The organism is Undibacterium sp. GrIS 1.8 (assembly GCF_040544445.1).
Taxonomy (GTDB): Bacteria; Pseudomonadota; Gammaproteobacteria; order Burkholderiales; family Burkholderiaceae_D; genus Undibacterium.
The window spans coordinates 1-57,671 of sequence record NZ_JBEONQ010000011.1 but is presented as its reverse complement, the minus strand read 5'-3'; the positions used below and the strand labels follow the sequence as shown (position 1 = coordinate 57,671).

The window sequence follows — 57,671 nt, the reverse complement described above, 5'->3', positions numbered from 1 at the left end:
AGCCTAGACGAAAAATATTATTAAATACAAAGAATCACTTATTTGAATTTTATTGAGAATTTGCCAGAAGCTAGCAAGAAAAATCAGCTTAAAAAGATACCCAATCACCGTCTTTGCCATCACAAAAAGCCATATAAATTTTATGCCAATGAGAATTACTCGTAGTGAGTATATTTTAACCGTCCAGGTGATCACTGGAGAATAAGGCATTTATGATGAAAAATAGGAGGAGTATATTAAAATCCATGGACATTGCCTGATGAATGTCTGGATTGACTACTCAAACTCAGTAATCAGGATCGCAAGCGCCGTTGCGCCGGCTGTGACAATACGCGCTGAGTCACGCTACCTGGTACGCCTTCTGATTTCATGTATTCAATCGCACACAAAGTACCTAGAGAACTTTGTAGCGAGATACCGCTGTCTACCGTTTTTTCGGTAATAAAATCGCGACGCTGAGCGTGGCCAATGCTGTTTGAATTGTTCGAATCGGTATTAACTTGCTTGAGGTTGTGCTGTAAGCCTGGCATGAAAATCTCCTTGATAAACAAAGATACAAGTGATTCAACTGAGGACGCGATTAAGGATATGAATGAAGATAAAAATGAGACGAATAACAACGTAGGGCTAATAAATTACTGGGACAATTTTGAGACAATTCAGCGACAATAAAACGATAATTAACACAGCGCAATATATTCAGTTAAGATCAAATTGTGCATGAATTATGAACGGTTGATGAACAATTTGTGCACGTATAGTAGCCATAATTATAGGCAAAAGCGAGAGCTAAGAATTCATTGAATCTACAGAATTAATAGCTAGTTTGATGTTGTAAATATCAAATCGACACATGTCTTTTTAGTAAAAATACGTATTAAATGACTACGCAAATTAATCCCTGAACGATCAATAAAAAATCTTGATAGTGCAGTGATTAGCGCTGGTGTAGTTACTACGTTACTACAGAAAATGTACGAGGCCTGCCATGAAAGCCAGTTTGAAAAGCCTCACTTCTTCAATTATTGGTCAATTCACTTTGGCGACCATTATGTCGTCCTGTCTTTTACTCGGTGATGTTTTATACGATAGTAGTCGCACCTTGAAAGTCGCCGTACTTGAAAACGTCAAATCCAGTATTGATCAGACATCCCAAATTCTTAACCTCACCGTATCGACTTACGCGAGTGCAAATGATTTAGAAACAGTACGCATTTTTTTCCATGAAATGCTGGATCAAAACTCACAAAATGGATTGACCTATCTGATTGTTGGCAATGCAGAAGGCCGGGTTTTACTCACCACCTCAGAGTCCATCGATACCATCCCCACACCCGACACCATAAGTAATTTAGATGTAGCAGCACTGCGCGGATTTATTCATATACGAAGCCCGCTACTATTACCTGGCAGAGAAGTCGGCTTTTTACAATATGGTCTGTCCACCAAAAATCTAGTTGATGCAACGACCAAAGAAAAAACCAATTCGCTCCTCCGAACAGGTTTGGTCATGTTCAGCACAATGATTGTGATTTTGTTGCTAGGGCGACGTATCGCTAAACGCTTAAATGATTTGATACGAGCCAGCAAAGAAATCGTATCGGGAGGTTATGAACGCAATGTCAAAGTATCCGGTACCGATGAGCTGGCGATCATGGCAAATAACTTCAATCTTATGGCCGAGGCAGTACAAACAAAAATTCGGGAGATCACAGAATTAAACCGGACATTAGAAAGTCGCGTCTCACAACGGACTAAAGAACTGGAGGAAGCCAATCGTCTGCTGGGGAAGAATTTTGATCAACTGAAAGAGGCTCAGACTCAGTTGATCAAATCAGAAAAATTAGCCAGCCTCGGTGCTCTGGTGGCGGGTGTATCACATGAGCTAAATACTCCGATTGGTAACGCTTTAACAGTCTCAACAACCTTGCTACATAAAACCGGAGAGGTAAAACAAGTTTATCGACATGGGCAAATAAAAAAATCAACCTTAGATGAGTTTTTAATGGCAGCCGAAGAAGCTGGGGATTTATTAAGCAAAAATTTACTCCGCGCATCGGAATTAATCATCAGTTTTAAAACAGTAGCAGTCGATCAGACGAGCGAACAGCGCAGGCGATTTAATTTGCTGCAAACGATGAGCGAACTCGCCGTTACCCTAAGACCAACACTGAAAAAAACTAAACTGATTTATGAGATTCAGATTAGTGAGGATATTTTATTGGATAGCTATCCTGGCCCTTTAATTCAGGTGATTACCAACCTGTTTAATAATGCGATTGTCCATGCGTTTGAAGGAAGAGACATTGGTATGATGAGCCTAAGCGGCAGACAAGATCCGACCGATCCCTCATTTGTAGTGTTGACTTTTAAAGACGATGGAATCGGTATCCAGCAAAATAATCTGGAGAAGATTTTTGACCCGTTTTATACCACCAAATTAGGTCAGGGAGGATCGGGGCTTGGTTTAAATATTTGCTATAACATTGTTGAGGGTTTGTTGGGCGGACATATTTCAGTAAGCTCAGAAATGGGTATTGGAACGCAGTTCAAAATTCGTATACCAACCAGCGCACCGTATAAAACAATCATTGCTGAACTGAGCTAATCAGAGCTTACACAAATCTTTTTCTTCCTTATTCATCTGTTTGATTTTTATCAGACAATCTGAGACGATCTAACATAAAAATAAAGCGACCTCATCAGTCGCTTTATTTTTTTCACTCACAAAATCAGGCTGAGAGCTAATTTTTTTTATAAGCCAAGCTTAAAAAGTACCCTGCAATGACACTGACAGTAACTTAGAATCGCCAAAGAACGGATAAGCATAATTCGACTTATCTTTACTAATGTCGTATTGCACTTTAAGCGCCATATTTTTGCGAAAATCCCAACGCAGTGAAACATTTTGAGTATCCCGTCCCTCAATCGGTTCTGTGATCGTGCGATACCGTGACACGGTGTACATCGGTAGCCATGCGCCGTATTGATACCCTACTCCCACCAAGGCATATTTATAGACATTGTTCAGCCCCTTAGAAGCATCAATCTGTTCATAACGATCAACCTCCGCTTTGACCAGCCAATTTTTATAATCCATATTGGCAGAGACGCCCATAATGCGCGTGGCCTGACTATCAATAAAAGTATTTCTGGTGCCATCAGGATTGTCTTGCCAGAGCGAATCCTTGTACCACATCATCATCCCGCGTACATCAAAGATGCCATTATTTGCCGTTACCGATGCACCATAAATATTTTTCCAGGACTCATGCGTTGGCGTTGTGTAATAGATTTTAGTATCGTAGGCATCATTTTTTTGAGTGTAACTACCGGTCCACGCAAGCACCGTGGCAGCCCAATCCGACGCGCCCAGTTGGGTGCGATAACTGACATTGGCACCGTTGTAGGAATAGATGGGCCAGCCATAGACATCTGGCGCTGGTCTTACCCAAGGATAGGCGTAACCTATGTATAGAAAATCGCTGTAGTAATACAGAGGAATACGGAATTTCCCCGCCTGAAATGTCCAGCTAGAATCTGCCGATGGTTGCCAAGTCAAATATGCCCAATCAATCGTCGGACGTGATCCGTCGTTGGGATTAAGCGCACGACTGACTAATTGTGCCGTAGCGGAAAGGGTTTGTGAAAAATCCTTTTTGATTTGAAAACCAATCAATGACTCTTGATCGAACTGAAAACCTTTATCTTTTTCATACACCGCACCGTATTCCCAACCTTGGATAGTGCAAGGACATTTCCATTGCTGATACGTCCATGGCGCACTGCTGCCTAAAGCAGATCCACTCAACACTTTAGCGCCGGTCAGGCTATAGAAACCTGTTAATCTGAGTGAGCCGTCTTCAGTCAAATCAATCGCTGAAGCACTGCCAGCAAACAGTAACGGAACGAGTGGTACAAGTGATGCAAGGAATATTTTTTTCATCAAGCAATCTCCTTAAAACGAAGAAAAGAGGACGGCATTAGGGAACTATGGCGATGACCTTTACGGTGTCATCAACCGCCGATTTTTCTATATAGCCGATTACATTGACATTCTCACTTACTGCTTTTTTTACTTGATCGCTGGACTTATATTCTTTGGGCGGCTTACCTTTGCCAGTAAACACAATTCGTGACCAAATTGCTTGTACTTGTGCAGGTTCTTTTTCCAGCACTTTTTTATAAAACTCAGCACGAATAGGAGAGTTTTCAGCTTGATCTACCGGAGTAAATAAGACTGAACCTCCAAGGAAAAACTGGGCGGCTTGCGCCGGGAACATTTTGGTCGCCGGGTTTTGAGGATTGACCACAATGACCAGCTCTGCGAAGGCAGGTGAAGCGACTCCCAACAACAGTAAGACTTGGGCAGTCAGGAAAAATCGCAGGAAAATTTTTCGTTTCATCTGAATTCCTATAATCCAAATAGACACCGTCATATAACGGACGTCCTTCGTTAAGAACTATTGAGGTAAAGCTGCCAGGTTCTGTTAAAAAACCTTATGCAACCAAAAATCAGAAAACGGTTTTACTGTTGCTGTATTTATTGTTGTGTTTATTGTTTTGTATTTAAAACGTGATTTTAACTAATCACTTTGATGATTGAGATTACCTGCTGCCATTTGTGTTTGTCACTGATTTTTTGCAGGTCTGTCGCATTAAATGCACATTGGTAATTAGCTATCGTTTTAAATTTATCTTTTGCAAAACTAAAAGGCGATTATTGGCTGGCATTGCAAAATCTTCTTGCAGTTGTAGCTGGTGTTGATTTGCCAGCGCGACGATATCTTCGATCGCGCGGATGCCCATATGAAGGGCTTGTGATTTTAACGAAGCATCAAATTGCGCATTGCTGGCGCTGGTGAATTGTCCGTCATAATTAAACGGACCGTAGATAAAAAAATGACCCCGCTCCACCAAGATGGATGCCACGCCTTCAAACATGATTTGCACCTCTTGCCATGACAAGATATGGCAAGTATTAGAGGTATAAACTGCATCAAATTTGTTCTCTGGCCAAGCTGAATGGCCGATGTCTAAACATAATGGTGCTAACACGTTAGAGAGTTTTGCCTCTTCTTGCCAGGCGCTGATGCTGGGATGGTTTTGTATCCGGTCACTGCATTGCCACGTGATATGCGGCAAACGCGCTCCAAAATAGACTGCATGCTGACCTGTGCCACTACCGATCTCAAACACCGTTTTGCTGTTATTTAAAAACGGAGTAATCGCTAGTAAGATTGGATCAGCGTTACGTTCACAGGCGGCAGAAAACAACTTATTCGTCATGTTGGTAGTCATATCAATGATGGATTTCAAACCGATGGTTTTCAAATTAATGAGTTTGACAACGCGCGCTTCTGTAGGGCGCTCAGTTTTTTGGTAGCGTGTTCTGCTTTTGATGCGGATGACCGGTCATCGTATTCAAAGACAGCAAGTATTTTTTGTGGCGGGTGCGAGCGGGTATAACGTGCGCCTTTACCGCTGACATGGGTGGCATATCGTTTCTCTACATTGGTCGTAATGCCAGTGTAGATACTGCCATCATTACATTCCAACAGATAGAGAAACCATGACATCGTTAAATAGGAGTTTCAGCTAATGTGGCTGGAAATATAGTTTTAATGATGGAGAAGCAAGAAGACTTGCTGTTCACAAAATAAAACGTCATTTCGTTATATCTATCCATGAACAGCATTGAAACAAAGACTGGACTAGGCAGTAATTAAGTACGGGCAAATTTAGCCGCCAGTTGATTTAGCTTATCCTGACGTTGGCGTTCTGCCTCGGCTTCTTGCTTTTGTATTCTCTCTGCATTGGCTTTGAGTTTGCGTGCATCTGCATTTTTCTTGGAACGCTCGCGCAGAATACCTGACGCATGAGTGCGATGCTCTTCTGTGATGGCATCAACTTCTTTGCCTTCCAGATCCACACGTTTTTGTGCTTTGGCAGCATTAAACAAATAGCGTACAGAATTAGTATGAATGCCCAGAGCGATTCGCAACACTTTGCGATCCAGCTCTGGCATTTTTTTCTGTAACTGTTTATCAATACCAATTGCCAAAGGCAGATGTTCATCAAACACGGAGAAATCTGTTTGCAGTTTTTTCAACAATTTACGAGCAAGCTGGTTTGGCGTAGCAGTTGGCGCGGTCGACGTTGTTGCTGGTTGATCTGACGTTGCAACTGCTGTTGTCGTTGCTACCGCAACTACGTCTGCTACTTCCGTTGCTGTATGTGCTGGGTTAACTGCGTCTGACGCGGTTACTTCTGTTACTGCTGATGTCGATGTGGTCATGAAAATAATCTGATATGGTTACTATTGCAGGACGCAGAATATCATGCGTTAGAGTCAAAGGGTATTTTGGCTGCTGTAAATCAACATACATCGTTGTTTGAGCAACGTTTTAGATCCTGCCGGATCTATCATTTAATGCCAATAAAGCAGAGATAGCGCAAGTATAGAATACGAATTTTGCATAGAGCTTCGCTCTTGGCGACCTGTATTTAATAACCAACTTATTTTATTAAAACCATGAAAAATCACATCAAAATTGACTTTGTTTCTGACGTATCTTGTCCTTGGTGCATCATCGGCCTGAAATCATTAGAGACCGCAATTGTAACTTTGGGTAGCGAGGTCACGACTGATATCCACTTTCAGCCGTTTGAATTAAATCCGCGCATGGCGGCGGAAGGTCAAGACATCAATGAACATCTGGCGGAAAAATATGGCGCCACACCAGAACAATCCGCCAGTAACCGGGAGGCTATCCGTGCCCGCGGTGCGGCGGAAGGATTTGTTTTTGGGATGGATAAAAGAAGCCGTATCTACAACACCTTTGATGCGCATCGCTTGCTGCACTGGGCCGAGATTGAGGGCAAGCAACTGGAGTTGAAGCATGCCTTATTTACTGCCTACTTTACGGATGGCGACAATCCTAGCGATCACGAAACCTTGATCCGTATCGCAGAAAGTGTCGGATTAGATAAGATCGCAGCGCGTGCGATTTTAAACTCTGAGTTGTATGCTGATGATGTCAGAGCGTTAGAGAAATTATATTTAAGCCGTGGCATTAACTCGGTTCCGGCAGTCATCATCAATGATAAACATTTGATTTCAGGCGGACAAACCTCCGATGTATTTGAGCGCGCGTTAAAACAAATTGTAGCGATGGCCTGATAGCGACAATTATTAATTTAATTTAACCGTATTTTAGGACTCAGGCAAAATCATCCCAGCAAGTCGCAGCGATGAAGACAGTACTTTAGCTAGTCGATTCAACGCAGCTGGGGCAGTTTTGGGTAGGTCCTATATTTATCAAAACACTTATGCCACCGGTCAATCCCATTCTCCGTACCGATACTCCTCCAATGTCGGTGAGCTTTTGGGTGGCTTTCCGGTTTTGGTTAAAACTGGGCTTCATCAGTTTTGGCGGCCCGGCAGGCCAGATCGCGATCATGCATCAGGAACTGGTAGAAAACCGGCGATGGATTAGCGAGAAGCGGTTTTTGCATGCACTCAATTTCTGCATGGTGCTACCTGGTCCGGAGGCACAGCAGCTCGCTACGTATATCGGCTGGTTGATGCATCGTACTTGGGGCGGCGTGATCGCCGGCGTGTTGTTTGTGTTGCCATCGCTATTTATTCTAATTTTTTTATCCTGGATTTATATCGCTTTTGGCAGCATGCCGCTGGTGGCTGGTTTGTTTTATGGGATTAAACCTGCTGTAACTGCCATCGTCGTACAGGCTGCGCATCGCATTGGCTCGCGTGCCTTAAAAAATCCTGTGTTGTGGGCAATCGCCGCAGCGTCTTTAGTCGCAATCTTTGCGCTTGATATGCCCTTCCCTTTGATTGTATTGATTGCCGCTGTTATTGGCTTTCTAGGCGGACGCTTTATGCCGCAGTATTTTCAAACCGGTGGCGGTCATGGCGCAGCGCAAAAACATGTTGGTGCTGCATTGATTGACGACGATACTGCGACACCTGCGCATGCTTTATTCAGCTGGAGGGGTTTGTGTAAAGTTGCTGTCTCAGGTTTGGTGCTGTGGAGTGTGCCAATGGCCTTATTGTGGACGCTGTTCGGTTGGGAGCATCCCTATACCCAGATGGCGTGGTTTTTTACTAAAGCGGCTTTGCTCACTTTTGGTGGTGCTTATGCGGTGCTGCCTTATGTGTACCAGGGTGCGGTCGGGCATTATGGCTGGCTGAGTGCGTCACAAATGGTCGACGGGCTAGCGCTGGGAGAAACGACGCCGGGCCCCTTGATCATGGTGGTAGCCTTTGTGGCCTTTGTCGGTGGCTATGTGAGAGCTCTGTTAGGAACTGAGCATCTGTTTCTCGCAGGTGCAGTGGCAGCGAGTCTGGTGACCTGGTTCACTTTTTTGCCATCATTTATCTTTATTCTGGCAGGTGGTCCTTTTATTGAATCAACCCACAATCAATTGAAGCTGACGGCACCGTTGACGGCCATTACCGCCGCAGTGGTTGGTGTGATTATCAATCTGGCGTTGTTCTTTGCTTACCATGTGCTGTGGCCTGATGGGTTCAGTGGCAAATTAGATATGATATCGGCGCTGATCGGGCTTGGTGCTGCAATTGCCTTACTGAGATTTAAACGTAATGTGATTCACGTGATTATCGGTTGTGCGTTGCTTGGCTTGGCGCTGCAATATATTCCAACGCTCATAAAATAAAAATTCAGAAATTATGGGGGTATATGCCAAAATACCCATTGATGTCCATACACTCATTGGACATTTAAATATACTACCACCAAGTATAAATTACTACTTATAGATAGATTGAGCCATATAAGCCTTCGGTTGAGTCAATTATGTTGAGACATTGCTCACCCTAGATCTGATGAAGTGGCGTGATCTGTCAATGTTTTTTTAAGGCGACAGCACATCATTCTTTATATTATTTTTTTGCATCGCTCTGCATCGTGGGTGATAAACTTCGCATAGAAGAAGTTAGTCTAATTTTAACTTCGCATTTACCTATTTTGCATTGCGATTTATGTCTCAACACCGTATGTCTGACGTGCCAGCGATTGATAACACCTCCCCTATTCTTTACGGTGCTTTTGCACCAGAACTGATACGCCAAGAAACATTGGCAGACCTGCTAGAAGCCACCGCTCTCGCCCACCCCGATAAGACTGCTCTGATTTTTGCGAAGGTGGCACTGAGTTATCGCGCTTTAAACGAGCGAGCCGATCTGGTTGCGTCGCACCTGATCACGGCAGGCGTCCGGCCGGGACACATTCTTGGCTTATGGCTACCGCGTGGTATTGATTTATTAGTCATGCAAGCAGGCATCGCCAAAGCCGGAGCTGCCTGGCTACCGTTTGATGCCGATGTGCCCGTTGACAGAATTGCTGTTTGTCTGGATGACGCGCAGGCATTTGGAATACTGACGACAGATGCTCTCGCATCTCAGCTACGTTCGACTACCTCAACTACATCAACAGCACACCAGCTACCACCTGCTTGCCATATCTGGACTGCAACGCAGTTGATGACGGCCATCGACGTACCTCTTCTGCGACGCCAAGCGACTGCTCCAACCGATCCGGCCTATGTGATCTACACTTCGGGTTCTACAGGTAAGCCAAAAGGGATTGCGATTACCCAAGGCAGCATTTGCCATTTCTTGCGGAGTGAAAATCAGGTTTTAGGCATCACCAGCGCAGACAAGGTGTATCAAGGATTTTCAGTCGCGTTTGATATGTCATTTGAAGAAATCTGGATCAGCTATCTGGTCGGTGCGACTTTATGGATAGCGCCGAAAGAAATCGCAGTCGATCCGGATGCATTACCAATGGCCTTGATCGCAAATCAGGTCACTGTTTTGCATGCAGTACCGACTTTGCTGGCACTATTTAATGAGGATGTGCCTAGCCTGCGCCTGATCAATCTGGGTGGTGAAATGTGTCCGGAAAGCCTGGTTGCCAAGTGGAGCAAGCCCGGCCGCCAGATGTTTAACACCTATGGCCCGACAGAAGCAACGGTATCCGCCAGTCTGGCAGTATTACAGCCAGATATGCCAGTGACGATTGGTCACCCGCTACCCAATTACGGTCTGCTGGTGATTGATGCGGATGTGGAAAAAGGCTTGCGGCTATTAGCCCGTGGCGAAACCGGGGAGCTATGTATTTTTGGCCCAGGCGTATCTGATGGTTATCTGGGGCGACCTGATCTGACGGCAGAAAAATTCATCGCCAATCCTTGGTCTGCTCCATCGAACAGTCTCAATGATCAGCGGCTATACCGAACGGGTGATCTGGCACGTATTGCGGAAGATGGCTCGGTCCAATGTCTGGGACGTGCCGATGATCAGGTCAAAATTCGTGGTTTTCGGGTTGAGTTGGGTGAGATAGAAGCCGTACTGGCGCAGCAAGCGGGTGTTGGTACCGTCGCGGTTATTTTGCGATCAGAGCAAGGCGTTGATCAGCTGATCGCTTTTATTGTGAGCGAATCTTCCCATGTCATCAAACCAAGCGACTTACGACAAGCCCTGTTGACAAGTTTACCTGCTTATATGGTACCAAGCCGTTATGAATTTTTGAGCGAAATGCCAAGGCTCACTTCAGGCAAGATCGACAGAAAGACACTGAAAGCACAGGCGCTTTCAGAAACGGTGAGCACGGAAGAATCCGATCTTCCAGAAACTCCGGCGGAAGAAATTTTATTTGTGGCCTTAAATAAACTTTTGCCCGGACAAGCAATCCGCAGAAGCGCCGATTTTTTCTCCGATCTGGGTGGTCACTCCTTGCTGGCAGCACGTCTGGTGTCGATGCTGCGAGCAGACGCCCGATATGCCTATTTCAAAATCAGTGACATCTATCAATCACGGCTGGTCGGGACAATTGCTGGCGTCATGACTGCCGGCGCGATTACCTCAGAAAGTATTCACACCACGTGGGAGCAGCCATCCGACGTCAAGCGTTGGATATGTGGTGCTGCTCAGGCGGTCATGATTCCCTTTTTGGTGGCCATGCGCATGATGCAGTGGTTAGCGCCTTTCTTCGCTTATCACTTTTTTACTGGCGATCCCGACGACTCGATTATTCGTGCAACCTTTTTATCCGTGGGTGTTTTTTTATTGCTGACCCTGTTTGAGTTTGTAATCGCGATCGCAGGCAAATGGCTGATCGTGGGGCGACTTAAAGCAGGCAATTATCCGTTGTGGGGTGTGACATATTATCGCTGGTGGCTGGCGGACCGGCTGGTAGAAGCAGCACCGACCTACATGCTGAGTGGATCGTCGATGTATGCCTGGTGGTTGCGGGCCTTGGGTGCAAAGATCGGTAAGGATGTGAACATCGGCTCGATCACCTTACGCTCACCTGATTTATTGCAGATTGGCGATGGCGCTAGCATTGGCAATGCCTGTAATTTTGAAAATGCCCGTGTTGAACGCGGCCTGCTGCGCTTAGGTAAGATCACGCTGGGCAACGAAGCCTATGTCGGCTCATATTCGGTTCTGGAAGGCGGTACTGCGCTTGGCAATTTCGCCCATCTGGAAGGTCAGTCTGCACTGAGCGAAGGTCAATCTATTCCCGATGACAGAATCTGGCGCGGATCGCCTGCGGCTGATGTGGGTGTATTTGATCCTTCATCGCGTCCGGCGCGACCAGTAGTATCTGAATTACGATTTTTTACCGAGGCGGTATTTTTTATCTTTGGTAGCTTGTTGATTACCGCGCTCTTTTTCTTACCGGTGTTCCCTAGCTTTATTACGATCGACTGGTTTGACAATCTGGATAGTTTGCCTTGGTTGCAAAGTAATAATATGTTTTTCCAGCTGACCAAGTATTTCATCCTCGCCTTCCCCGCTACGGCGATCTTGATTGTCTGTACCGCGCTGTTATCGGCAGGCATACGCTGGAGTATTTTGCCGAAATTAAAAGCGGGTAGCTACCAGGTGCATGGCAATACCTATTGCGGCAAATGGCTGGTCAATCAGATTCAGGAATCAAGTCTGAATGTTTTGCACGGCGTATATGCTACGGTGTATGCACCTTACTGGTACCGGCTATTGGGCGCAAAAGTGGGACGTGGCGCAGAGATTTCAACCGCCTTAGGCGTAGTCCCGGATATGCTGACACTGGGGGACGACACCTTTATTGCTGATGCAGTTTTATTAGGTGATGAAGAAATTGATGGCGGCTGGATGAGCATGCAGCCAACAGTAATTTCCCGCCGCAGCTTTGTCGGTAATGGTGCGTATATTCCTGATGGCACGATCTTGCCTGAAAACGTTCTGATCGGTGTCCACACCAGCGCGCCGCGCAATGATCAAATGCATGAGGGTGATACCTGGTTAGGTTCGCCGCCGATGCATTTGCCGGCGCGGGAAGAAGTCAAAGGGTTTCCCGAAGAACTCACCTTCCGCCCATCAGCAATGCGTCGTCTTGGTCGCGGTCTGATTGAAGCATTCCGGATTATTTCGCCTCATGCCATGGTGATTTCTGTTGGCTACACCATTGTGCTCAATCTGATGCCATTGGCCGGTGATGACCGCTGGGGCGATGTCGCCTATTATTTATCGATTGCCGGACTTTGGTATGGCGTAGGCAGTTTTGCCTTTGTCATGGCCTTGAAATGGCTGTTCATTTTCCGCTACAAAAAAAGCAGTATGCCAATGTGGACCTCGTTTGTCTGGCTGTCAGAAGGCATTACCAATTTGTACGAGGGGATTGCTGTCCCCAACTTCATGCGCTATTTGCGCGGCACGCCTTGGTTGCCACTGGCGTTTAATTTGTTGGGTGCCAGAATTGGTCGAGGCGTATATCTGGATACGACGGATATTACCGAGTTTGATTGCGTCAGCATCGGTGCATATAGCGAGATTAATGCACTGGCCTGCCCACAAACTCATTTGTTTGAAGACCGTGTGATGAAGATTGATGAAGTCATCATCGGTGAACGCGTCTACATGGGTGCCCGCAGCTCGGTGTTATATAGCGCCGTCGTGGGTGACGAAGCAAAACTCGGCGCGCTGACTCTGGTAATGAAGGGCGAATTTATCCCCGCCAAATCCAGCTGGCGCGGTTGCCCAGCAGCGATTGCGCAATCCTGACGAGATGAGGGCTGACGCAGACTCGGCCAATCTGATGCCGACGGCATTGGTAACTGTTGCTACAGCATCCAAGTTCGCTGTATATTCCTGGCCTGATTTATTGCCAGAAGCGGTAGAAGCATTCCATCAACACAAAAGCGTAGTTATTTCTGTAGTTACAGAGATAACTACGCTGCGTAATCAAGCCAGACTGCAAATACGCCACGCCTTGCGGGATCTGCTCTCGCAAGCCTTCTCTATCCCACAGGAACAAGTGCAAATTGCAGGATCGGCAGGACAAGCTTTAAGTATCCGTATTAATTCCAGCGACACAGACAAATATGCCCATGAACAAGAGATCGCGCTAGGCGTGTCGATCAGTCATGAGCCGGGTTTATCTATTGCGGCGATCAGTTTTCAAAAAAATATCGGCATTGATCTGATGCGGGTCGATTTGTCCCTGGATTGGCGGGATGTAACACAACTTTATTTAGGCAATGAGGTCTATAAGAAAATTGCAGGACAAACAGCTCAGCATCATCTGCTGATGTTTGCACAAGAATGGACTATGCAAGAGGCTAGACTGAAGTCCCAAGGATTGGCTTTATCAGAATGGCATCCTGATCTGGCAGCACGTTTAAAAAAATGCAGAACGATATTATTAGATTTGCCATCCGGCTATGTGGGTGCCATCGCCTTTTAAAAACGGTAAAAATAGTTAAACCCAGATTTTCCATTAGACCGCTACCACTTCGCAAAAAACGCGGACGGCGTGCGGTCTTCAGAGGGATAGCACCACCGCGATTCGAGTGGGAACGCTACAGCGACAATTGCACCTTTGGCGAACTGCCTGGCGTTGTTCCAATGGAAAATCTGGGTTAAAGCCTGAAATCGTTCAGACGCACATCAGAACTTAAAAATGGCTACAACTTATTGACCAGATATCGTCTGGATAAGAACTGGAATTTATTGGGTAAGAGATCTAAGCTTAACGCTAAGTGACCTATGCAGCATCAAAACACATGTTGCAATATGAATGGCTTGGCAGAATTAATATACTCCCCTATTAATTCTTTAAAATATAGCTTAACGTCCAATAATTTATTGGACGTTAAAAACATACTCACCATCAGTATAAATAATAGCTTGGCTTGATAAAAGCCAGAATGGAGATCATGATGATAGCCCCACGCTTATTAAAGATGCTTGGCCTACTACTCGCCGTACTCAGTTTATCTTCCTGTGTAAGCTGGGGCGTTGGAACAATTAAGACCGGTCAAACCGAGGCAGAAGTCATCGCACAATTGGGTCAGCCAACACATATCTACCAGGATGGTGATCAGCATTTACTGGAATACATGCGCGGTAGGATGGAACAGGCAACACACATGGCGCGTATCGGCTCTGATGGTAAGCTGATCTCTTATGAGCAGGTATTAAGTCTGCAAAAATTTGCTCAAATCAAAGTAGGACAATCCGACAAAGCCAGCGTACTAAAAATCATCGGAGCACCGAGCGAAACTGGCTTTTTCCCACGAGTACAACTAGAAACCTGGTCATATCCCTACAAAGAAAGCGGTGTGTGGGATTCGCTAATGTCTGTGTATTTTGATCAAGCCGGGATTGTGAGCAAGTTGGAAAACGGACCCGATCCCTTGCGCGACCCTAGCGAACGTCGATCCCGCCATTAACCTGGAAACGGTCGTTGACCGCTTGTCAGTATAAATAAGTAGTTGATTCAATTGACTCATGTCAGTGTTTTCACCGTCACCGTTCTGATAAGAGCGCTACCAATCTGATTGCATACTTTTTCGGCTTCCCAACTGCATTGCTCCTAGTTGAAACATGAAGGTTGCGTCTCGCCTTGCTGGGAAAAACCGAAAAAAATGCACACTCAGACTCGCCCAACTGCCGTTTCTAGGTTTAATCCAACGATCAGAAGCAAGGGCAGAAACATACACCCGTGACTTGTGATCACCTGCCGACTACCATCTTGCTTTAGAGAAGATGATCAACCACTTGCGGAACAACAATAGTTCCAGATGTCCCGCCTCTATCCCTGTCGAAAAATCCATCAACGGATTGACGTGGTAATAACGTTTGCGGAAATCACGACAGACAAAAATTTCACGGCTACCCAATCGCATCAAAAATGATGTTGGGGCGAGTTGCAAGCTAAATTGTCCGTCAAAGGAATTATCAAGGTGTGCCATATTGAACCGTCTCCAAATCAGTAAATGAATAAAAAGTGGTAATAAGTTTGTTGAATAAAAAAAGCGATAGAGCTAAAGCGATACGACAAAACATACTTTAGCACAAAATACTGTATATGCAATCAGTATTTTATTTATTTCCTTATTTCGCTAAGTGATTGAAAAATAGATGATTTAAATATTATACTGAATATACGTACAGTATTTATTTGGACTTATAAAAAATTATCCCGGCAAGACGCAGCGACGAAAGCAGTACTTTAAGTACGCTTAAGCGCGGCAACACAACTGAGGCAGTTTTGCGTAAGTCCTATCTATTAAAGTGTTTATTTCAATATCTATGTCTTCCCTCACCCCAGATCAAATTCATCCCTCTTTGTGGCGTGCATCGCAGTTGGCGCGTAGCCATGTCGCTTGTGTAGAAAGCAGTTTTCCAGCGCTGTCGGCAGAATTACCCGGTGGTGGATGGCCGCGAAGTTGTTTGATTGAGTTACTGCTCCAGCATCACGGTAGTGCTGAATTGAGCTTATTGCATCCTGTTTTGTCCAGACTTGCCAGACAAGATGGAGGCTCGATTGTATTCATACAGCCGCCTTATGCGCCGCAATTGTTAGCCTTAAATGCATTTGGCATACCGCTTTCACAATGTGTATGGATACGGAGTAAAAAACAAGCCGATGCTCTGTGGGCGGCAGAACAGGTTTTACGTAGTGGCAGTTGCGCTGCCTTGTAATTGTGGCAAACGCAGATCCGTTCAGAAGCCTTACGTCGTCTGCATCTTGCGGCTCAAGGTGGGGAAACAGTTTTTTTCATGATGCGACCAAGCACTTGTGCCGACTCACCCTCACCTGCGCCATTACGCCTGCAAGTCGCCCCTACCTTAGAAGGCGTACAAATTCAATTGATCAAAAGACGCGGCATCCGGCGAGAACAGCCGTTGTTTCTGACGATGCCTTCATTTTTATTGCCTAACTTAGCAAGCCCCTCTCATTCACCTGTTTTGTCTACCGGATTGATCAATGACACGCCTTTGGATCGCCCTGCACTTGCCACTGTTGCAGCTAGAAATTTTTCGTCCGAACTGGTTAACTGAGCAGGCTACAGTCGTGCTGGAGCAAAACCGGATCACCTGCGCATCCGCTCTGGCACGCCAGTCCGGTGCACAGATTGGCATGCGTAAAGCAGGTTTGCAAATGTTGCTGCCATCCGCGTTGTTCTATCAGCGCCAGCCAGCACTGGAAACACGCACCCTACAACAAGTGGCGATGGCATTATTAAACTACACGCCGCAAGTAGCTTATGCCGGACATGATTGTTTGTTGATGGATATCGGAGCGAGCTTGCGGCTGTTTGGTGGCATCCGCGCCTTATGTCGCCGGATTAAAGAAACCATGCGCGTGATGGGAATGACCATCACACTCAGTTGCGCACCAACCGCGATGGGTGCATGGCTGCTTGCACGTAATGCTGCTAGCACTGCCGACAAGCTCAACATGCATTCCAGTAAAAGTAGACGGCAACGACCTCCGGCAACAAGAATTTTAAAATTGAACAAGCTAGTGCAAAGTCTGGATAGTCTGCCTGTGCATCTGCTCCCCGCTGCGACTCCTTGGCTGGACTGGCTGCGCGGCATTGCCTGTGATCACTTGGGGACGCTACAAAAACTGCCGCGCGCCGGATTGAAACGTCGTTGCGGCAAACAGATTCTCGATGTACTAGACCAAGCCTATGGTGAACAAGTCGAGCTATTCGAGTGGATCGCAATTCCGCCTCAGTTCAAAGTCCGTATTGACATGCCCGACCGGATAGAACATGCAGAAATGGTCCTGGCTTTTATTCGTAGTCTGCTAACACAATTGATGGGATGGCTGACGGCAAAGCAACTCGCAGTATCGCAAGTCGATTTACAACTAGAACATGAACGTGGCCGGCAAGCTATTGCGCCCACTCTGTTAAGTATTCTGTTAGCCGAACCAGTCTGGCGCGAAGATCACCTGGTACGCTTACTCAAAGAACGTCTGGCACAAGTGAAGCTTGAGGCGCCCGTCATCGCCGTCAGCTTGGATGCCAGCCAGGTTCAAGCAATGCATGTCCCCAATGCGACACTGTTCCCGGAACCCAAAGCCTACGCCGAAAATCACCATCGCTTACTGGAATTGCTGGTAGCACGTTTGGGTGACAATCAGGTTTTGCAGGCCGCACCACGAGCCGATCACCGGCCTGAAATAGCAAATCACTGGACATCGGTGATTCACCAGCAGGCAACAGAAAAGCAATGTCAACAACAGCAACCACCCCTACAGGCATCCCGCCCTATGTGGCTATTAGAAAAAGCGATCGCTATCGAAATACGGCAACACAGACCTTATTACCAGGCGCCACTCAAACTACTGACAAGTGCAGAAAGAATAGAAGCTGGCTGGTGGAATGGGCAGTTAGTAACACGTGATTACTTCGTAGCAGAAAATCCAGCGCATGTACGCTATTGGATTTATCGAGAACGGCTGGGTGAACGGCAAAATGAGCAAACTGATACCAATGCCAGCTGGTTTGTACATGGTGTCTTTGGCTGATCCATCATGACAAATCCACCCTTATTGCCGCCAACATCACCTCCAGTGTCTACGCAATTATCACTGCCTTATGCACTACCGGAATATGCCGAGCTGTTTTGTCAGTCCAACTTCAGTTTTCTACAGGGTGCTTCCCATGCAGAAGAGTTGGCAACACGCGCTGCACAACTCAATTATTCCGCTTTAGCAGTCACGGATGAATGCTCATTAGCCGGTGTTGTACGCGCACATGTCGCGGCGAAAAAAACCACGCTGCCTCTGATTGTCGGTAGTTATTTCAAACTCTCTGGCACGGTTGAGCTTCCTGATTTTTTGATGAAAAGCGCTGCTAACAATCCTACGACGATTCAGGCTGAGTTCCAAACGGACACTCAAACGCACAAGCAGGAATCTATGCCACCGCCTTCCCTGATAGCTCTGGCAAAAAATCGGCAAGGTTATGGCAATTTATCTGAACTCATCACACTGGCAAGAACGCGTACTACCAAGGGCAGTTATCTGATAACCCCAGAGGATTTTAGTCATCCTCCGATCGACTATGCACATCTGAAAGGTCTCCCCGATTGTCTGCTGATTCTGGTTCCAGACTATCCCGCCGACTCAGCTATTCTGACAAAACAACTGCTCTGGATGAAGACACATTTCCCTCAACGCGCCTGGATTAGTCTGACTTTGCTCTATCAGGCGATGGACGAGCAACATCGTAAAACAATCGTCGCTCTCGCCAATCAATATGGCGTCCCTGTAGTAGCAACTGGCAATATCTGTATGCATGTGCGCTCACGTAAGCCACTGCAAGATGTGCTAACCGCGATCCGGCTTAAACGCTCGGTTGCAGAATGTGGTTATGATCTGGCGCCCAACGCAGAACAGCATTTACGTTCACGACTACGTCTGGCAAATATTTATCCAGCAACGGCATTAGCAGAAACGATCCAAATCGCCTCACTCTGCCAATTCTCCTTAGATGAATTGCGTTATGAATATCCCGATGAATTAGTCCCCAAAGGCTACACACCTGCGGCCTATCTAAAACAAGAAGTAGCGTATGGAGCAGCACAGCGCTTTCCCAACGGGATCTCAAAAAAGGTCGCAGATCGTATCGACTATGAGCTTCATCTGATTAACGACCTCGCCTATGAGCCTTATTTTTTAACTGTCTACGATATCGTTAAATATGCGCGCTCAATTGGCATCTTATGCCAGGGTCGTGGTTCAGCAGCAAATTCTGTCGTCTGCTATTGCCTGCATATTACGGAAGTCGATCCTGAAAGCAGCACCATGTTGTTTGAGCGTTTTCTTTCAAAGGAAAGAAATGAACCGCCTGATATTGATGTCGATTTTGAGCATCAGCGACGTGAAGAGGTGATCCAATACATCTATAACAAATATGGTAGAAACCGCGCCGCTTTAGCTGCAGCAGTACATACATTTCGATCCCGTGGTGCACTGCGCGATGTTGGTAAGGCTTTAGGAGTAGATTTGGAGCTAGTAGATACCGTCGCCAAATCACATCGCTGGTTTGATAGCAAACAGGATCTGCTCTTACGTTTTGCTGAAAGCGGACTTGATCCTGAAGGCGCACTGGCACAGCAATGGGCAAGCCTGGCCAGCCAACTACGTGGCTTTCCACGCCATCTATCGCAGCATACCGGTGGCTTCGTCATTGCACGTGACAAATTATCGCGGCTAGTTCCTATAGAAAACGCCTCCATGAAAGACCGTTGCGTGATTGAATGGGATAAAGATGATTTGGAATCTTTAGGTCTGCTCAAAGTGGATGTATTAGCTTTAGGCATGCTCTCTGCATTAAAAAGAGCGTTGGCTTTAATGGCGACATTACCCGGCAGACCATCACGCTTGCAGGATATTCCACGTGAAGATCCGCTCACATATCAAATGATTTGTAAGGCCGATACGATAGGCGTATTCCAAATTGAGTCGCGGGCACAAATGAGCATGCTGCCGCGTCTGCGGCCCAAAGAATTTTACGATCTTGTGGTGCAAGTCGCGATTGTGCGACCCGGTCCGATTCAAGGCGGCATGGTACATCCCTATTTGCAACGCCGACAAAATAAAGAAGCAGTCACTTATCCCAATGAAGAAATCCGAGAGGCATTAGGACGTACTTTAGGCATCCCGATTTTTCAGGAACAAGTCATGCAAATCGCCGTGATCGCGGCTGAATTTTCTCCAGGTGAGGCTGATGAATTACGCCGTGCCATGGCAGCATGGAAGCGTAAAGGGGGGTTGGATCATTATCACGATCGTATCGTCAACACGATGATCAGGCGCGGTTATAAAGCGGAGTTTGCGGAGGGTATTTTTCAAGAAATGTTGGGTTTTGGTGAATACGGCTTTCCAGAAAGTCACTCCACAAGCTTCGCCTTATTAGCCTATGCCAGTAGCTGGATAAAGTGTCATGAGCCAGCGGTATTTTTATGCGCCTTGTTAAACTCCCAGCCTATGGGATTTTATTCTCCATCACAATTAATCCAGGATGCTAAGCGACATCAAGTCGTCGTGTTGAACATCGATATTCGCTTCAGCGAATGGAACTCCAGCTTAGAAAAAAATGATGGCAAGCATCCAGCAGTAAGGCTGGGTATGTCACTACTATCGGGCTTATCGGAGCAAACAGCAGAGCGCATTACACAAGCACGTAAGCAACTCGCTTTTAGTGATATTAACGACCTGGCACGCCGCGCTCAATTATCTCGCCATGATCTGCAAGTCCTGGCAGCAGGCAATACCTTAGTTGCCTTGGCAGGCCACAGACGTCAGGCGCTATGGCAAGCCATAGGTGCCGTAGCGGATAAAGATTTACTTCGTGTCGTCAGCGTACAAGAACAAATACCTATCCTGACAACGCCAACAGAAGGACAAGAAATCGCCAGTGATTATCACGCCATGGGTTTGACATTACAACGCCATCCAGTTGCCCTCATCCGCCCACAATTACTAGCCAAACGATTTTTGCCAGCAGAGATGCTTAATACATTTCAGCAAGGTCAATTTGCCCGTGGTTGCGGTATCGTCACAGTACGTCAACGTCCCGGCACTGCCAATGGCGTGTTATTTATCACGATAGAAGATGAGACCGGCCCAGTGAATGTCATCATCTGGCCAAGTCTGGTAGAGCAACAGCGGCAAGAAGTCTTAAATGCGCCATTACTTGGCGTGTATGGCATCTGGCAATGCGAAGGTGATGTACGTCATCTGATCGCAAAACGTTTGGTGGATATGTCGTATCTATTAGGTACTTTACAAACTGGCAGCAGAGATTTTTGTTAAAGAGCTTACGCAAAAATACCCCAGCTATGTTGCTGCGCCTAGCCGTACTAGAGTACTGTCGTCGTCGCTACACCCTGCTTGAACATTTTTGCGTAAGTCCTTGTTTATTATCACGATGATAAAAATACCAACACCGGCATTATTCATCAAGTACATGATGTTCATACATTTTATTTATTGGAGTTATGTGTAGCGACACCTATACTGCACTGCAGCATATTCTTACCTGTACGTCATCCTAAACATGCTTTTATGCGTACGTCTACTCGTATAAATTAGTTTTAAGTTCCATCCCAGAGTTCCATCAGATCAAAGTAACTGGAGGTCGTATGCCTGACACTTACCTCACATGGTGGACTACTCCAAACTCAACCATCCTTTGCGCGTTCCACTTTCAGCAGAAATCCATTCCCGCCCTTTTCTGCAATTAGAAACACCAGAAAACTTAACGCATTTTGCTCTCTACATCGAACCTGCACATGCGACCAATCTCAACCCTCGCGCACAGCAACATCGAATCTTGCAAGAGCTTTGTCTGCACTACGGCGTGCCCGGTCCCCATTCACAAGCGAGGTATTTCTTTCATGACTTCGGACGCTTTCGATTGAAATGGGAATTTCATACCGAATTTGCCACTTATACCTTTGTCGAACGACGAACCGACCGGATTGATTGGCAACAAGCGTTTCAACATTTACCACTGCGGCATGTGCCGCAAGAATGGCTGGCCGGACTACAAGGAAAAATCATCGTCGCAGCGCATGTCGTCCTGAATAAAAGCTTACTGCGTGCCGCAACAGAAATAAGCGATATGCGCTATGTCTTTGAAGGTGATATGTTAGTCGGCAGCCACGCAGGCAACGGCGGCGTAGTCTGGACAGATTTTCTGATTCAACCAGATGGCTTCAGTCGTTTTGTCGTCCACGATATTGACCTGAAAGAATTTCAGGCCGGACGCTTAATCGGACGTTTACTGGAAATTGAAACCTATCGCACTATGGCACTGCTGGCACTGCCACAAGCAGAAGCCACACAACCCCAACTCACCGCGATAGAAAAAGATCTAGCTACACTCATCGTCGCTATGGAACAAAGTGATCAGGATATAAACAGTAACCGATCACCAGACGACAATGGCTATGCAGAAGAAAATCTCTTACGCAGAATAACCGGCATCGCCGCACGAATAGAAAAGTTATCCGTCAATAATGGCTACCGCTTTTCTGCCTCACAAGCGTATTTCAACCTGGTGCAATCACGCATACAAGAGCTACGGGAGGGACGCATAGAAGGCATCCCTATGCTCGCCGAATTTATGGGAAGGCGCCTGACCCCAGCGATGAATACCTGCACCTCAGTCACCCAACGCCAGGAAACCTTAGCAACACGCATTGCACGCAGTAACGACCTGCTACGCACCCGCGTCAGCATAGAACAAGAAAGACAAAACTCGCAAATCCTGAACTCACTCAATGCCCGCTCAGCTCAACAATTACGAGTACCACAAGCGGTAGAAGGATTATCAGTCGTCGCCCTCAGCTATTATCTTATCGGCTTAATCGGCTACATCAGCAAAGCACTCAAAGCCGCCAATCTACCAATCAACCCCGACATCCTCAACGGCGTCATGGCACCAGTAGTCGCCTTCGGCGTCTGGCACGGCATCAGTAAGCTTCACAAAAAATTAAAGTCATCTAATAACTAATCGTCGACTCCATTCAACTTTGTATTTTTACGGAACCTTAGTTCTTTGGGGAGAAGTTATTATTTTTAAATTGATTGAAGTCAAGTCTTGTCTATTGTGTTCAATCTAAAGCGATACATATGGAAAAAGAGGAACTTTCAGCTAATCAAATGACAACACTAATTTAGTCGGAAAAATCTTGTTTTTCCAATAGAAATGTCGCTAGTAGTTTAAGCTCTTCTTTGCTCCAAAGATAATAAAACTTACCTTCCTTTTTATCATTTTTACTACCAGTGATAACAAATAGTCGGCTATTTTCTTTGTATTCCAAACGCTCTTCATCATTACCCATCACTCCAGCAACATACTCAACCCCAGGTAAAGTATAGGTTTTTCCTGTGAGCTTATTAATGATCGCAAAACCTCTGCAATCAGTACCACAACCCCAAGTAACAACACGATAATACCCTGCAAAGTTAACAGGCTGCTCCATCGCTGTTGTAATAGCAGTCTTGTATTGTTTTGCAAGTCTCGTAGATAGGATCGGCTTTTTAACTACGCTAACTTGTTCAACACTAACGGGATAATCTTCAAATCTAAATACTTGCTTGGTACCTGAGATAGCCGTCTCAGTTTCCTGAGCGACCGCTAGGGTATTTATATCTATGATCGGCAAAATAATTAATATCAAGGCAGTCAGGAATTTATTCATCTTTTTCATACATTTTCTTTCCTTCATCTGATAACCAAAATCTAGTCAATCCAATTGTTTTTCCATGCGACCCTTTACCCCCTCGAAAATTATCGTAAATATATTCAGAATTAGGGCCGGATGAAATAAATTGTTTTACGGCTTGAATAGCCTCGGCTAAATCGGCACATTCTGGTTTTTTTAAATTAGGATAAGTCGCTGTCTCTGATCCGGAAAATTTGTTAGAAGATGCATATACAGATTCAAATTGGTTGGGTGCTTTACAAACTTCAGTAAACGTTTTTGCTTTTATTCTATTGGGATAACCTGCTCTATTTAATCGAAAATGTTTAACATTAAGAATTGCTTCCTTTTCTTTGGAGCGCTCAGCCTTATCTTGGACTTGAGCGGATCCCGACGATTCGGCATAAAGTACGCGGGCAACAAAATTTAAATCCTCACCAAACAAGTCCAAAGATGATGTTCTTGTCGGAGCATTTGTAATTTTAAAGCTCTGTTTTTTATCAAACCATCCAGGATCACAAATAAAAATTTCGATTCCCTTTTTATCTGATACCGGAGTAAGGTCTGCTGTTTTTTTCAATACAGGTTTACTGGTAGTCGTCATTTAGTTAACTCCTCTATCGCACCACCCAACCTTGAAAATACTAAAATGGAAATCAAGCTTTCAGAATTTTTTCTCATACCTTGAAAGTTTAAATTGTCTCCAACTTTTTCAGATACTCCACAAGTAAGGGAAATCATCGGATAGGCGCCTAACCAATTTTGCTTAGGCTGAGAGATATCAATTGAAATTTGACGATCCTTGAAAAACTTAAGTGGTATCTCAAACTGCTCAAACATTAGTTCATCTGAAGAACCGTTAAGTTGTCGTAGATATTTCCTCATATCGTCAGGATTACCACAATGTTGTAATACATGTCTGTTGAATCGATCGGACGTAATATCATCCCGACCAAATTGTGGTAATGCCTGATATTCGACAACAGAAACCATATTCGATTTTGGAAGCAAGTTATTGGCCCAAGAGTAGGACACATATCCCTGCCATGCCTTTAGCCGAAAACCTTGCTGGTTAGTCACTAAAGCTAATTTTTTTTCACTAACGTCTAAGTCAGGCAATGGACTTATTCCAGCTCTAGACAATTCATTAGTGATATCTTTTCCAAGAAAAAATCCACGCCTATAAGCTATTGGGGTAATTGCTTTCCCGTCTGAGATGATTTTGATGTCACTAAAAGTCTTATCTGCATGTTCCTCAGCAACTCCAAGTTGCTCAAAAAATGGTGTGTATGCGAAAAATCCAAGTCTTTTTTTTATACTCGTCTCATTTACTAAAGTAGTTTTGATCTCTACATGTCTTCCATTTACTTTGAGTGCCACTTTTTGAATACTTCCATCATCAGCATATACAGCGACCGTGATTGGGACAGCATCCTCTTCTTCATAAGCGTATGTAGAATTAAACACGTTTGAAAAAAGTACTATAAAAAATGGAGCGAATCTAAAAATTTTCATTATTTGCAGTCTCCAGCGCTTGGCAAAACAAAGTATCTATAAACACGATAAGGATCTCCACGAAACGTTTCAATATTGTACGGACCATATGGGGTGCCAGCGGGGCTGCTGAGTTGCAGGTGGGGTTCGCTGTAGGCGGTGACTTTGCCTTGGCCGCCGTTGTTTGCGTTACTATCGCTACTGCCCTCCGTCGCTTGAAGAACTTTGAGGGTGTTGGCTTGTTGTTGGATGGCGGGGAGTTTTTCCGGTGCGGGTTCGTCTTGTTGTTTGTCATCCTTGAGCTTGGCGTTGTGCTGCTGCGCGGTCTGGGCGAGGCTTTGTTGCAGGGTGTGGCTGCTATCTAGCTGAGCTTGGGCTTCTTTGCAGTCGAGCTGGCTGCCGCTGGCGTTGGTTCTGGCGTCGGCGCTGATCAGCAGACCTTGCCCTGCTCTGACGGCTACGCTGTGCTGGGTCTTGAGCTCTGCTCCGAAGCCGACTTTGCCTAGCCGTTGGTTGTCGGTCTGGTGACGCAGATGTCCGAGGTTGAGTTCGCTGCTGCCTTCATGAGGATTGGCGTGACTTTGCAGGCTGGTTCTGCTCTCATTGGGGCTGTCGTCGAAGACGAGCTGGTTATAGCTGCCTGTGCCTTGTTGGCTGGCGCTCATGGCTTGGGTTTTAATGCCGGAGAGTGCTGCCGGGTGGGCGTGACCATTACTACCGTCGTCAGTTTGTCCAGGGAACCAGGCGGGGGCGTTGCCGGTGGCGCTGCCTGTGCCTTGGGCTTGTTGGTTGTATTGGGCGTCGGCCTGGCCTTGGCCGTTATAAAGCGTGCCGATCACTAGTGGGCGGTCAATATCGCCTTCAATAAAATCAATCAGGACTTCTTGTCCAATCCGGGGGATGGTGTGACTGCCCCAGTTGGCGCCAGCGACGGGGGCGAGCGTGGCGGCGACTCTGACCCAGGTACCTGAGTGGTCATTGGCGGGGGCGCCGGTGTGTCCGTCGGGATTGGGGTGCTGGAGTCGGCTGTGACTGTTGCTTCCATTACTACCGCCACGCATCCAGTGAAACTGGACTTTGATGCGATGGTCACGGTCGGTATGGATAACCTCGCCTTGGGGGCCTACGACAATGGCGGTTTGCTGGCCTTGTACGGTGGGCTTGGGGTGCAGGCGTTTGCCATGGGCGTCGGTGCCTAGCGGGCGGTACGGTATTTTGCTGCGGATGGCGTCAAACCGGTTGCGGTAGAGAGCACGCTCGCCTTTTTGCTGATCTGCGTTGGTGAGATTATGGAAGAGACTTAGGGTATGGATATGGGTGTCAGTATCAGCATCTACATCGGTGTCGATATCAATATCCTGGTGTGGCAAGCCGAGACTTTGGGCGACATGGGCTTGCAGGTCGGCGCTGAGGTTGTTGTGGGCTTGGTGGACGACTCTGAGGATGACGAAGTTGCGGTCATCGTCGCTTTGGTCCCATTCAGCGGCGCTTTGTCCATTGAGGGTGAAGCGGGTTCCTGGCGATAAGGTGCGCACGGTGCCGGCGCCGATAAATAATTTGTTGTGGGCTTCTAGGGCTTGTAGCTGGTTATTGGCGATACGTTGTCCTTGGTCTCTGCTTTCGTAGCTGTAACTACCAGGGGTGTCTTGGGATACCAGTGGCATGTTGCCATCGCTGCCGTCGTTATTACCATTGGCGCTGTGCGATTGCAGAGGACGGGTGTTGATTTGCCGGTAGTCCCAGCTTTGGAGTTCGATGCCGTTGGTCTGCCAGCGACGTTGGCTGCGCCAGCGGTCGATGCTGTCACGACGCATCATCGCGCCGGGTTGGGTGTAGTCGATCTGCGCTTGAACGTTGGGCTGGAACGCGCCGTTGTGATCGGCAATCACTAACGTGTGGCTGCCTAAGGTTCCTATTTGGATTAGCAAGGCTTACAATCTACAATTACCGGGCAATTTCAATATACTCCCCCTATTATTTATTCCAAATATAGCTTATCGCCCAATCATTCTATGGACGATTAAAATATACATCGCCGGAGTATATTTTTAATATATACATGAACAGCGTTTTGGCTATCGAACTAATTTTTACCAAAAATCATTACAACAACTGTTGCTGCAAAGAGAAAATAAAAATGACGAATAAATATTTTATTTACTTAGCAAACTGAATTGTGTCTGATTTCTTAATCCAACCAACAGTCTCCTTTTTACGTCCCGGAAATTTCACGTAATACCAATCTTCCTTTTCTTCGTAAACATATGCCAAATCACCATTAACTAAAAACGTTTTTTCTATACTTCCCTCGTCTGGTAACTTATGAAAATATGTACGCTTTGAACGAATTACATAAACGCCAAGAAAATCTAACTTAGTACTTTTATCAATCTGAATTGACAACTGCTTATCCTCTTCAATAACTTTCGGTTCACCAATGAATGGCAATATCCACTCGCAATCTCCTGGTAGCGTTTTTTTGTTGAAGGTTAATTTTTCTTGCTTTAAATCGGCTGTTAATTCAGCTTTTATATCCTTTAATACTGATGTTTGATTTGCAGATTGATCAAGCGTATTTTTCACAAAAACAGTAACTACATTCTTATTTTTAACCTGTCCAAAAAATACAAATTTACACTCATCAGTCTTGCCTGGAGCCGTTCTCAAAGCAGAGACATATCCGGTTACAACATTTGTATTTGGATTAAATCCAGTAACAATAAATGGATTATCGAAAATTTCATTTTTCCCAGATGATGTTATATCCGCGGCTAATACATATTGGGGCAGTATTAAACTAACACTGCATAATATTGATTTATAGATTTCCAAACTATTCATTTTTCATACTTAAATTTTTTATAGGCGGTCTCAAGTTTTTTATCATAATAATTTTCAAGGCTTGTGATATATACATGAAAGGAACTCAACTCATATGTATAGCACCTATTTTTTAGGCTATCCGTAATGAAAAAAATCTACTGGATAACATCCTTCTTTTCAAATCGGGTCTTAAGATCTTGATAGCCAATATAGGTTGCAGATTCAACTAACCAACCCTTGGATTTACTCCAGACAAAAACATAATCCTCAACTCGAACAGATGCGAGCTGACTACATCCTTTCTCATCAAAAGCATTTTTATTTGTGTAATCACGTGTTTTAAGTTTTTTAATTTCTTGAAAAAGATTTATCTCCTGCCCTGACTCATCTTCTTGAAAAATAGATTTGTAGTTTTTCAGGAAAATATTTTTTTTTAACACAATTGGTTTTTCATCTATGCCACGCGAATCTGTAGGTGAGTATAGTTTCACCGGAAACTTATAGAACATAGCGATCTCTTCAGGCTCACCTTTAAGAGATATTCGAATAAAAGAATTCCAAGTTTGCAAGAGTGTTTTGCCATCACCAAACTTACAGTTTTCTTCTGCTAAAGCATCGAAAGAAATAAACGAAAAAATGACAATAAGTAGAAACTTCATTATTTTTTTTCTTTTGAAGTTGGCCATCTGTATGAAACTAAATGTTTCGCAGGGTTCTCGCTCGCTAAAACAGTCCATTCATTTCCCTCTTTAACTTGATCTGAATAATTGCCACTTAATAGACTAACTACGTCAACTTGCTTAAATTTCTTTTTCTTCTTTTTAATCAATTCGCCATTTTTACCTTTAACCTCGATTTCCTCTTCGCCATCTAATATATTTCTTTTCCCAAAGTTGAGAAAAAAACCCACATGATATTTGGTTGGATTGGTTGCTCTCGTAACTACAACGATTGCACCATAACGAGGCTCTTTCATTTCTTCACCCCATTCTTTCCAAGATTCCGCAGCAGCACTGTTGCTACCACGGTAACCACTTTGTTCTACACACCAATTAGCGAAAGATGAGCACCAAGCGGTTGAGTCATCCCTAGCCATATCTCTGTCTAAATTTGTTGACTGAAGATATTTAACAATATCTTCGTTATTATATTTTTTTTCTATCTCCTGCATTTTTTGATCGGCTTCTTCGCGTATAGATTCATTTTCAGCGATTTTTTGTTGCCGCTCTAAAATTTTACTGTGATCTTTACTATTTTCAGTTTTTTGCTTTTCCTTCTGAAGCTCGGATTTAGCTTTTTTTATAGCTGCGTCAGCATTATTACGCTTTTGATGCTCTGCCTTCCAATCGGGATCATTTTTTTGTGTGCCATCTTTTTCCATGCTCCTGGCACCATCTTTAATTATTTGATTAGATTTCGTTTGCTCTTTTAAAGCATAACTCATCCAAGGCGCGTCACCTGTCAGTTCAACTTTTTGCACAGCAGTCTGAGCGGCAGTAGTTACTTTATCTTTGACAGTCAGCGTCTTTGCATCCTGATTTTTTATGCTACTTGAAATAACTTGTGTTCGAATCTTTCCTTTGTTTGTCGGTATGTTTTCATCCAAAATCTTGCCGGGTAACATTGGGCGCGTATAGAGTTGCTTCATATAAGAAAATGATGTTTCGAGGACGTTTGGCCAACCTAAAAACTGCTTTAACGCAATCTGTACATCGTTAAATGTAATATCTGGATGCGGGGTTGGGGTAGACGGTTTAGCTTGTTTTGCACTGGCATCTGCTGCAGCAAAAATGTCTTTTTTGGTCGATGCTGGCTTAGGCTCTAATTTAGGTTTAGGAGGCGAGGGAATTACCTTCTTCACTTCAAGTACTGCAGGAGATCTTATCGCAGGTAACGAGCCAGCCTCTCCACTATTTAGCGAAATATTATGCTTATTTCCGTCTTCTGTAATTTCATTTTTTGCGACGGCTTCGTTATAAGCTTCATATTCAAGTCGAGGAATAAGAATCACAATTGGCTCTTGAGATTCAGATGTAATTTCAGGAATGTTACCATCGCCATCGGTCACCATTTCAATCGCACTAAGCTCCCACTTAATTGGAACAGAAGTTTCGACGGTTACATCAGTTGATAGCGGCTTTGCCTCTGCCGCAGACATAGATTGATCGTCCGTCGCGGAGATTTTTGGTAATTTATCCGGTGATGCTTCATTTGCATCGCCGCCAGAATTAGGGCCTGGACCTGCTGGTGCTGGTGCTGGTGCTGGTGATTTACTTTCAGTATCAGCCGATATCACAGCTTTTTTCTGAACAACAATCACTTTTCGACCCGCGGATGGTTTACCTAGGATATCCGTCAGTTTAATTTGCAAGCCATGTATATCGTTTAGAATTTTTTCAATACGAATCGCCTCGTCTACGACCGTCTTTGAGTCTGCATATTTAGGATTACCCTTTAATGTAGCGATAGGTAATGCTTCTTTTACTACCACGTGTCCATTAACCGTTTCACGGCGGTTAATTGCAAACTCACCGTAGTGATAGCAAAAATAGATCAGCGTTTCATAATCATCGCTCGCTGAGCCATATTTAGAAATAATTTTTCTTTTAATTTTCTCAAAATACTGCAAACCAGCCTTGATACTGGCACGTGCATCAAAACGATTGGTCTTATTTAGACCAAATGTGGTTCCAGTATCATCCTGCATCTGCGCAACACCTGACGCAGATGATCCACTATTGGCAGCATCTGGATTAAAACCAGATTCTCGCTTTGCAATTGCAATATAGTAAGCAATGTCACGATTATTGAATTGAAGCTTACGAGCTTCTTCAATAATGATATCAACGATCTTTTGTTGTATTTCAGGTGGAGCATCTCCACCTCGACGCGAATTACCTTTTAGATCTTTTTTTTGATCGATCGATTCATTGACGTGTGTATTTGGCATTATTTTTCCACGTTTTCTATTTTATTTTTCAAGTAAAAAGAATCTTCCTTCCACCAAACTTTTTCTTGGCGATCAATATATTTACGCTCACTACCGGATACGAACCATTTTCGATCATAGTGTTTCCATCTGCCATTCAAGTCCATGGTTGCATGAACCTCGCAATCATTGCAGTTACCTCCGTTGCCTAAAGAAAAATATATATACGGCTTATTATTTTTTCCGGCTACGCAAGTTAATGAGCGAACCGAATGGAATTCATTTCTTGATGGTTCCTTTTCCAGAAGATTTGATAACATAATTTTTTTATCACTATTTTCCAAAATAAGTTTTTGTTGTACACAGAAAGTATTAACCATCTCATCTACGTCATTTTGGCAATAAGAGAGAACCGTAATTTTTACTTCATTACATGCCGTTTCATTTTTAAACCATCGCATATCGTCTGCTGCAAATACATCCGAGGCAAACATTGCGAGCGGAAAAATTAGGATCAATCTGCTTCTTAAAAATTTTAGTATTGTCATCTTCAAACCTCATTAAACCAATCATCAATATCATCTTCATCAACTTTTTCCCGATGAAATTTTTCGTGTCGATCTAAAACGATCTTGAGCGGTTCAGGCTCCGAAGTAAGAACTGCTCTTGTTTTACCTTCGCTACCTGTGCGCCCAAACAACACTGTACCGTCAGCTCTTTGCTTACGATATAACCGCTGAGCTACAGGCTCTTTTTTATCTTTATCTACAATTTCAAAAACACCCGAGTAAAGTTTTGATCCTGGCAAGTCAGGGAACTTAGGACTGCTACTACCCGGCCCAGCCAATTCCTTAGCACTAGCCCTAAATGCCATCGTCCCCGGCCCGTGCACCATGATGTTGCCACCTTCTAGTTTGATGTACGCACCTTGCGCTGTGAGGAGTACATGCTCGGGGGCGGCAATGGTGATGCTGTTGGTGATGCTGTTGACTTGTATCGCTTTGTCGGCGGTGAGCTTGGTCTCTGCGCTTTGACTTTGGCTGCTGACTTTGCCGCTGGCGGCGTGGAGACGGATGCCCGTTTCTTGATTCGGTTTGTCGGTGTTGGTTTTGCTGATCTTGCCGTAGGTGAAGAGGCTGATGCCGGCTTTGACGGCGTGAATGTGCTGACCCTGGACGGCGAAGTTGATGTCTTGGCTGGCGGTGATGCTGCTGGTGTTGCCGCTGCTTAAAATAACGTTGGCGGGCGTGACTGCGGCGATACCAGCGGGGCTGCTGAGTTGCAGGTGGGGTTCGCTGTAGGCGGTGACTTTGCCTTGGCCGCCGTTGTTTGCGTTACTATCGCTACTGCCCTCCGTCGCTTGAAGAACTTTGAGGGTGTTGGCTTGTTGTTGGATGGCGGGGAGTTTTTCCGGTGCGGGTTCGTCTTGTTGTTTGTCATCCTTGAGCTTGGCGTTGTGCTGCTGCGCGGTCTGGGCGAGGCTTTGTTGCAGGGTGTGGCTGCTATCTAGCTGAGCTTGGGCTTCTTTGCAGTCGAGCTGGCTGCCGCTGGCGTTGGTTCTGGCGTCGGCGCTGATCAGCAGACCTTGCCCTGCTCTGACGGCTACGCTGTGCTGGGTCTTGAGCTCTGCTCCGAAGCCGACTTTGCCTAGCCGTTGGTTGTCGGTCTGGTGACGCAGATGTCCGAGGTTGAGTTCGCTGCTGCCTTCATGAGGATTGGCGTGACTTTGCAGGCTGGTTCTGCTCTCATTGGGGCTGTCGTCGAAGACGAGCTGGTTATAGCTGCCTGTGCCTTGTTGGCTGGCGCTCATGGCTTGGGTTTTAATGCCGGAGAGTGCTGCCGGGTGGGCGTGACCATTACTACCGTCGTCAGTTTGTCCAGGGAACCAGGCGGGGGCGTTGCCGGTGGCGCTGCCTGTGCCTTGGGCTTGTTGGTTGTATTGGGCGTCGGCCTGGCCTTGGCCGTTATAAAGCGTGCCGATCACTAGTGGGCGGTCAATATCGCCTTCAATAAAATCAATCAGGACTTCTTGTCCAATCCGGGGGATGGTGTGACTGCCCCAGTTGGCGCCAGCGACGGGGGCGAGCGTGGCGGCGACTCTGACCCAGGTACCTGAGTGGTCATTGGCGGGGGCGCCGGTGTGTCCGTCGGGATTGGGGTGCTGGAGTCGGCTGTGACTGTTGCTTCCATTACTACCGCCACGCATCCAGTGAAACTGGACTTTGATGCGATGGTCACGGTCGGTATGGATAACCTCGCCTTGGGGGCCTACGACAATGGCGGTTTGCTGGCCTTGTACGGTGGGCTTGGGGTGCAGGCGTTTGCCATGGGCGTCGGTGCCTAGCGGGCGGTACGGTATTTTGCTGCGGATGGCGTCAAACCGGTTGCGGTAGAGAGCACGCTCGCCTTTTTGCTGATCTGCGTTGGTGAGATTATGGAAGAGACTTAGGGTATGGATATGGGTGTCAGTATCAGCATCTACATCGGTGTCGATATCAATATCCTGGTGTGGCAAGCCGAGACTTTGGGCGACATGGGCTTGCAGGTCGGCGCTGAGGTTGTTGTGGGCTTGGTGGACGACTCTGAGGATGACGAAGTTGCGGTCATCGTCGCTTTGGTCCCATTCAGCGGCGCTTTGTCCATTGAGGGTGAAGCGGGTTCCTGGCGATAAGGTGCGCACGGTGCCGGCGCCGATAAATAATTTGTTGTGGGCTTCTAGGGCTTGTAGCTGGTTATTGGCGATACGTTGTCCTTGGTCTCTGCTTTCGTAGCTGTAACTACCAGGGGTGTCTTGGGATACCAGTGGCATGTTGCCATCGCTGCCGTCGTTATTACCATTGGCGCTGTGCGATTGCAGAGGACGGGTGTTGATTTGCCGGTAGTCCCAGCTTTGGAGTTCGATGCCGTTGGTCTGCCAGCGGCGTTGGCTGCGCCAGCGGTCGATGCTGTCACGACGCATCATCGCGCCGGGTTGGGTGTAGTCGATCTGCGCTTGAACGTTGGGCTGGAATGCGCCGTTGTGATCGGCAATCACTAACGTGTGGCTGCCTAAGGTGGGACTGGTGGCGTCACCTTGATGCTCTATCCAGGTGAAGAGACCTTCTTCATGCAGCAGGCGCTGGATAAAAGCGAGATCACTTTCCTGATATTGGGTGGTGAGTGAGCGTTTGGGGTAGATCGTGGTGTCGGCAATCTCTAGCCGCCATTGCGGACTGAGTGTGCCTTGGCCTTGGTAGTCTTGAAAGATGGCGTCGAGTATCTGGAACACCGTCATGTCTTGATAGGTGGTGCTGTCACGTCCCATTGCCAGCATGGCGGTCCACGGTTCTACGATGAGGCGATAACGAGCGAGTCCGCCGTTGCTGCCTACCGTTTCTAAGCTAGTGATATGTCCGTGAAAGGGACGCAACTCAGTGCGACTGTTGGCCGTTAATAACTCTAGCAGGACGGGTTGGCCTAACAGGCTTTTTAATTCGATATGCGCATCGGTGGAAAGTGCAGTGATCTCGAAGCGGAATCCATCATTGAGGCTTTCTACCCCTTTGAAGGATTCTGCTAATAGTTGGGCGTTGGTGTTGCTGGTACCGTTGCTGGTCGTCGTTAAGCGCAGCAGCCGATCCTCTTGGCCCCAACCATTCTGCAGATGGGCGATCAGCGTGTCTAACATGTCGGCAGGTTTCATGATCTGAATCAACTTCAAGAGTAATACGTGCGGTGCACCATAAGCTTGCCGGATACTCTCTTGCAAGCACATGGCGAGACGGTCAATGTCATCTTGAGTATTGCACCTGGCAATACAAATTAGACACGAGATTGAATACCATCTTCAGCACCACACTAGCTTCACCTTACGGCAAAGATCATTGTTTAAAAAATGCGTTTGCTCAGTCTTAGTCATAGCCTTAACCATGCCGAACTCAAACTAAACTCAAGCTGGGGACTAGTTTAAATCGATCAATAAATACACATCATCAACGTCAGATTTTTTTGTCGCAGATACATATAAATTAACTGATTTGAATATACTCCCCATTATTTTCACCAAATATGTCTTATTGACCAAGGAACCTATGGACAACTAAAATATACATACCACCAGTATTTATATCGTTACTGGTAAATAGCTTGCTGTCTTGGTAAAGATTTTAACGGCTATTTCAGTGTCCTTATTTGATCACGTACTTAAACTGCCCTTGCTTGTTGGCGGTGACTTTAATCTTAGCGATGCTCGCTCCCTCGGCCATTTTTGCAAGCACACTTTCTGCGATTTCTGGTAGCAGCGTGCCGTTCAGGATATTGTCTACATTACGCGCACCGGAATCAACTTCCGTGCAACGTGCCAATACGGCATCGACCAAAGCATCGTCATGGGTAAATTCAGCCTTGTGATTAACGCTGATTCGTTTTTGAATATGCTTGAGTTTTAGCTCGATAATTTGTACCAAAATATCGTCTGCAATTGGGTAAAACGGAATCACTTTTAACCGACCCAGGAATGCAGGTTTGAATGCCTTCATCAACTGCGGACGAATCTGTTCTTCTAGCATGAGCGGTGTTGGCAGATCATCGCCTTGTTTGTTGAGGCAGGCTTGCATCATTAGACTGGATGCCACATTAGACGTCAGAATAATGATGGTATTTTTGAAGTCGATCTCACGACCTTCCGCATCGTCCATCACACCTTTATCAAATACCTGGAAGAATAATTCCAACACGTCTGGATGGGCTTTTTCTACCTCATCCAGCAACACAACGCTATAAGGATTGCGTCGTACAGCCTCGGTCAAGACACCGCCCTCGCCATAACCGACATAGCCCGGCGGCGAACCTTTGAGACCAGAAACGCTATGCGCCTCCTGATATTCACTCATGTTGATCGTAACCAGTTTGCGCTCGCCGCCGTACAATGTATCGGCTAAGGCCAGCGCAGTTTCGGTCTTACCGATACCAGATGGGCCAACAAACAGAAACACGCCTTTTGGTTTATTCGGATCATCCAAATTGGCGCGGGAGGTACGCACTCTTTGCGCGACGGCCTCGATAGCATGCGTTTGTCCCAAGACACGCTCTTGCAATAAGGCCTTTAAATTCAACACCGTTTTGATCTCGTCTTTCACCATTTTGCCGAGCGGAATACCGGTCCATGCAGCGACGATCTCTGCGACGATATGACCATCCACCTGCACTGGCACCATCGGTGTCTCGCCCTGCAACTGTTTTAACTGATCTAACAACGCTTGCAGCTCGTCATTTTGCGTATCATTTTGCTTAGTGTTTTTTACTTTTTTTGCAGATTTTGCCGCAGTGGTTTTATCCAATTCGTTATTGGATGTTTTATCTAGCGCTTTGTCTGCATCGTTTATTGAAGCAGAACTCTCATCTGGTTTGCCGGCATCTTCAAGTTTGGAACGTAGTGCTTTGATTTTTTCAGTTAAAACTTTTTCTTGCTCCCAACGGGCACTCAATATCTGTTGCTCCGCGTTGAGTGATGCTGATAAATCACGCAATTCTTGCAGGCGTACAGTATGTTTGCTGCCGGTATTTTGCTCTCTGTCTAGTGAGGCGATTTCAGCATTGATTCTGTCTAATTGCTTATGAATATTCTCCAGTAACACTGGAGTCGCATTTTGACCGAGTGCGACTTTGGCGCAGGCGGTATCCAAAATACTGATCGCCTTATCCGGCAATTGTCGGCCGCTGATATAGCGATGCGATAGCCGAACAGCCTCGGTAATCGCCTCATCGTAGACACGCACGTTAAAATGTTTTTCCATCAAAGGTGCCATACCGCGCAGCATCGCACAAGCCAATTCTTCGGATGGCTCTTCTACTTTGATGACCTGGAAACGTCTTGCTAAAGCGGCGTCTTTTTCAAAATACTTTTTATATTCGCTCCAGGTCGTCGCTGCGATAGTACGTAACTCACCACGTGCCAGAGCCGGCTTTAACAGATTAGCCGCATCATTTTGGCCGGCCTGTCCGCCGGCACCGATCATGGTGTGCGCTTCATCAATAAACAGGATGATGGCGTGAGGACTTTTTTTAACTTCATCAATGACGTTTTTGAGACGGTTTTCGAACTCACCTTTGACACTGGCACCGGCCTGTAACAAGCCCATGTCCAGCGTATGAATTTCAACACCATGCAAAATTTCTGGCACGTCTTTCTGTGCGATTCGTAATGCCAAGCCCTCGACTACGGCGGTTTTACCTACACCCGCTTCACCCGTCAAAATAGGATTGTTCTGGCGACGACGCATCAAAATATCAATCGCCTGACGAATCTCCATATCACGACCGATGACAGGATCAACTTTACCGTCGCGCGCGCGTTGCGTGAGATTAGTCGTAAATTGATCTAAGGCCGGTATCTTGGTCGCCGCCGGTTTGTTGATCATATCGCCAGCTGGATCGCCACCCTCGTCATTAGCAGGATCAGCCGTAGCGGAGGACACAACGTTGCTCTCTTGTGAGCCGGCAGTCAATTTATCCAAATCATGTTTCAAATCGTCTAATTTAAATTTGACGAATAATTTAGAACCGCGATACGCCAATTGCGCCAGATCAGGCTCGGTCAGCAACGCTAACAATAAATGACTGCTACGAATCTGATGCTCTTTACCTGTCTGATTGTCCAAAGAAGCAATCAGCCAGGCATGTTCAAATAATTTTGGCAAATGCGGTGAAAACACAGGTGTGCGGGAATTACCCGTTTTGAAACGATTAATCTCATTACGCAAGTCAGCTTCAAGGCTAGTGACACTGATACCGCAACGGCGGGCAATCACGACAAAATCGCTTTGCGCTTGCTCTAGCAACGCTAAAAACAAGTGTTCAATATCAACCTCATATTGGCCTAGGCCAACGCAAATAGTTGCTGCACGGGTTGCGGCAGTACGAGAAGTTTCGTTCAGTTTGCTAATCAATGTCTTGAGATTGATACTCATCACTGCATTTCCTTGTTTAATTTATTTACATCTACAATTTGTTGGCTGTTGCGCATATCTTTCGAGCTGCTGCATGTCTTTTTATGGCAGCTTTGATCTCAGATTTGATCTGATTTATCAAGCTAATCTATCAAGCGAATCTTTTATACGTTGGTACTTATCTTGGCAGTTACCTCAGTACAGAATTTTGTACTTACTCAGGTTTATGTAGATATCTCATTTAGTTAGTGCCTAAGCTATAAGGCATGAATTGCGTACTGCACATCTTGTCTATCTTCGGCAACCTCGCCAGTAGTCAGAAAACTATCCCAACCTAAACGACCACTGGATCGCTCTGCGGCTAAACTCGTTCCCTCTACATCCTCTTTACGCAAGATCAATTGCACTTCGTATTCAAGGCAAAGGTTGCTAAACATCGTCAACACTTTCTCCAGAGATCTCGCAGCACGAGCACCAGGTAAGAAATTTTCAAACTCTTTCTTTGCGAGCGGCCCTATTACTATTCGCATACGTAAATCACGTTGCCAGACTCTGGCACCAACCATGGCCTCGGACCCCAGCGTGGCATTTGTCGCACCCAACATCGTTTGTTGATGTTGGGGTACCTCATACCAAAAACCGATAAATTGTTCGATCGCCACCCGGACGGCAAAATATTCACTAAGCACCTGCTGCATATAGGCTGCAGAGATTGGGCGCTGCATCAACGCCGCTGCGTAATGCCCCATGGTTTGATCGAGAACACCTTCATCCTCGTCATGATTCCGGTCGTGTAAACTAGGATGATTCAAACCAGCTAGCGACAACAGCAAAGGTAGAAATTTATCCTGCCCACCTAATTCATACTTCAGCTCTAAACGGTATTTACGCCATGCCTGATAGAACAGAGCAACTGCTCGATTAGAAAAAGTATCCAGGAAGGCCTTTGGTCCTTCGTCTTTTTCAAATATCAATTGTTCAGAAATGCGCTCGGTATAATGCGCCGGTAACGTTCCATTCCCACCCAAAAAACCCATAAACGACGGCGTCAATCCTATATGCCCAAGCTCACCACTACGTAATGCAAAAAGTAGTTCGTCATCCGTTTTTTGTATGCTTGTAGGATAAAGCGTTAGCGTATCTATCTCGCTCGCCGGAAAGCTCAGTGACACTCTATTCTTAAAGCGCACATACTCTGCCACGGCATTGTCATGCGACACGCCATTTTGCTTGAGCCAAAGTTCAAAGACTCTGACAGCTTGAAAAAACTGAAACCGATAGGGCTCATCCAATAATTGCTGGATTACACTAGGCTCAAATCTCCGCTTCGTGGCAAGCATCGCAGCAGTTCCTCCCCAGTTTTATTTGACACAATAACCAATTGGGTAAAACTATTGGCGGTGACATACAGTCCTAAAAAACGATCAACGATATGCGCAAATACATGAATACCGCTACCGACAAAACTTTCTTCATCAATCGTCAAACGCACTTCAATACCGCGAACCAAACACGCAAATGGATTGCCAGGCAACCAGGCTTTTGCTGCTTTATGTTCAATTGCAATCACGCCGCCAATCTGACGTTGCGATGTCGCTGATCTGGGCAGATCATAGAGATTGAGCATTTCCTGAAACGCCTCTAAACCACCTTTGGATAAAGATAAATGATTCAGTGATAAATGAGAGATTAGTCGCCAATGCGCGCCCCGCCCTCTTTCAAAGCGATAAGATTCTGTCGGTTTACGCAGAAAACTAATGGAGCGCACCATAGAGCCGCCCTCCAAAAATAGATCACCACCTGGCAACCCGTACGAAAGCGATGCTGGCAAATCGCGATTGCAGCAAGTCAGATCTAGGCTAAGCGTTTGAGTTTCAACCACTGCCGGATCAAAGTCGATGTCAACGATAGAAATTTCAGTCTCGTATCCTGGACTTTTTAACGCCACCATCTCATCGCGATGTGCAACCCAAAAATGCCCGGATTTTTCTGAAGTCTCGCCATGTCGTAAAGAATAAAAGGGACGGAATTCAGTAATAGATTCACCCTGAGGCGTCTGCCGTACCAACTTCACAGAATCAATACTGTGTACTTCATACGCAAATGCGCGGCGCGAGTCAGCAACAACAGGATAATGGGCTGCGGCATGAGTCAAGCGGATCGGATCACCGCGCTGTTTAAACAAATTAACCACCGGAGTACATCCGAGCAGGATATTGTTTGAAGACAAACTCCCCAACATACGCGCCATATTAGAATCTGCACGTAAACCACTTAACGCTAGATGTAGAGTGAACGAGCGTGCCGATGTCGGTAAGAGCTTGTTGATTGCCTCCATATCGATATCAAAAAAATTGAATTTTTCTGGGAAGGTAAAATATTCGGTCAATAATCGATATGCGGGATGCGATCTAGAAGCAAATGGAATCAATGCTTCCTCTTCGTCAAAGCCGACGCCTTTAACTGGTGTTTTATTCAGCGCAAGCCAACGGCCGCTCTGATCTACTTCAACATAAGCGCATAGAGTGCGCATGAACAGACTGTCTCTCAAGCCAGCGCAAAATGAGGATTCTCCATCGATAAATGCCCGCAGAGACTGAATGTTCAGTTGGGCAATCCCTGCTTGCATGGAAGTCGCATCAATCGTAATGCTGATGGTCGATGTCGCTTTCGGCGGCAACATAACGGCTTCCGGTGGAGATGCAATCGCGTTAAATTTCACTTGGGACAAGCGAATTGGCGCGACAGTAACGTCATAGACCGTCTTAAATTTACAGGCGACTCCCTTCACTGGACGAGTCGTCAGCTCAGTCGATCTGGGAATCTGTGTCGCTGTCGTCAGCTGCGCGGCCGCAGCGCTGTAATCCAGGCGGGCAATAGAGCAAGATGGAAAAGGACGTAAGTAATGAGGATATAAAACGTCGAATAACGCTTCCGTAAACTCAGGATAATCATCATCAAGACGTTTTGATATACGCGAATTCAATAATGCAAATGACTGTATCATCCGCTCGATGTGGGGATCTTCACAGACCTCACCTACCATCAGCAAACGTCCGGCAATTTTCGGATAACGCTCAGAAAATTCTCGGGAATAGCGCCTCAAGAATCCTAATTCACGCTCGTAATACGGGAGTAAATCATCCATTAAATACTCCGCGTTGTCCGACGTGTTTTACTGATGGAATAATGCAAGCTCGATGGCTGCAGTACAGCATCAAAACTGACAGGCTCTTGCGCAGGATGCACGACTAAGAGCGCAGAAATAGCAAAATTTAATCGATTGATCGAACCCTGCTGCACCTCTAATGAGGCTTTTACGTTGCGCAGCCGAGGTTCATGCCTGGCAATCGTTTGTTCTAAAGCACGGCAGATATAAGCTCTATCGTCTGTGCTGGCTAAACTTAAACCAGCAAAATCATTTAATCCGTATGTCACTATCGATTTAGTACATTCTGGATAGGACATTAACAACTCTTCAGAAATCACTTTTCTGGTGTTGAGCAGCGCTTCCAAATCACGCGCAACTGTATCTTTCAGGTCTTCCATTGAAAGCCGTGCCACCGTATCACCAGACGAAGTATGTCTGCTATCTGGTATTAATTTATCCAACAAACCTGGGGCAAAACCATGCATCAATATGTATCCAAAAAAATACCGCGGCCAACCTCAGCCGCGGATTTTACTCAAAAAACTTAGATTGTCTTGTTAGCAGACAAATCCCAACCACCGGAAGTATTACCGCCTGAACCACCGTTGACTTTTTGTTGCGTGTATTTCCATTTCACTTTGGAATATTTGAAACGAACTTCTTCGCTCAAAATTGCGCCAGGAGCGATCTCAGGAGATACGCCACCGATCAATACATTTTCCAATTCGATTTCGAAATATTTGATACGCTGACCTTGTGCATCTGCGCGCATGAATTCAAATTTTGCCTTTGGAATTGTTTTTCCAGAAGAGCTATTTTGAAGCAGCAATGGAGTAGAAAGATCCGCAAGTTTAGAAATTACGATGTCTTTATGCTCGCAACGCTCAGCTGTGTGGCCGCCACCTGTTGAAGAAGTAGCAGTTTTTGGCTGGAGAACTTCCCATTGAACGCCTGTGCATTCAATCCAGTCTTTGTGGTCAGTATCAGTGGATTCACCTTTGATACCATCAATTTGCAAATAGACGTCGATAGCCATTATTTGTCATCCTAATTAAGTAAAAATTAAAAAAAATTACGACTTGGTCGATTGAGGCAACTCCGCGACCAAACGGAGCGATACAGATAATTCATCCAATTGGAAATGCGGACGTAAAAAACTTACCGCTCGGTAAACACCCGGACGGCCCGGCACTTCCGACACTTGGACTGATGCTTCCCGTAAAGGGAACTGGGCTTTCTGCTCCTGACTGGCGTTGTCATCCAACAATACATATTGTGTAAGCCAGCGATTCAGGAAATCCTCTACATTGGATGCGGCAGCAAAACTGCCGATCTTGTCGCGCATCATCGCTTTCATGTAATGTGCGATACGTGATACGGCAAAAATGTATTGAAGTTGTGCGGACAAAACAGCGTTCGCATTAGCAGAATCTGTGTTGTACTTCTTGGCTTTTTGAGTCGACTGCGCACCAAAAAATGCCGCGTAGTCTGTATCTTTGCAATGCACCAAGGAGATAAAACCAAGATCACTTAATTCTTTTTCACGACGATCTGTGATGGCAATCTCAGCCGGACATTTCAGTGCGACTTCACCTTCATCCGTTTTGAAAGTATGAGTAGGCAAATCTTCAACTAAGCCACCACCTTCAACACCACGAATGGCTGCACACCAGCCAAAATCGTCAAATGCTTTAGTCAACTTGGTGCCGAATGCGTAGGCAGCGTTGCACCATAGATATTTGGCATGATCGGTACCATCAACGTCTTCCACATAATTGAAGCCTTCAACGGTTGCGCCATCTCTTGGATTAAATGGCAAACGCCCGAGGAAACGTGGCAAAGTCAAACCAACATAACGGGAATCTTCAGACTCACGGAAAGATTTCCATTTGGCGTATTCAACGGTATCAAATACCTTGGATAAATCACGTGGCTTTCCGAGGTCGCTGTAGGTTTCTAATCCAAATAATTCTGGAGAAGCTGCAGAAATGAAAGGTGCGTGGGCAGCAGCAGCGACATGAGACATTTGCTCAATCAGGTACATGTCCTCTGGCTGACGAGTGACTTCAAAATCGCCAATCAAAGCACCAAACGGGGCGCCACCAAAAGTACCGAATTCCTCTTCGTACACTTTTTTGAACATTGCACTTTGATCAAACTCTAAGGCGCTCTGAAAATCTTTGACTAATTCTTTCTTAGTCACGTTCATCATCTTAATTTTCAGATTTTGGCTAGTAGACGTGTTCTTTACCAAATAATTTAATCCGGTCCAGCTACCTTCCAGCTTTTGAAATTCTGGCGCGTGCATCACTGCACTTAACTGCTTGGAAATCAGTTGATCTAGTTCTGCAACGCGTGCGTCAATTGTTGCCGCAAGATTCTCAGAAACGACGACCGTGCCTTGCAAAACCTGACTAACCAATTCAGAAATAATATCTTTTGCACGAGCATGTTCCACTAATGATTTTGCAACTTTACTCTGTTCGACGATTTCATCCAACAAACCAAGTTCAGTTGTACCTGCAGAGGCTGTAGGTGATAATTGTTGTGCTGACATATCAAGATCCTTGCTTAGTGGACTGCTGACTTAAAGCGGCGAGTTTTTCTGTACTGCTAAGCACGTCATTCAAGATATCTTCCAGCTTTTCATTTCCCGCTAATTTATTACGAAGGTCAGCCAACTTTGTACGAGCTTCTAACAATTTCTTCAAAGGCTCTACTTGCTGCACGATTGATTCAGGACGAAAATCCTCCATCGACTGAAACTTAAGATCAACAGCAAATTCACCACCATCTTCAGTCAACTCGTTCGCGACACGATAAACAGCTCTTGGCTGCAAACCTTTCATTACCTCATCAAAATTATCGCGGTCAATCGCGACAAACTTTCTATCTTTTAATCGCTGCTGTGGCAACTCTGATTTGCCACCGAAGTCACCAGCAACACCCATCACAAACGGCAACTCTTTTTGCTCAATAGCGTCACCAATTTCGACGTCATAAGTCATTTGCACGCGCGGTGGACGCACTTTTTGCAACCGTTTTTGTACACTTTCTTGCTTTGCCATTACAGTTCCCCTATGAGACTAAAAAATGACCCGAAAAATTTCGGACTGATTTCGAATTTTCTTACGACTCTTTTATTTCAAGGAACCGAAAGGATTACTGTCTGATTTTTGAGCCTCGACAGTAGCTGGCTTACTTGCAGCACCCTTTGCAGCACTTGGACTTGATGTTGCAGTAGCTGGCTTACTGGTCGAACTAACAACTGGCTTCGCTCTGGCAGGCACCAATACTGTTTCGCCCAAACTCTCTCTCAATAGCTTGGCAAGATCTTGAGCTTCCGTGCGAACTGAGCCAGTCAAATTGCTACGTTGGCTTAGATCAGCCAATGCTTTTGTTGATAGACGGAGTCCGCTTACTGCGATGATGCTATTTGCGACATTGTCGTTAGCATCACGTTGCAATACTTCCAAAGCATTAGTAATAGCATTGCCATAATTTGCGCGATCAAAGTTCATTTGCGCCATTTGCAACCAAGGTGCCTTGTCGGCGGGATAAGTACCAGCAGCAGTTTTTAATAAGCCAACGGCTTTTTCGGGCTGACCAGCATCTGATGCTGCGGATGCCTGAGTCATCATAGTTTCAAGACTAGGCGGCGCTACTTCAACAACTTTTTTTGGAGCTTCTGCGCAAGCTGCTAGAAGCGACAGCAAAGAGATACAGGATAAAATTTTTAATTTCTGAACCAACATATTTCACTCTCTTAGACGAATCAATTAAACCTTAAACCCAATTAAAATGATGTAAATTAATTAAGTATTGATAGAATTTTATAGCTTCTTTATTTTTTTAGCAATAGCAATTTGAAAATAGTTTTAAATAATTAATTATTCTTTACGCAATCTTTCACCGTTTACGGAATACTATCGGAACTAAATTTCTATATATTCCTATAAGCTTAATTATTAATAATATGGAATTACATATACACAATATCTTAAATGCAAATATATAAATATTTTTTAATAATTTAGTTATCAAAAAAAGATGGCGGCATAGCATTGCTTATTTTATAATGCAAATACAGCAATCAAATTACTCATCTGTGATGGGATTTAATTTGTAAAGCAATACATACTCACTTGCCAAATATTATTAATTGCACAAAACGAAAATCAATGATTAAAATTTTTTATGCCTATCGAATAATTGGGTTGGCAATCATGTTGGCCATTTCTGGCTGCGCTGCAGTTAGCACTGCTACAAACAGCGCCCTAGAAGTTGTCGGCGTAAAAAAGCCAGAGATTCCTGAGCTTCCAGATGCGCAAAAATTACCCAGAACAATCCAAATTAATCTTCATGCATCAGAAAATTTAAATGTCGACGCCAATGGCCGCCCGCTTGCGCTGATTGCACGGGTATACAAACTTCGACAAAGCGCAAATTTTCAACAAACCAGCTATGACACTTTTTTAAATCCACAAAAAGAGAAAGATGTACTTGGCTCTGATTTGATGGAAGTAAAAGAAATCACTCTGGTTCCAGGTCAGCGCTATCACGCTGAGGAAAAAGTAAGCCAAGAGGCTTACTTTATTGGTGTAGTTGCATTATTCAGATCGCCGGCAAATCAGCGTTGGCGAGCAACGTTTCCAGCTGCGGATGTAGAGAAGACTGGCATTACTATCGGTATGCATGCATGCGCACTCACTGTTGGCGTAGGGTCAGCCATTAAATTAGTTGGGGATGACATCGCCAGTCTATCCTCGGTACATTGCCAATAAATTGGCAATGAAATAGTTATCCAGTTAAAAGAGAAAACCGACGTGAATATCAATTCCAAAGTTTTATGGGGAGAAGGTCTTTTTCTCCGCCCTCAACATTTCCAGCAACAAGACCAATATCATGAGCGTCGTTTACATGAGATGGCACAAGCTCTACAACCGTATTCGTGGGGTGTAATCAATATCCAATGTGATAAAGATGCGCTCACAAATAATACTTTGCGGCTACTTGATTTATCTTTGATCTTTCAAGATGGAGAAATGGTCAAAGCGCCAGCGGTTGACGACCTCCCTGATGCTATTGATCTAAGTGACATACCTTTGTCACAACAAACGATTACTTACTATATAGCGTTGCCTGCAATGAAGAGCTTCGGTGGCAATTTTGCACCTGTTGCAACTGCTAACAACTCCACTCGTTATGTTCAAACGAATATTGATACGCCAGATTTGTTCACCCAAGCGGTTAATGCAGAATTAACTTATCTTAAGAAGACAGTACGTTTAGTATCTGAGCTTGAACCACGTGATTCGTATGTCAACTTCCCGGTCATACGCTTGCGCCGTGCCTCGACAGGTGGGTTTGAATTAGACACCAGTTTTGTAGCCCCAAGCTTGTCCATTCGCAGCGCACCTATGTTATTTATTCAGCTCCGTAAATTAATGGATGCATTACAAGCGAAAGTAAACGCTTTGTACGGACATCATCGCGAGCCGAGTAAAAATGTTATTGAATTCCGTTCTGGGGATATTTCTTCCTTCTGGTTATTGCATACAGCGAGTGCGGCTTTTGCATCACTCAGTCATTATCTGCATCACCCTAGCCTGCATCCAGAACGTTTGTATGAGCAATTATTAGGGTTGGCTGGATCTTTGCTCACTTACTCAAAAAGCAGCTCATTAACGGATTTACCTCCTTACGTACATCAAGATCCTGGACCATGTTTTGCCAAATTGCACTCAATCATAAAAGAGTTGTTGGATACGGTCATTTCATCTAAATATTTTTCTATTAATCTCACTGAGATTAAGCCCTCGTATCACCACGGCGCGCTTGATTCTGGGAAAATTACGAATGAAACCAGTCTGTATGTCGCAGTTTCCGCTGATTTGGCAGCAATAGAGCTAGTCGATATCGTCCCGTTACGATTTAAAATCGGCGCACCTGACGATGTAGAAAAATTTGTCTTGTCAGCAATGCCGGGTGTCAAACTTGTTCACTCTCCGCAAGTACCGTCTGCAGTTCCCGTGCGACCCGACACGTTTTACTTTTTGATAGAAAATAAAGGCCCTTTGTACGAACGTATGTTGCAAGCACAATCTATTTCTATTTATGTGCCATCAGGCATACGTGATCTTAAACTTGAACTTTTGGCAGTAACATCATGATGAATTCAACATCTTCCTCAGCGCCCTCTTTATTAGGAAATAATCAGGCACAATTTACTACGACTGATAACTCGTTCACACCACATTCTTTACTCGATTTAATGTATGACGGCTTTTATGCCTTGTTCATGTTAAAAAATCGCTGCGCACCTCAAGACGAAGCCAAATTCTCGGATAACGTCAGTCGGTTTCTTGATGACTTTGATCGCAAAGCAAAGAAGATGAATACCTCCGCCGATGACATCCATGCCGCCAAATATGCATTTTGTGCAGCGGTAGATGAGATTATTTTGCGATCACAATTTGGTATCCGGGATGCATGGGAACGTCGCCCTCTTCAACTAGCGATTTTCGGCGATCAACTTGCCGGTGAAAACTTCTTTAATCGCTTAGAGGAACTGCGAACACGTGGATCTGCCCATATCCAGGCACTAGAAGTTTTTCACATGTGTCTGCTGCTGGGATTTGAGGGCAAATATATTATTGAGGGATCAGAAAAACTCAACTACCTGACTGCTCGCCTAGGAGATGAAATCGCTCTGATGAAAGGGAAAAGTGCCGGGTTTGCACCGCATTGGGCGCGCCCCGATCAAATTATCAACAAGCTTCGTAATGAAGTTCCGTTATGGATTATCTGTTCAGTATTTGCGCTGATAGCAATCTCTGGTTATACCGGACTCAACTGGATGCTACACAAATCAACGGAAAACAGCATCAACGCTTATAACGATGTAGTGAAGCTTGCACCGAAGGCTGCCAATATCACGATCACTCTGCCTTAACTTAATAAACCCAATAAAATAACAAATAGCTCTGCACGAATTTAGGTTATGGATATAATTTTAAACCGAAAAATAACCTTATTTTTCATATAGCTTTTTTGATTATCAATGTAATTCTCTTAAAAATACTCCTGCATTGCTAGGAGTTTTTTTTGTTGAGAGGAGAACTTTCACTAAATGATGCGTCCACTATTTCTTCGTAGCTAAGCTCCATTATTTATTTAGCCGACTTAGGCTTCATCTCAAATATCACATCAATCGTTGCCTGTAATTTGAGTGGTGGTATAGTCAGTAAATCTTCCCCTGCGGTTTGCAGACGCGTATCGCTGTCTTGTGAGTAAGCGTTCTCGCTGACGACGCCAAAAGATGAGCCTAAATTTTTGATGCGGCTTTCCGAAATCGCCATGACCGCACCTAGGCGTTTACCTGCAATATTCACCAAACTACTAGCCTTGCGTTGAGCATCTTTGATCGCCTCACCGGCTAAATCCAGTTCAATTTTTCCACGTTCGCTAATGTCAAACGCCGTACCAAACTTATCCAGATTTTTTAACTTTAATATCGGCAACATGATGGCTTGCCAATGACTCAGGTCGCGTACTTTGATATATATATTACTGCTCAATTCGACCAGCGAAGTAGATGGGCTTTGGCTACCGTCAGTCTTGCTAACACTTCTTTTTAAATCACGGATGACGATATCGTTCTCTGCAATATTTTGTTGTGCCAACAGGGTTTTTATATCTGTTATGCGGGCTGCAGCATTATTAAAAGCCACATCTGGATCAGTATCAATAACGTTAATCTCAAACAAGATTTCGCCAAAGTCTGGCTGCACTTTGGCATAAGCAAAACCGCTTGTGTGGATGAACGGATACTCTGGCAACTGCGAAGCATCGCTATTGTTAGTGCAAGCTAAAATAATAAAAAAAGACAATATGAGTTTGAGCACTTTAAGTCCGATATCAAGTATTGAATACCAAGTATTACGTCAGCAACAACCAAGTAGCAAAGTTGTAACCATTTAACGAAAAGCTCATCGTACATAATGCCAATCTATGCCCTACTTTTTAAAGCAAGCACTACGCCGATGAACTTCTCTAGCTAATTAATTAGCACATCGAATTTAATCGAGTCTCCAAACATACTGAACCTTGACCCATGCTAATCGTGACTTGCCATCAACTTTCCCCGGAGTTGCTTTCATGGTGCAGGCTAATAATTTTTTTGATACCGCCTCATCCAAAGCAGGAAAACCACTTGATTTATCTAGGTTTGTTTGTTTGATGGTGCCATCACGATCAATCAATACGGACATATATACGCTACCTTCCTCACCCTTTGCCAGGGAGTCACTTGGATATTCTGGATGACACTTGTTAAAGTCAATGATTGGATCAGTTATTTTGTGTGTTGACGCGCTGCTAGCTTGTTTTCCGGCATTTGATTTAACAACACCACTAGTATTTGGATCAGCTTGCGGATTAGCGTGCGAAGCTGAATGTGCATACACACTTAAACAAACTGCAGATAAAGTAACTACTGACATTGCTGCTTTCCAGTTAATCGGCTGTACTTCCGGGCGCAATAATCGTTTGATACGAGACATAAGATGTCCTCCATGAGCCGCTTGGGCCAGTTGAGGGGTTGAGAATTGGAAGAGATCCAATTCTTGAAGTGCAAGAGCCAGACGCCGCGGTTCGGCTAGTATTCTTGCGGCTAGATCATCCGCAATTTGTTCACGTTCTATACGGATTTGTTTTGATATCCACCACACGGCCGGGTGGTAGAACAACAGCATTTCAATCAAACTTTGAATCAGATTGACGGCATAATCAAAGCGGCTGATGTGTGCAAGCTCGTGCGCTAACAAAGCTTCTAGCAACGGTGCTGGCATACCTGTCATTAGCGAGGCTGGCACAAGAATCAATGGTCGCCAACAGCCAACTGTGATCGGACTTTTTAAATCATCCACCACGCGCAAACCAATATCACGACGCACGCCAAACTGGTTTGCCAATGTAGTAAGTCTAGTTTGCCAATGTGCATTTGCCTGATTGCATAGCAAGTTGCGTTTTGTATCCGTATATCTGCTGATCCAAAATAAACCCATACCCATGCGAAAGCTTAAAATAATCACACTGACTAGCCAGCACAGAACGATCCAAAGTAAATTAGATTGCAAATAGCTGGCAAATCTCTGGGTAGACAAAGTATCTGGCATGAGATCGAGATAGGCATTGCTCAGACTGACATTTTGAACTGCCGCTCCAGAGGAATGAAGCCGATCAATCACCATAGCCGTTGGCAAAATGACGCATAAGATCAAAGCAAAACAGCTGATGGAGTATCTGATTTGTGGTCTGGCATTTCTAAAAATCATCAATAAAAAAGCAGTAGTAGAAGCAATGATGCCCCCTTGCCAGACGAAGTGAATCAGCGCACAGCCAATGGCGCTAACACAAGTGTGGATGGTGGCAAAACCAGAGCTAACATTGGTACCAAACTCCGAATCAGAAAAATACAATGCCGGATACAGTAGCGATTTGATGAAATCCATCATTTCTCATCTCCATGCAAAAACTTTTGTATCTCTTCCCTCTCCTCTTTGCTGACATGACCACGCAAAGCCGCCATTACTAAATCTTTTGCAGAACCTGAAAACGCTTTATGGATTAACTCTTTCAATAAATTGGTTTGCAGAGAATCTTGTGCCTGGGCAGCGGCGTAGACGTGGGAGCGTTGGCTCTCATCGCGGTTGAGCAAACCTTTGGTATGCATGATCTGCATGAGACGCAAAACGGTCGCATACGCCATGTCTGGCCGGTCTTGTACGGCGATCTGATGTACCTGCTTTGCCGTGGCTGGACCTAGCTGCCAGATCAACCGCAGCAAATCCAGTTCGGCCGTGGTTGGCCTAGGAACGCTTGCCGATTTTTTCTTGCTTGATTTACCGGTAATGATAGACATGAAATTTCCATTGATTTTTTATCGATGGAAGTAGAATATATTTTCTAGAACGACTTGTCTAGAACTATTTTTCTACATTTGTCTTTTTTAATTTTGTACTTATTTTGATTTATGAATCTTGCTCCAGTATCGATTTTAGTTTTAATTCCACCCCCTCAGTTACAGCCTCAAGTTTAGACCCCAACCAAGCTTCAATTTATACCCAAAAAAGATTGCTCATTCAAATCGGTGCGTAAAATCACAAACCTCTGCATAATAGGGTCAAAGTTTTTTAGCTTGCTAACCTTTCTGATGGAGCACACTGATGATAGATGTCTACTCTTGGCCTACCCCTAACGGTCACAAAATTCATATCATGTTGGAAGAATGTGGTTTGGCATACCGGGCAATTCCTGTTGATATTGGTGCCGGAGACCAATTTAAGCCTGAATTTTTGGCGATTTCTCCGAATAACAAAATTCCCGCGATTGTGGATGCGGATGGACCTGACGGACAGCCGATTTCTCTATTTGAATCGGGTGCAATTTTGTTATATCTGGCTGGAAAAACCGGTAAATTACTTGGTAAAACTGACCGCGAAAAATACCAGACCTTGCAATGGCTGATGTTTCAGATGGGTGGATTTGGCCCTATGCTAGGACAGGCGCATCATTTCCGTATTTATGCACCGACCAAGATTGCGTACGCGGTGGATCGTTATACTAACGAAGCTAAACGTTTATATGGTGTACTGGAAAAACAATTGAGCCAAACGGCTTATCTTGCTGGTGATGAATATACTATTGCTGACATTGCGACTTACCCATGGGCACGTTCTGCAGCGAACCAAGGGATAGACTGGGCTGATTTTCCCAACACAAAACGCTGGTTTGATGCAATCGATGCCCGCCCTGCGGTGCAACGTGGCGTAAAAGTATTAGCCGATTTACGCAAACCACTTTTGGACGATAAAGCCAAAGAAGCCTTATTTGGTAAAACACAATATAACAAGAAAATTTAAAAACCTGATGCGCCGACCACCACAAAAAAAACGTAGTAAATTATCTGTAGAAAGCCAACGCCTGATTAATCTGGCCTTGGCTGTCGCTCAGTCTGCCAGCCGTATTGAAGACTATACCTGGCAAGCTCAGCTGGATGATCTGGTCACAAAAAATCTCAAGAACCATCATCCGATACTCGATGCGGCGGCTGAAAATTTATTCCAGCATCATCCAGAAGCCTACGAAGTCTTTATCGAAACTTTAGAAGCACTGAGTACTTCGCATCCGTTTGAGTATGAAGGCAAAATGTACGAAGCCTTGCTGATCACAGCACCGGTGTTGGCATGGACGCGTTTTGAAATGGCACACGGTGCAGTCCCTTCAGAGCAGGCTGCGTTGTTAGCAAAAAATTTGCAGACCCATTTATTGACTGATCAAGCACAACTGCATCTGGTACCGACTTTGTACTCACTAGATCAGTTACCACGTAATCATAGCGAAACATCCGATTTGCTAGAGCGTTTGGTGATGGCACAATTAAAGGGTTTGCCACCGCAACACCCGACAGATTTGCTCTCGGTTATCCCGTTTTTAGCCGATATACGATTCTTGTTGGCCGCCGTGATTGTGCCGCAAGGACAGCCTTTATTCCAATGGCAAGCGATAGAATCACCGTTTGATTGCGTGCAAGCCAAAGCGACCGCGCTGGACCAATGGCAACAGCAGGTATCACCAATCATGACGCGCCTGCTACCGGGTTGTAATATTGATTTGCTGATGCCAGAGGCGTTTTATACCGCTTGCCGTGAGGCTGATATCAAAATCCGTCCTGCGCTGATACGCTCTGCCGTATTCTATTTAACGCAAACTTTAGAGATAGAGGCCAGCGAACTAAAAGTGGTTGTGGCGGGTTTTAGTGAAGAAGATAGCCCGGCGCAAGTAGACGAATATCGCATCAGCTTTATCCTCAAAAAAGAACCCGAGGTTGTCTATGGTGCTGTCTGGCCGATGTATCAACCGGATGATCAGGTCAATGCAATCGATAATCCAACAGGCGAATTATGCATAGGCGAAATCCCAGAGATTTTGATTGAATGTGGGATTACCGATATCCATAAAATCGAGGATATTTTTGCGATGGAATTTTGCGACGATTGTCACGCACCTCTGTTTGCAGATGCCGAAGCAGAACTGGTGCATGCAGAGATGCCGGACGATGCTCCACCGCAAGGGTCTGAGCATTTTCATTGAGAATCTAAATTGTTAGTTAAGAATAGTTGGTGAAAGTAGTTAAAAAAGCGAAACAGGTGTTTCGCTTTTTTATTACCGTTTTCATTACCATATCAACATAATTTCAAGCTAATTTGAAGCTAATTTGAAGAATAATGTGACCCGAAAAAAACCGATTATTTGCTTTCCACCTTATTTTGATTCCGTTGTACAATTAGTTTTGAACGGTCGTGCTTTTTTCTGTTTTTCTGCATGCCATTGACCGGGCACGCCAATCTAACTGTACCAAATTGCACCAGATTACGATAACAAGAGGAGACAACATGGATTTGAATTACACGGCGGAAGACCTGTCTTTCCGTGACGAAGTAAGAACCTATTTAGAGGCAAATCTGCCTGCTGATCTAAAACAAAAAGTGCTCAACCACAAGCGTATGTCACGTGAAGACTTTGTGCGTTGGCACAAAATCCTTGCCAAGCAGGGTTGGGTTGGTACTGGTTGGCCAAAAGAATTTGGCGGCACAGGCTGGACTGCAACACAACGTCATATTTTTGAAGAAGAATGCGCCCGCGCTGGCACACCAGCGATCTTGCCATTCGGCGTCAATATGGTCGCTCCGGTGATTATGGCCTTTGGTAATCAGGCACAAAAAGACTATTACCTGCCGCGTATTTTGAATTGTGATGACTGGTGGTGTCAGGGTTACTCCGAGCCAGGATCAGGCTCCGATTTAGCCTCACTCAAAACTCGTGCCGAGCGTGACGGTGATTTCTACATCGTCAACGGCCAAAAAACCTGGACTACCTTGGCGCAACATGCCGATATGATTTTTTGTCTGGTGCGTACTGACTCCGGTGGTCGCAAGCAAGAAGGTATTTCTTTCCTGCTGATCGACATGAAAACACCAGGCATTACCGTGCGCCCTATCATCATGCTGGATGAAGATCATGAAGTGAATGAAGTCTTCTTCGATAACGTAAAAGTGCCAGTGCAAAATCTGATCGGTGAAGAAAATAAAGGCTGGACTTACGCCAAATATTTACTCGGCCACGAACGCACCAATATCGCGGCGGTAGGACGTGCGAAACGTGAATTAGAGTTCCTCAAGCGCGTAGCTGCCGAACATCAAAAAAATGGTAAGCCGTTAATTGACGATCCTGTGTACGCAAGCAAAGTCGCTAGTTTAGAAATCGAATTGATGGCCTTAGAAATCACCGTTCTACGTGTGATCTCTCAAGACAGTGGCCGTCCGGGACCAGAAGCCTCATTGCTCAAAATCAAAGGTACAGAAATCCAGCAACGTCTGACTGAATTGATGATCGAAGCAGTCGGTCCTTACAGCTTGCCGTTTGACCCTGCGTTTATGCATGGTGAGACAGAAAACAGCATCATGGGTGACGACGATGCTGCCCCGCTCGCCTCGTATTACTTCAACTTCCGTAAGACATCGATCTACGGCGGCTCTAACGAGATACAAAAAAATATCATCACCCAAATGATCTTGGGTCTGTGAGGAGAACACTATGGATTTCAGCTTAACGCAAGAACAGCAACAGTTTGCCGACGCCATCAAACGCTGGGTCGCCAAAGATTACAACTTTGAACAACGCAAACACATCATCCAATCCGAGGCTGGTGTATCAGATACTGCTTGGGCCGCATTGGCAGAATTGGGCGCAATGGCATTGCCTGTTCCAGAAGCACAAGGCGGCTTTGACGGTAGCGCGATTGATATGCTGATCGTGATGCAAGAGCTTGGTCGTGGCATCGTGATTGAGCCGTATTTTGCGACCGTATTAGGCGCAGAATTTTTAAAACAAGCTGGCTCACATGCAGAAATTCTGGAGCAAGTTGCTGGTGGCGAAGTCAAACTAGCTGCAGCTCTGGCAGAGAAGCAATCACGCCATGATCTGTTCGATATTGTTACCACTGCCACCAAAAATGCAGATGGCTTTGTCTTAAATGGCGTAAAAACGATCGTCTTGCATGGAGCGCAAGCCGATCACCTGATTGTCTCTGCCCGCAGTAGCGGTAATCAACGCGACACAACGGGCATCAGTATGTTTATCGTTGATGCCAAAGCGACAGGCGTTAGCCGTCGAGATTACCGCACCATCGATGGGTATCGCGCGGCTGATATCCATTTTGACCAAGTCCAGGTGCCCGCCAGTGCTCTGTTAGGTGCAGAAGCAGCAGGCTGGGAATTATTAGATGCAGCATCTGATTACGGCGTCACGTTACTTTGCGCAGAAGCGGTTGGCGTGATTGAGGCAATCACCAATGCCACTTTGGAATACTTAAAAACACGCCAGCAGTTTGGTGTGCCTATCGGTAAATTCCAAGTGCTGCAACATCGCATGGCAGAGATGTTTATGGAAATGGAACAGGCACGGTCAATGGCGACCTTGGCCGCGGTCAAAGTATCATCCAGCGATGTAGAAGAGCGCCGTCGCACGGTGTCTGCCGCCAAAGCACGCGTCGGTCAGGCTGCGCGATTCGTGGGTCAAAGCGCGGTGCAATTACACGGTGGCATGGGCGTGACCAACGAATTGCCAGCAGCGCATATGTTTAAGCGCTTAACCATGATAGAGCTGTCATTAGGCGATACAGATCACCATATGGCGCGCTTTGTGGCACAACCTGGTTTTAAACAAGCGGCGTAATAACTCTGCTTGGCGTTAACATTATTGACGATTTTGCTCAGAACAAGACTTTGGGTAAGATCGTCAATCTGTCTGTTCTTTATCGATTGGCAGCATGATTTGCAGTATCACCCTGATCACCTTGAGTGGAGACGCACATGGCCGCAAAAACCTATAAATGGTACTTCGAAGATTTCATCCCCGGTAACGTAATCCAATTAGGTCAACGCACCTTGACTGAAGAAGAGATTATTCACTTCGCGCAACAGTTTGATCCTCAACCTTTTCATGTCGATAAAGACGCCGCTGGCGACTCCATTTTTGGCGGTGTGATTGCGAGTGGATGGCACACTTGCGGCATCATCATGCGCTTGGTGGTCGATGGATTTTTAAACGATTCCACCAGCATGGGCTCCCCCGGTCTGGATGAAATACGTTGGATATTGCCGGTAAGACCAGGCGACACATTGACAGTAACTGCCGAGACTTTAGAAAGTCGTCCATCAACCTCCAAGCTAGATCGCGGCGTGGTCGTCACCATGTGGCGCGCAACGAATCAGCATGGTCAACTAGTCTGCACAGTCAAAGGCATGGGAATGTTTGGACGGCGTCCGGTAGCGCAATAGTTCAGTAGCGCTTCCGAGAAACCATATCCACACAATTGAATTAGCTAAAACAATAAAACTGAAAAAACCGACAGGAGACAACATGCGCGAAATCCACAATTTAGCTGAACTGAAATCACTGGTAGGACAAGAAGTCGCTACATCAGACTGGGTTGAAGTCACTCAGCAAAGAATCAATACCTTTGCCGAAGCGACTGGTGATCTGCAATGGATACATATCGACGTCGAACGCAGCAAGCGTGAATCGCCATTTGGTGGCCCGATCGCGCATGGCTTTTTGACTTTATCGTTGCTGCCGATGCTGATGCAAAATGCGATCACCATGACCGACGTCAAAATGGGAGTCAATTACGGGCTAAACAAAGTACGCTTCGTTTCGCCTGTGCCAGCCGGTAGCAAAGTCCGCGCAAAAATGCGTTTGCTCAGCGTAGAAGACATCAAAGATGGGGCGCAAATGACTTGGGAAGTCACCATAGAACGTGAAGGCAGCGACCGGCCTGCCTGCGTTGCAGAGTCAATTTCTCGCCGTTATTAATGCAGATTATTGTGCATTCGCGTAATAAATAACGTGATTAAAGAATATTCCCAATAAATATACTTCCACTAGGTATATTCTAGTTGTCTAGATAAAATCTGGCTTGCAGATGAATTTTACCAATTTTTAAGGGGAGTATATTAATTTGTGGCATTTTTTAGAATTCAAACGCCATAAAAATTGATCTGCGAGCAGCTTGTCGGACTTTTGGCCGGTCACTCGCTCAAACATAGGAGCAGGCACGCCAGGGCGCCATTGTTACCACTGACAGAATGGATGTTTCAGCAAATTCGCGTTGGCATAACGATGATCGTGGCTGACTTCCTCACCTAACCAAGCTGGACGAGAAAACGCTTGCGACTCAGATTCCAACTCAACTTCTGCCACAATCAGCCCAGCGTTGTCGCCCAAAAATTCATCGACTTCCCACGTCAAACCTTGGTACAAAATCCGGTAACGGTATTTTTCAATTAAAGGCTGTGCGCACAAGCCCGATAGTAACTCTCTCGCCTCTTGAACAGGGATCGGGTATTCCCACTCACCGCGAGAAATCCCCTCAGTCTTTCCCTTAATAGTGAGCATTGCCTGCTCACCCTTTACCCTGACCCGCACGATACGACCAGAGTCTGAACAGATATACCCCTGGCATAGATGAACGCCCTGCCCTTGCTGCTTCCAGTCAGTATTCGTTACCAGAAACTTACGTTCAATTTCTATGCCCATACTATTCAGACCTTGATTGTTTCGTTTAGTTTTAAACTTAGAGCTTCTTGCAAAATACCCAAACCAGTAAAGTCGAGCATGGGTGTGGCCACTGTTGCGATTGGTTTTCTTGTTTGAAGCGGCACATGTGACATG

49 protein-coding genes (1 of these 49 running past the window's edge) are annotated in these 57,671 nt (G+C 45.4%); 21 read left to right on the top strand and 28 right to left on the bottom strand.

What is annotated here, in order from left to right:
• A protein-coding gene (locus AAKU64_RS07190; RefSeq protein WP_354361931.1) for a methyl-accepting chemotaxis protein crosses the window boundary here: on the top strand, nt 1-7 show its 3' end. Its footprint begins 2,105 nt before the window's first position; 7 of the gene's 2,112 nt are visible here — the last part of the coding sequence; its start codon lies beyond the left edge, outside the window; the stop codon is at nt 5-7.
• 286 nt (nt 8-293) lie between these two features.
• On the opposite strand, the gene AAKU64_RS07185 is transcribed toward AAKU64_RS07190, so the two are convergent.
• Entirely contained in the window at nt 294-530 is a 237-nt protein-coding gene (locus tag AAKU64_RS07185; RefSeq protein WP_354332087.1) for a hypothetical protein, read from the bottom strand.
• Between the two features lie 458 nt (nt 531-988).
• Between AAKU64_RS07185 and AAKU64_RS07180 the strand changes: the two genes are divergently transcribed.
• Entirely contained in the window at nt 989-2,608 is a 1,620-nt protein-coding gene (locus tag AAKU64_RS07180) for a sensor histidine kinase (RefSeq protein WP_354361930.1), read from the top strand.
• A 159-nt stretch (nt 2,609-2,767) separates the two neighbouring features.
• On the opposite strand, the gene AAKU64_RS07175 is transcribed toward AAKU64_RS07180, so the two are convergent.
• From AAKU64_RS07175 to AAKU64_RS07155, 5 genes are all read right to left on the bottom strand, one after another.
• Complete coding sequence (locus AAKU64_RS07175) at nt 2,768-3,946, bottom strand: hypothetical protein (protein ID WP_354361929.1); 1,179 nt, start codon at nt 3,944-3,946, stop codon at nt 2,768-2,770.
• A gap of 37 nt (nt 3,947-3,983) precedes the next feature.
• Nucleotides 3,984-4,406 carry a hypothetical protein gene (locus tag AAKU64_RS07170; protein ID WP_503012695.1) on the bottom strand — a complete coding sequence of 141 codons (423 nt, stop codon included), beginning with the start codon at nt 4,404-4,406 and terminating at the stop codon, nt 3,984-3,986.
• A gap of 274 nt (nt 4,407-4,680) precedes the next feature.
• Nucleotides 4,681-5,289, bottom strand: a complete 609-nt coding sequence (locus tag AAKU64_RS07165; protein ID WP_354361927.1) for a DUF938 domain-containing protein — start codon at nt 5,287-5,289, stop codon at nt 4,681-4,683.
• Nucleotides 5,290-5,330: 41 nt separating this feature from the next.
• Entirely contained in the window at nt 5,331-5,579 is a 249-nt protein-coding gene (locus AAKU64_RS07160; protein ID WP_354361926.1) for a GIY-YIG nuclease family protein, read from the bottom strand.
• Nucleotides 5,580-5,725: 146 nt separating this feature from the next.
• Nucleotides 5,726-6,298 carry a ProQ/FINO family protein gene (locus AAKU64_RS07155; protein WP_354361925.1) on the bottom strand — a complete coding sequence of 191 codons (573 nt, stop codon included), beginning with the start codon at nt 6,296-6,298 and terminating at the stop codon, nt 5,726-5,728.
• Between the two features lie 237 nt (nt 6,299-6,535).
• Between AAKU64_RS07155 and AAKU64_RS07150 the strand changes: the two genes are divergently transcribed.
• The 5 genes from AAKU64_RS07150 to bamE all read left to right on the top strand — a co-directional run bounded on the left by AAKU64_RS07150 (nt 6,536) and on the right by bamE (nt 14,763).
• Nucleotides 6,536-7,183: a DsbA family oxidoreductase gene (locus tag AAKU64_RS07150; RefSeq protein ID WP_354361924.1), complete on the top strand. Its 648-nt coding sequence runs from the start codon at nt 6,536-6,538 to the stop codon at nt 7,181-7,183.
• A gap of 149 nt (nt 7,184-7,332) precedes the next feature.
• Nucleotides 7,333-8,700 (top strand): chromate efflux transporter, encoded by a 1,368-nt coding sequence (gene chrA, locus AAKU64_RS07145; protein ID WP_503012694.1) that lies wholly within the window; start codon nt 7,333-7,335, stop codon nt 8,698-8,700.
• Between the two features lie 325 nt (nt 8,701-9,025).
• Nucleotides 9,026-13,093 carry a Pls/PosA family non-ribosomal peptide synthetase gene (locus AAKU64_RS07140; RefSeq protein WP_354361923.1) on the top strand — a complete coding sequence of 1,356 codons (4,068 nt, stop codon included), beginning with the start codon at nt 9,026-9,028 and terminating at the stop codon, nt 13,091-13,093.
• A gap of 4 nt (nt 13,094-13,097) precedes the next feature.
• Nucleotides 13,098-13,775 carry a 4'-phosphopantetheinyl transferase family protein gene (locus AAKU64_RS07135; protein ID WP_354332102.1) on the top strand — a complete coding sequence of 226 codons (678 nt, stop codon included), beginning with the start codon at nt 13,098-13,100 and terminating at the stop codon, nt 13,773-13,775.
• Nucleotides 13,776-14,250: 475 nt separating this feature from the next.
• Nucleotides 14,251-14,763 (top strand): outer membrane protein assembly factor BamE domain-containing protein, encoded by a 513-nt coding sequence (gene bamE / locus AAKU64_RS07130; protein WP_354361922.1) that lies wholly within the window; start codon nt 14,251-14,253, stop codon nt 14,761-14,763.
• Nucleotides 14,764-15,057: 294 nt separating this feature from the next.
• Here bamE and AAKU64_RS07125 read toward each other — a convergent pair whose 3' ends face one another.
• Nucleotides 15,058-15,285, bottom strand: coding sequence for a hypothetical protein (locus AAKU64_RS07125; protein WP_322118420.1), 228 nt, complete (start codon nt 15,283-15,285; stop codon nt 15,058-15,060).
• A 340-nt stretch (nt 15,286-15,625) separates the two neighbouring features.
• Here AAKU64_RS07125 and AAKU64_RS07120 point away from each other — a divergent pair, with 340 nt between their 5' ends.
• The 5 genes from AAKU64_RS07120 to AAKU64_RS07100 all read left to right on the top strand — a co-directional run bounded on the left by AAKU64_RS07120 (nt 15,626) and on the right by AAKU64_RS07100 (nt 22,857).
• Nucleotides 15,626-16,018 carry a hypothetical protein gene (locus AAKU64_RS07120; protein WP_354361921.1) on the top strand — a complete coding sequence of 131 codons (393 nt, stop codon included), beginning with the start codon at nt 15,626-15,628 and terminating at the stop codon, nt 16,016-16,018.
• Nucleotides 16,019-16,096: 78 nt separating this feature from the next.
• Nucleotides 16,097-16,378 (top strand): hypothetical protein, encoded by a 282-nt coding sequence (locus AAKU64_RS07115; protein WP_354361920.1) that lies wholly within the window; start codon nt 16,097-16,099, stop codon nt 16,376-16,378.
• Nucleotides 16,305-17,858, top strand: a complete 1,554-nt coding sequence (locus AAKU64_RS07110; protein WP_354361919.1) for a Y-family DNA polymerase — start codon at nt 16,305-16,307, stop codon at nt 17,856-17,858. The genes AAKU64_RS07115 and AAKU64_RS07110 overlap by 74 nt, the downstream gene beginning before the upstream one ends.
• A 6-nt stretch (nt 17,859-17,864) precedes the next feature.
• Nucleotides 17,865-21,152, top strand: coding sequence for an error-prone DNA polymerase (locus tag AAKU64_RS07105; protein WP_354361918.1), 3,288 nt, complete (start codon nt 17,865-17,867; stop codon nt 21,150-21,152).
• Between the two features lie 352 nt (nt 21,153-21,504).
• On the top strand, nt 21,505-22,857 hold the full coding sequence (locus AAKU64_RS07100) for a DUF3422 family protein (protein ID WP_354361917.1): 1,353 nt from the start codon (nt 21,505-21,507) through the stop codon (nt 22,855-22,857).
• 163 nt (nt 22,858-23,020) lie between these two features.
• Here the strand turns inward: AAKU64_RS07100 and AAKU64_RS07095 are convergent, their stop codons facing one another.
• The 17 genes from AAKU64_RS07095 to AAKU64_RS07015 form a co-directional block, all read right to left on the bottom strand.
• Complete coding sequence (locus tag AAKU64_RS07095) at nt 23,021-23,557, bottom strand: hypothetical protein (protein WP_354332112.1); 537 nt, start codon at nt 23,555-23,557, stop codon at nt 23,021-23,023.
• A complete protein-coding gene (locus tag AAKU64_RS07090) occupies nt 23,541-24,155 on the bottom strand; it encodes a hypothetical protein (protein ID WP_354332114.1) in 615 nt (204 codons plus the stop codon). Before AAKU64_RS07090 ends, AAKU64_RS07095 begins: the two co-directional genes overlap by 17 nt.
• Nucleotides 24,152-25,066, bottom strand: a complete 915-nt coding sequence (locus AAKU64_RS07085) for a hypothetical protein (protein WP_354332116.1) — start codon at nt 25,064-25,066, stop codon at nt 24,152-24,154. The genes AAKU64_RS07090 and AAKU64_RS07085 overlap by 4 nt, the downstream gene beginning before the upstream one ends.
• Nucleotides 25,066-26,934 carry a type VI secretion system Vgr family protein gene (locus AAKU64_RS07080; protein WP_354361953.1) on the bottom strand — a complete coding sequence of 623 codons (1,869 nt, stop codon included), beginning with the start codon at nt 26,932-26,934 and terminating at the stop codon, nt 25,066-25,068. Before AAKU64_RS07080 ends, AAKU64_RS07085 begins: the two co-directional genes overlap by 1 nt.
• 268 nt (nt 26,935-27,202) lie before the next feature.
• Complete coding sequence (locus AAKU64_RS07075; RefSeq protein WP_354335730.1) at nt 27,203-27,886, bottom strand: hypothetical protein; 684 nt, start codon at nt 27,884-27,886, stop codon at nt 27,203-27,205.
• A 137-nt stretch (nt 27,887-28,023) separates the two neighbouring features.
• Entirely contained in the window at nt 28,024-28,527 is a 504-nt protein-coding gene (locus AAKU64_RS07070) for a hypothetical protein (RefSeq protein WP_354335732.1), read from the bottom strand.
• Nucleotides 28,527-30,818, bottom strand: a complete 2,292-nt coding sequence (locus tag AAKU64_RS07065; protein ID WP_354335734.1) for a TIGR02594 family protein — start codon at nt 30,816-30,818, stop codon at nt 28,527-28,529. Before AAKU64_RS07065 ends, AAKU64_RS07070 begins: the two co-directional genes overlap by 1 nt.
• Nucleotides 30,818-31,291 (bottom strand): hypothetical protein, encoded by a 474-nt coding sequence (locus AAKU64_RS07060; protein ID WP_354361916.1) that lies wholly within the window; start codon nt 31,289-31,291, stop codon nt 30,818-30,820. The genes AAKU64_RS07065 and AAKU64_RS07060 overlap by 1 nt, the downstream gene beginning before the upstream one ends.
• Before the next feature lie 56 nt (nt 31,292-31,347).
• Nucleotides 31,348-34,551 carry a type VI secretion system Vgr family protein gene (locus AAKU64_RS07055; RefSeq protein WP_354361915.1) on the bottom strand — a complete coding sequence of 1,068 codons (3,204 nt, stop codon included), beginning with the start codon at nt 34,549-34,551 and terminating at the stop codon, nt 31,348-31,350.
• A 412-nt stretch (nt 34,552-34,963) separates the two neighbouring features.
• Nucleotides 34,964-37,744, bottom strand: coding sequence for a type VI secretion system ATPase TssH (gene tssH, locus AAKU64_RS07050; RefSeq protein ID WP_354330813.1), 2,781 nt, complete (start codon nt 37,742-37,744; stop codon nt 34,964-34,966).
• 236 nt (nt 37,745-37,980) lie between these two features.
• The gene (gene tssG / locus AAKU64_RS07045) at nt 37,981-39,063 is read right to left on the bottom strand and encodes a type VI secretion system baseplate subunit TssG (protein WP_354361914.1); all 1,083 of its coding nucleotides are present in this window, start codon (nt 39,061-39,063) and stop codon (nt 37,981-37,983) included.
• Entirely contained in the window at nt 39,027-40,871 is a 1,845-nt protein-coding gene (tssF, locus tag AAKU64_RS07040; protein ID WP_354330817.1) for a type VI secretion system baseplate subunit TssF, read from the bottom strand. Before tssF ends, tssG begins: the two co-directional genes overlap by 37 nt.
• Nucleotides 40,871-41,359: a type VI secretion system baseplate subunit TssE gene (gene tssE, locus AAKU64_RS07035; protein WP_354330819.1), complete on the bottom strand. Its 489-nt coding sequence runs from the start codon at nt 41,357-41,359 to the stop codon at nt 40,871-40,873. The genes tssF and tssE overlap by 1 nt, the downstream gene beginning before the upstream one ends.
• Nucleotides 41,360-41,418: 59 nt before the next feature.
• The gene (locus tag AAKU64_RS07030) at nt 41,419-41,910 is read right to left on the bottom strand and encodes an Hcp family type VI secretion system effector (protein ID WP_354330821.1); all 492 of its coding nucleotides are present in this window, start codon (nt 41,908-41,910) and stop codon (nt 41,419-41,421) included.
• Nucleotides 41,911-41,946: 36 nt separating this feature from the next.
• Nucleotides 41,947-43,431: a type VI secretion system contractile sheath large subunit gene (gene tssC, locus AAKU64_RS07025; RefSeq protein ID WP_354330823.1), complete on the bottom strand. Its 1,485-nt coding sequence runs from the start codon at nt 43,429-43,431 to the stop codon at nt 41,947-41,949.
• A gap of 1 nt (nt 43,432) precedes the next feature.
• On the bottom strand, nt 43,433-43,942 hold the full coding sequence (tssB, locus tag AAKU64_RS07020; protein WP_354330825.1) for a type VI secretion system contractile sheath small subunit: 510 nt from the start codon (nt 43,940-43,942) through the stop codon (nt 43,433-43,435).
• A gap of 72 nt (nt 43,943-44,014) precedes the next feature.
• Complete coding sequence (locus tag AAKU64_RS07015; RefSeq protein WP_354330827.1) at nt 44,015-44,629, bottom strand: tetratricopeptide repeat protein; 615 nt, start codon at nt 44,627-44,629, stop codon at nt 44,015-44,017.
• A 426-nt stretch (nt 44,630-45,055) separates the two neighbouring features.
• Here AAKU64_RS07015 and tssJ point away from each other — a divergent pair, with 426 nt between their 5' ends.
• The 3 genes from tssJ to icmH are packed head-to-tail and all read left to right on the top strand — an operon-like array spanning nt 45,056 to nt 47,829.
• A complete protein-coding gene (gene tssJ, locus AAKU64_RS07010) occupies nt 45,056-45,658 on the top strand; it encodes a type VI secretion system lipoprotein TssJ (protein WP_354330828.1) in 603 nt (200 codons plus the stop codon).
• A 42-nt stretch (nt 45,659-45,700) separates the two neighbouring features.
• Nucleotides 45,701-47,047, top strand: a complete 1,347-nt coding sequence (tssK, locus tag AAKU64_RS07005) for a type VI secretion system baseplate subunit TssK (RefSeq protein ID WP_354330830.1) — start codon at nt 45,701-45,703, stop codon at nt 47,045-47,047.
• Nucleotides 47,047-47,829, top strand: coding sequence for a type IVB secretion system protein IcmH/DotU (gene icmH, locus AAKU64_RS07000; RefSeq protein ID WP_354330972.1), 783 nt, complete (start codon nt 47,047-47,049; stop codon nt 47,827-47,829). Before tssK ends, icmH begins: the two co-directional genes overlap by 1 nt.
• A 217-nt stretch (nt 47,830-48,046) precedes the next feature.
• Here icmH and AAKU64_RS06995 read toward each other — a convergent pair whose 3' ends face one another.
• From AAKU64_RS06995 to AAKU64_RS06985, 3 genes are all read right to left on the bottom strand, one after another.
• Nucleotides 48,047-48,781 (bottom strand): SIMPL domain-containing protein, encoded by a 735-nt coding sequence (locus AAKU64_RS06995; protein WP_354330832.1) that lies wholly within the window; start codon nt 48,779-48,781, stop codon nt 48,047-48,049.
• A 174-nt stretch (nt 48,782-48,955) separates the two neighbouring features.
• A complete protein-coding gene (locus AAKU64_RS06990; RefSeq protein ID WP_354330834.1) occupies nt 48,956-50,392 on the bottom strand; it encodes a TonB family protein in 1,437 nt (478 codons plus the stop codon).
• Nucleotides 50,389-50,799 (bottom strand): BlaI/MecI/CopY family transcriptional regulator, encoded by a 411-nt coding sequence (locus AAKU64_RS06985; RefSeq protein WP_354330836.1) that lies wholly within the window; start codon nt 50,797-50,799, stop codon nt 50,389-50,391. The genes AAKU64_RS06990 and AAKU64_RS06985 overlap by 4 nt, the downstream gene beginning before the upstream one ends.
• Nucleotides 50,800-51,103: 304 nt before the next feature.
• Between AAKU64_RS06985 and AAKU64_RS06980 the strand changes: the two genes are divergently transcribed.
• From AAKU64_RS06980 to AAKU64_RS06955, 6 genes are all read left to right on the top strand, one after another.
• On the top strand, nt 51,104-51,799 hold the full coding sequence (locus tag AAKU64_RS06980) for a glutathione binding-like protein (protein WP_354330838.1): 696 nt from the start codon (nt 51,104-51,106) through the stop codon (nt 51,797-51,799).
• Between the two features lie 7 nt (nt 51,800-51,806).
• Nucleotides 51,807-53,030: a DUF2863 family protein gene (locus AAKU64_RS06975; RefSeq protein WP_354330840.1), complete on the top strand. Its 1,224-nt coding sequence runs from the start codon at nt 51,807-51,809 to the stop codon at nt 53,028-53,030.
• A 302-nt stretch (nt 53,031-53,332) separates the two neighbouring features.
• Nucleotides 53,333-54,523 carry an acyl-CoA dehydrogenase family protein gene (locus AAKU64_RS06970; RefSeq protein WP_354361913.1) on the top strand — a complete coding sequence of 397 codons (1,191 nt, stop codon included), beginning with the start codon at nt 53,333-53,335 and terminating at the stop codon, nt 54,521-54,523.
• A 10-nt stretch (nt 54,524-54,533) separates the two neighbouring features.
• The gene (locus tag AAKU64_RS06965) at nt 54,534-55,673 is read left to right on the top strand and encodes an acyl-CoA dehydrogenase family protein (RefSeq protein ID WP_354361912.1); all 1,140 of its coding nucleotides are present in this window, start codon (nt 54,534-54,536) and stop codon (nt 55,671-55,673) included.
• Between the two features lie 137 nt (nt 55,674-55,810).
• Nucleotides 55,811-56,278 (top strand): MaoC family dehydratase, encoded by a 468-nt coding sequence (locus AAKU64_RS06960; RefSeq protein ID WP_354330846.1) that lies wholly within the window; start codon nt 55,811-55,813, stop codon nt 56,276-56,278.
• An 82-nt stretch (nt 56,279-56,360) separates the two neighbouring features.
• Nucleotides 56,361-56,813, top strand: coding sequence for a MaoC family dehydratase (locus AAKU64_RS06955; protein WP_354330848.1), 453 nt, complete (start codon nt 56,361-56,363; stop codon nt 56,811-56,813).
• Nucleotides 56,814-57,071: 258 nt separating this feature from the next.
• Here the strand turns inward: AAKU64_RS06955 and AAKU64_RS06950 are convergent, their stop codons facing one another.
• Nucleotides 57,072-57,536, bottom strand: a complete 465-nt coding sequence (locus AAKU64_RS06950; RefSeq protein WP_354361911.1) for a CYTH domain-containing protein — start codon at nt 57,534-57,536, stop codon at nt 57,072-57,074.
• Nucleotides 57,537-57,671 lie beyond the last annotated feature (135 nt).

What these genes read in the sequence shown, in the direction of transcription:
- AAKU64_RS07185 (WP_354332087.1), bottom strand. Translation starts at nt 530, where the DNA reads ATGCCAGGCTTACAGCACAACCTCAAGCAAGTTAATACCGATTCGAAC.
- AAKU64_RS07180 (WP_354361930.1), top strand. Translation starts at nt 989, where the DNA reads ATGAAAGCCAGTTTGAAAAGCCTCACTTCTTCAATTATTGGTCAATTC.
- AAKU64_RS07175 (WP_354361929.1), bottom strand. Translation starts at nt 3,946, where the DNA reads ATGAAAAAAATATTCCTTGCATCACTTGTACCACTCGTTCCGTTACTG.
- AAKU64_RS07170 (WP_503012695.1), bottom strand. Translation starts at nt 4,406, where the DNA reads ATGAAACGAAAAATTTTCCTGCGATTTTTCCTGACTGCCCAAGTCTTA.
- AAKU64_RS07165 (WP_354361927.1), bottom strand. Translation starts at nt 5,289, where the DNA reads ATGACGAATAAGTTGTTTTCTGCCGCCTGTGAACGTAACGCTGATCCA.
- AAKU64_RS07160 (WP_354361926.1), bottom strand. Translation starts at nt 5,579, where the DNA reads ATGTCATGGTTTCTCTATCTGTTGGAATGTAATGATGGCAGTATCTAC.
- AAKU64_RS07155 (WP_354361925.1), bottom strand. Translation starts at nt 6,298, where the DNA reads ATGACCACATCGACATCAGCAGTAACAGAAGTAACCGCGTCAGACGCA.
- AAKU64_RS07150 (WP_354361924.1), top strand. Translation starts at nt 6,536, where the DNA reads ATGAAAAATCACATCAAAATTGACTTTGTTTCTGACGTATCTTGTCCT.
- chrA (WP_503012694.1), top strand. Translation starts at nt 7,333, where the DNA reads ATGCCACCGGTCAATCCCATTCTCCGTACCGATACTCCTCCAATGTCG.
- AAKU64_RS07140 (WP_354361923.1), top strand. Translation starts at nt 9,026, where the DNA reads ATGTCTCAACACCGTATGTCTGACGTGCCAGCGATTGATAACACCTCC.
- AAKU64_RS07135 (WP_354332102.1), top strand. Translation starts at nt 13,098, where the DNA reads ATGAGGGCTGACGCAGACTCGGCCAATCTGATGCCGACGGCATTGGTA.
- bamE (WP_354361922.1), top strand. Translation starts at nt 14,251, where the DNA reads ATGATAGCCCCACGCTTATTAAAGATGCTTGGCCTACTACTCGCCGTA.
- AAKU64_RS07125 (WP_322118420.1), bottom strand. Translation starts at nt 15,285, where the DNA reads ATGGCACACCTTGATAATTCCTTTGACGGACAATTTAGCTTGCAACTC.
- AAKU64_RS07120 (WP_354361921.1), top strand. Translation starts at nt 15,626, where the DNA reads ATGTCTTCCCTCACCCCAGATCAAATTCATCCCTCTTTGTGGCGTGCA.
- AAKU64_RS07115 (WP_354361920.1), top strand. Translation starts at nt 16,097, where the DNA reads ATGATGCGACCAAGCACTTGTGCCGACTCACCCTCACCTGCGCCATTA.
- AAKU64_RS07110 (WP_354361919.1), top strand. Translation starts at nt 16,305, where the DNA reads ATGACACGCCTTTGGATCGCCCTGCACTTGCCACTGTTGCAGCTAGAA.
- AAKU64_RS07105 (WP_354361918.1), top strand. Translation starts at nt 17,865, where the DNA reads ATGACAAATCCACCCTTATTGCCGCCAACATCACCTCCAGTGTCTACG.
- AAKU64_RS07095 (WP_354332112.1), bottom strand. Translation starts at nt 23,557, where the DNA reads ATGAAAAAGATGAATAAATTCCTGACTGCCTTGATATTAATTATTTTG.
- AAKU64_RS07090 (WP_354332114.1), bottom strand. Translation starts at nt 24,155, where the DNA reads ATGACGACTACCAGTAAACCTGTATTGAAAAAAACAGCAGACCTTACT.
- AAKU64_RS07085 (WP_354332116.1), bottom strand. Translation starts at nt 25,066, where the DNA reads ATGAAAATTTTTAGATTCGCTCCATTTTTTATAGTACTTTTTTCAAAC.
- AAKU64_RS07075 (WP_354335730.1), bottom strand. Translation starts at nt 27,886, where the DNA reads ATGAATAGTTTGGAAATCTATAAATCAATATTATGCAGTGTTAGTTTA.
- AAKU64_RS07070 (WP_354335732.1), bottom strand. Translation starts at nt 28,527, where the DNA reads ATGAAGTTTCTACTTATTGTCATTTTTTCGTTTATTTCTTTCGATGCT.
- AAKU64_RS07065 (WP_354335734.1), bottom strand. Translation starts at nt 30,818, where the DNA reads ATGCCAAATACACACGTCAATGAATCGATCGATCAAAAAAAAGATCTA.
- AAKU64_RS07060 (WP_354361916.1), bottom strand. Translation starts at nt 31,291, where the DNA reads ATGTTTGCCTCGGATGTATTTGCAGCAGACGATATGCGATGGTTTAAA.
- AAKU64_RS07055 (WP_354361915.1), bottom strand. Translation starts at nt 34,551, where the DNA reads ATGTGCTTGCAAGAGAGTATCCGGCAAGCTTATGGTGCACCGCACGTA.
- tssH (WP_354330813.1), bottom strand. Translation starts at nt 37,744, where the DNA reads ATGAGTATCAATCTCAAGACATTGATTAGCAAACTGAACGAAACTTCT.
- tssG (WP_354361914.1), bottom strand. Translation starts at nt 39,063, where the DNA reads ATGCTTGCCACGAAGCGGAGATTTGAGCCTAGTGTAATCCAGCAATTA.
- tssF (WP_354330817.1), bottom strand. Translation starts at nt 40,871, where the DNA reads ATGGATGATTTACTCCCGTATTACGAGCGTGAATTAGGATTCTTGAGG.
- tssE (WP_354330819.1), bottom strand. Translation starts at nt 41,359, where the DNA reads ATGCATGGTTTTGCCCCAGGTTTGTTGGATAAATTAATACCAGATAGC.
- AAKU64_RS07030 (WP_354330821.1), bottom strand. Translation starts at nt 41,910, where the DNA reads ATGGCTATCGACGTCTATTTGCAAATTGATGGTATCAAAGGTGAATCC.
- tssC (WP_354330823.1), bottom strand. Translation starts at nt 43,431, where the DNA reads ATGTCAGCACAACAATTATCACCTACAGCCTCTGCAGGTACAACTGAA.
- tssB (WP_354330825.1), bottom strand. Translation starts at nt 43,942, where the DNA reads ATGGCAAAGCAAGAAAGTGTACAAAAACGGTTGCAAAAAGTGCGTCCA.
- AAKU64_RS07015 (WP_354330827.1), bottom strand. Translation starts at nt 44,629, where the DNA reads ATGTTGGTTCAGAAATTAAAAATTTTATCCTGTATCTCTTTGCTGTCG.
- tssJ (WP_354330828.1), top strand. Translation starts at nt 45,056, where the DNA reads ATGATTAAAATTTTTTATGCCTATCGAATAATTGGGTTGGCAATCATG.
- icmH (WP_354330972.1), top strand. Translation starts at nt 47,047, where the DNA reads ATGAATTCAACATCTTCCTCAGCGCCCTCTTTATTAGGAAATAATCAG.
- AAKU64_RS06990 (WP_354330834.1), bottom strand. Translation starts at nt 50,392, where the DNA reads ATGATGGATTTCATCAAATCGCTACTGTATCCGGCATTGTATTTTTCT.
- AAKU64_RS06985 (WP_354330836.1), bottom strand. Translation starts at nt 50,799, where the DNA reads ATGTCTATCATTACCGGTAAATCAAGCAAGAAAAAATCGGCAAGCGTT.
- AAKU64_RS06980 (WP_354330838.1), top strand. Translation starts at nt 51,104, where the DNA reads ATGATAGATGTCTACTCTTGGCCTACCCCTAACGGTCACAAAATTCAT.
- AAKU64_RS06975 (WP_354330840.1), top strand. Translation starts at nt 51,807, where the DNA reads ATGCGCCGACCACCACAAAAAAAACGTAGTAAATTATCTGTAGAAAGC.
- AAKU64_RS06970 (WP_354361913.1), top strand. Translation starts at nt 53,333, where the DNA reads ATGGATTTGAATTACACGGCGGAAGACCTGTCTTTCCGTGACGAAGTA.
- AAKU64_RS06965 (WP_354361912.1), top strand. Translation starts at nt 54,534, where the DNA reads ATGGATTTCAGCTTAACGCAAGAACAGCAACAGTTTGCCGACGCCATC.
- AAKU64_RS06960 (WP_354330846.1), top strand. Translation starts at nt 55,811, where the DNA reads ATGGCCGCAAAAACCTATAAATGGTACTTCGAAGATTTCATCCCCGGT.
- AAKU64_RS06955 (WP_354330848.1), top strand. Translation starts at nt 56,361, where the DNA reads ATGCGCGAAATCCACAATTTAGCTGAACTGAAATCACTGGTAGGACAA.
- AAKU64_RS06950 (WP_354361911.1), bottom strand. Translation starts at nt 57,536, where the DNA reads ATGGGCATAGAAATTGAACGTAAGTTTCTGGTAACGAATACTGACTGG.